Source organism: Pseudomonas sp. MD330_10, from assembly GCF_042610415.1.
GTDB classification, from domain to species: domain Bacteria; phylum Pseudomonadota; class Gammaproteobacteria; order Pseudomonadales; family Pseudomonadaceae; genus Aquipseudomonas; species Aquipseudomonas rhodesiae.
The window spans coordinates 1-57,671 of the sequence record NZ_JBHGZU010000002.1; the positions used below are offsets into that span (position 1 = coordinate 1).

General features: G+C 54.3%; 55 protein-coding genes (1 of these 55 running past the window's edge). 13 read left to right on the forward strand and 42 right to left on the reverse strand.

Annotated features, from left to right (window positions below):
- The 7 genes from ACFZPT_RS03000 to ACFZPT_RS03030 all read left to right on the forward strand — a co-directional run.
- A partial coding sequence (locus tag ACFZPT_RS03000; protein ID WP_379556183.1) for an RHS repeat domain-containing protein occupies positions 1 to 1,815 on the forward strand: 1,815 nt, incomplete at its 5' end.
- Complete coding sequence (locus ACFZPT_RS03005; protein WP_379554937.1) at positions 1,812 to 2,177, forward strand: hypothetical protein; 366 nt, start codon at positions 1,812 to 1,814, stop codon at positions 2,175 to 2,177. The genes ACFZPT_RS03000 and ACFZPT_RS03005, both read left to right, overlap by 4 nt.
- A 446-nt stretch (positions 2,178 to 2,623) precedes the next feature.
- Entirely contained in the window at positions 2,624 to 2,797 is a 174-nt protein-coding gene (locus ACFZPT_RS03010) for an HNH/endonuclease VII fold putative polymorphic toxin (RefSeq protein WP_371918482.1), read from the forward strand.
- Positions 2,772 to 3,548 carry an Imm50 family immunity protein gene (locus ACFZPT_RS03015; RefSeq protein ID WP_371918483.1) on the forward strand — a complete coding sequence of 259 codons (777 nt, stop codon included), beginning with the start codon at positions 2,772 to 2,774 and terminating at the stop codon, positions 3,546 to 3,548. The genes ACFZPT_RS03010 and ACFZPT_RS03015 overlap by 26 nt, the downstream gene beginning before the upstream one ends.
- 213 nt (positions 3,549 to 3,761) lie before the next feature.
- On the forward strand, positions 3,762 to 4,169 hold the full coding sequence (locus tag ACFZPT_RS03020) for an Imm50 family immunity protein (RefSeq protein WP_099312444.1): 408 nt from the start codon (positions 3,762 to 3,764) through the stop codon (positions 4,167 to 4,169).
- Positions 4,170 to 4,643: 474 nt separating this feature from the next.
- Positions 4,644 to 4,964 carry a hypothetical protein gene (locus ACFZPT_RS03025; RefSeq protein ID WP_099312446.1) on the forward strand — a complete coding sequence of 107 codons (321 nt, stop codon included), beginning with the start codon at positions 4,644 to 4,646 and terminating at the stop codon, positions 4,962 to 4,964.
- 333 nt (positions 4,965 to 5,297) lie between these two features.
- On the forward strand, positions 5,298 to 5,660 hold the full coding sequence (locus ACFZPT_RS03030; RefSeq protein ID WP_034112542.1) for an Mpo1-like protein: 363 nt from the start codon (positions 5,298 to 5,300) through the stop codon (positions 5,658 to 5,660).
- Positions 5,661 to 5,663: 3 nt separating this feature from the next.
- Here the strand turns inward: ACFZPT_RS03030 and ACFZPT_RS03035 are convergent, their stop codons facing one another.
- The 3 genes from ACFZPT_RS03035 to ACFZPT_RS03045 form a co-directional block, all read right to left on the reverse strand.
- On the reverse strand, positions 5,664 to 6,461 hold the full coding sequence (locus ACFZPT_RS03035) for an acyl-CoA thioesterase II (protein WP_099312448.1): 798 nt from the start codon (positions 6,459 to 6,461) through the stop codon (positions 5,664 to 5,666).
- Between the two features lie 89 nt (positions 6,462 to 6,550).
- Positions 6,551 to 7,312 carry a CHAD domain-containing protein gene (locus ACFZPT_RS03040; RefSeq protein ID WP_099312450.1) on the reverse strand — a complete coding sequence of 254 codons (762 nt, stop codon included), beginning with the start codon at positions 7,310 to 7,312 and terminating at the stop codon, positions 6,551 to 6,553.
- Between the two features lie 55 nt (positions 7,313 to 7,367).
- Positions 7,368 to 7,646: a hypothetical protein gene (locus tag ACFZPT_RS03045; protein WP_034096561.1), complete on the reverse strand. Its 279-nt coding sequence runs from the start codon at positions 7,644 to 7,646 to the stop codon at positions 7,368 to 7,370.
- A 218-nt stretch (positions 7,647 to 7,864) separates the two neighbouring features.
- Between ACFZPT_RS03045 and ACFZPT_RS03050 the strand changes: the two genes are divergently transcribed.
- Positions 7,865 to 8,902 carry a patatin-like phospholipase family protein gene (locus ACFZPT_RS03050; protein ID WP_379554938.1) on the forward strand — a complete coding sequence of 346 codons (1,038 nt, stop codon included), beginning with the start codon at positions 7,865 to 7,867 and terminating at the stop codon, positions 8,900 to 8,902.
- Positions 8,903 to 8,999: 97 nt separating this feature from the next.
- On the opposite strand, the gene ACFZPT_RS03055 is transcribed toward ACFZPT_RS03050, so the two are convergent.
- From ACFZPT_RS03055 to kdpF, 6 genes are all read right to left on the reverse strand, one after another.
- Positions 9,000 to 9,689 carry a response regulator gene (locus tag ACFZPT_RS03055; RefSeq protein ID WP_099312452.1) on the reverse strand — a complete coding sequence of 230 codons (690 nt, stop codon included), beginning with the start codon at positions 9,687 to 9,689 and terminating at the stop codon, positions 9,000 to 9,002.
- Between the two features lie 37 nt (positions 9,690 to 9,726).
- Positions 9,727 to 12,378: a sensor histidine kinase KdpD gene (locus ACFZPT_RS03060; RefSeq protein WP_099312454.1), complete on the reverse strand. Its 2,652-nt coding sequence runs from the start codon at positions 12,376 to 12,378 to the stop codon at positions 9,727 to 9,729.
- A gap of 116 nt (positions 12,379 to 12,494) precedes the next feature.
- A complete protein-coding gene (gene kdpC / locus ACFZPT_RS03065) occupies positions 12,495 to 13,040 on the reverse strand; it encodes a potassium-transporting ATPase subunit KdpC (protein ID WP_379554939.1) in 546 nt (181 codons plus the stop codon).
- An 84-nt stretch (positions 13,041 to 13,124) separates the two neighbouring features.
- The gene (kdpB, locus tag ACFZPT_RS03070) at positions 13,125 to 15,188 is read right to left on the reverse strand and encodes a potassium-transporting ATPase subunit KdpB (protein ID WP_034112537.1); all 2,064 of its coding nucleotides are present in this window, start codon (positions 15,186 to 15,188) and stop codon (positions 13,125 to 13,127) included.
- A 5-nt stretch (positions 15,189 to 15,193) separates the two neighbouring features.
- The gene (kdpA, locus tag ACFZPT_RS03075; protein ID WP_034112535.1) at positions 15,194 to 16,888 is read right to left on the reverse strand and encodes a potassium-transporting ATPase subunit KdpA; all 1,695 of its coding nucleotides are present in this window, start codon (positions 16,886 to 16,888) and stop codon (positions 15,194 to 15,196) included.
- Positions 16,889 to 16,897: 9 nt separating this feature from the next.
- Positions 16,898 to 16,987 (reverse strand): K(+)-transporting ATPase subunit F, encoded by a 90-nt coding sequence (gene kdpF / locus ACFZPT_RS03080; protein WP_003218754.1) that lies wholly within the window; start codon positions 16,985 to 16,987, stop codon positions 16,898 to 16,900.
- Between the two features lie 390 nt (positions 16,988 to 17,377).
- Between kdpF and eat the strand changes: the two genes are divergently transcribed.
- On the forward strand, positions 17,378 to 18,742 hold the full coding sequence (gene eat, locus ACFZPT_RS03085; RefSeq protein WP_034096554.1) for an ethanolamine permease: 1,365 nt from the start codon (positions 17,378 to 17,380) through the stop codon (positions 18,740 to 18,742).
- Between the two features lie 110 nt (positions 18,743 to 18,852).
- A complete protein-coding gene (locus ACFZPT_RS03090) occupies positions 18,853 to 19,020 on the forward strand; it encodes a DUF2897 family protein (RefSeq protein ID WP_012722955.1) in 168 nt (55 codons plus the stop codon).
- Positions 19,021 to 19,028: 8 nt separating this feature from the next.
- Here the strand turns inward: ACFZPT_RS03090 and ACFZPT_RS03095 are convergent, their stop codons facing one another.
- The 3 genes from ACFZPT_RS03095 to ACFZPT_RS03105 form a co-directional block, all read right to left on the reverse strand.
- The gene (locus ACFZPT_RS03095; protein ID WP_099312458.1) at positions 19,029 to 19,877 is read right to left on the reverse strand and encodes a DUF1989 domain-containing protein; all 849 of its coding nucleotides are present in this window, start codon (positions 19,875 to 19,877) and stop codon (positions 19,029 to 19,031) included.
- Positions 19,878 to 19,891: 14 nt separating this feature from the next.
- On the reverse strand, positions 19,892 to 20,536 hold the full coding sequence (locus ACFZPT_RS03100; RefSeq protein ID WP_099312460.1) for a GntR family transcriptional regulator: 645 nt from the start codon (positions 20,534 to 20,536) through the stop codon (positions 19,892 to 19,894).
- Positions 20,537 to 20,662: 126 nt separating this feature from the next.
- Positions 20,663 to 20,995, reverse strand: a complete 333-nt coding sequence (locus ACFZPT_RS03105) for a ComEA family DNA-binding protein (RefSeq protein ID WP_099312462.1) — start codon at positions 20,993 to 20,995, stop codon at positions 20,663 to 20,665.
- A 197-nt stretch (positions 20,996 to 21,192) separates the two neighbouring features.
- On the opposite strand from ACFZPT_RS03105, the gene ACFZPT_RS03110 reads away from it, so the two are divergent.
- The gene (locus ACFZPT_RS03110) at positions 21,193 to 22,512 is read left to right on the forward strand and encodes a hypothetical protein (RefSeq protein WP_143506457.1); all 1,320 of its coding nucleotides are present in this window, start codon (positions 21,193 to 21,195) and stop codon (positions 22,510 to 22,512) included.
- A 414-nt stretch (positions 22,513 to 22,926) separates the two neighbouring features.
- A complete protein-coding gene (locus tag ACFZPT_RS03115; protein ID WP_256593239.1) occupies positions 22,927 to 23,196 on the forward strand; it encodes an Arm DNA-binding domain-containing protein in 270 nt (89 codons plus the stop codon).
- A 421-nt stretch (positions 23,197 to 23,617) separates the two neighbouring features.
- Here the strand turns inward: ACFZPT_RS03115 and ACFZPT_RS03120 are convergent, their stop codons facing one another.
- A complete protein-coding gene (locus ACFZPT_RS03120; RefSeq protein ID WP_099312479.1) occupies positions 23,618 to 24,751 on the reverse strand; it encodes an acyltransferase family protein in 1,134 nt (377 codons plus the stop codon).
- Complete coding sequence (locus ACFZPT_RS03125; RefSeq protein WP_099312481.1) at positions 24,733 to 25,761, reverse strand: acyltransferase; 1,029 nt, start codon at positions 25,759 to 25,761, stop codon at positions 24,733 to 24,735. The genes ACFZPT_RS03120 and ACFZPT_RS03125 overlap by 19 nt, the downstream gene beginning before the upstream one ends.
- Positions 25,762 to 26,496: 735 nt before the next feature.
- On the opposite strand from ACFZPT_RS03125, the gene ACFZPT_RS03130 reads away from it, so the two are divergent.
- Positions 26,497 to 27,363 carry an acyltransferase gene (locus ACFZPT_RS03130; RefSeq protein WP_099312485.1) on the forward strand — a complete coding sequence of 289 codons (867 nt, stop codon included), beginning with the start codon at positions 26,497 to 26,499 and terminating at the stop codon, positions 27,361 to 27,363.
- A 145-nt stretch (positions 27,364 to 27,508) separates the two neighbouring features.
- Here ACFZPT_RS03130 and ACFZPT_RS03135 read toward each other — a convergent pair whose 3' ends face one another.
- The 28 genes from ACFZPT_RS03135 to pheA form a co-directional block, all read right to left on the reverse strand.
- Positions 27,509 to 28,318, reverse strand: a complete 810-nt coding sequence (locus tag ACFZPT_RS03135; protein WP_099312487.1) for a glycosyltransferase family 2 protein — start codon at positions 28,316 to 28,318, stop codon at positions 27,509 to 27,511.
- 11 nt (positions 28,319 to 28,329) lie between these two features.
- Positions 28,330 to 28,692: a multidrug efflux SMR transporter gene (locus ACFZPT_RS03140; protein ID WP_256593240.1), complete on the reverse strand. Its 363-nt coding sequence runs from the start codon at positions 28,690 to 28,692 to the stop codon at positions 28,330 to 28,332.
- Positions 28,689 to 29,513 (reverse strand): sugar phosphate isomerase/epimerase, encoded by an 825-nt coding sequence (locus ACFZPT_RS03145; RefSeq protein ID WP_099312491.1) that lies wholly within the window; start codon positions 29,511 to 29,513, stop codon positions 28,689 to 28,691. The genes ACFZPT_RS03140 and ACFZPT_RS03145 overlap by 4 nt, the downstream gene beginning before the upstream one ends.
- On the reverse strand, positions 29,510 to 30,304 hold the full coding sequence (locus tag ACFZPT_RS03150) for an NAD(P)-dependent oxidoreductase (protein ID WP_099312493.1): 795 nt from the start codon (positions 30,302 to 30,304) through the stop codon (positions 29,510 to 29,512). The genes ACFZPT_RS03145 and ACFZPT_RS03150 overlap by 4 nt, the downstream gene beginning before the upstream one ends.
- A complete protein-coding gene (locus ACFZPT_RS03155; RefSeq protein WP_184336296.1) occupies positions 30,297 to 31,478 on the reverse strand; it encodes an FAD-binding oxidoreductase in 1,182 nt (393 codons plus the stop codon). The genes ACFZPT_RS03150 and ACFZPT_RS03155 overlap by 8 nt, the downstream gene beginning before the upstream one ends.
- Positions 31,478 to 32,500: a glycosyltransferase gene (locus tag ACFZPT_RS03160; protein ID WP_099312497.1), complete on the reverse strand. Its 1,023-nt coding sequence runs from the start codon at positions 32,498 to 32,500 to the stop codon at positions 31,478 to 31,480. Before ACFZPT_RS03160 ends, ACFZPT_RS03155 begins: the two co-directional genes overlap by 1 nt.
- 114 nt (positions 32,501 to 32,614) lie before the next feature.
- Positions 32,615 to 34,612, reverse strand: coding sequence for a nucleoside-diphosphate sugar epimerase/dehydratase (locus tag ACFZPT_RS03165; protein WP_099312499.1), 1,998 nt, complete (start codon positions 34,610 to 34,612; stop codon positions 32,615 to 32,617).
- An 86-nt stretch (positions 34,613 to 34,698) separates the two neighbouring features.
- On the reverse strand, positions 34,699 to 35,718 hold the full coding sequence (locus ACFZPT_RS03170) for a glycosyltransferase family 4 protein (protein WP_099312501.1): 1,020 nt from the start codon (positions 35,716 to 35,718) through the stop codon (positions 34,699 to 34,701).
- Positions 35,715 to 36,698, reverse strand: coding sequence for an SDR family oxidoreductase (locus tag ACFZPT_RS03175; RefSeq protein WP_099312503.1), 984 nt, complete (start codon positions 36,696 to 36,698; stop codon positions 35,715 to 35,717). Before ACFZPT_RS03175 ends, ACFZPT_RS03170 begins: the two co-directional genes overlap by 4 nt.
- Before the next feature lie 29 nt (positions 36,699 to 36,727).
- On the reverse strand, positions 36,728 to 37,852 hold the full coding sequence (locus tag ACFZPT_RS03180; protein ID WP_099312505.1) for a glycosyltransferase family 4 protein: 1,125 nt from the start codon (positions 37,850 to 37,852) through the stop codon (positions 36,728 to 36,730).
- Positions 37,849 to 38,868 (reverse strand): UDP-glucose 4-epimerase GalE, encoded by a 1,020-nt coding sequence (gene galE / locus ACFZPT_RS03185; RefSeq protein ID WP_177449825.1) that lies wholly within the window; start codon positions 38,866 to 38,868, stop codon positions 37,849 to 37,851. The genes ACFZPT_RS03180 and galE overlap by 4 nt, the downstream gene beginning before the upstream one ends.
- Positions 38,869 to 38,972: 104 nt before the next feature.
- Positions 38,973 to 40,025, reverse strand: coding sequence for an EpsG family protein (locus ACFZPT_RS03190; RefSeq protein ID WP_099312509.1), 1,053 nt, complete (start codon positions 40,023 to 40,025; stop codon positions 38,973 to 38,975).
- On the reverse strand, positions 40,022 to 40,873 hold the full coding sequence (locus ACFZPT_RS03195; protein ID WP_158231134.1) for a glycosyltransferase family 2 protein: 852 nt from the start codon (positions 40,871 to 40,873) through the stop codon (positions 40,022 to 40,024). Before ACFZPT_RS03195 ends, ACFZPT_RS03190 begins: the two co-directional genes overlap by 4 nt.
- Positions 40,874 to 40,901: 28 nt before the next feature.
- Positions 40,902 to 42,089 carry a glycosyltransferase family 2 protein gene (locus tag ACFZPT_RS03200; protein ID WP_099312513.1) on the reverse strand — a complete coding sequence of 396 codons (1,188 nt, stop codon included), beginning with the start codon at positions 42,087 to 42,089 and terminating at the stop codon, positions 40,902 to 40,904.
- Between the two features lies 1 nt (position 42,090).
- The gene (locus ACFZPT_RS03205; protein ID WP_099312515.1) at positions 42,091 to 43,101 is read right to left on the reverse strand and encodes a polysaccharide biosynthesis protein; all 1,011 of its coding nucleotides are present in this window, start codon (positions 43,099 to 43,101) and stop codon (positions 42,091 to 42,093) included.
- 11 nt (positions 43,102 to 43,112) lie between these two features.
- Positions 43,113 to 44,462: an oligosaccharide flippase family protein gene (locus ACFZPT_RS03210; protein WP_158231135.1), complete on the reverse strand. Its 1,350-nt coding sequence runs from the start codon at positions 44,460 to 44,462 to the stop codon at positions 43,113 to 43,115.
- An 8-nt stretch (positions 44,463 to 44,470) separates the two neighbouring features.
- Complete coding sequence (locus tag ACFZPT_RS03215) at positions 44,471 to 45,619, reverse strand: DegT/DnrJ/EryC1/StrS aminotransferase family protein (protein ID WP_099312519.1); 1,149 nt, start codon at positions 45,617 to 45,619, stop codon at positions 44,471 to 44,473.
- 14 nt (positions 45,620 to 45,633) lie between these two features.
- A complete protein-coding gene (locus tag ACFZPT_RS03220) occupies positions 45,634 to 46,674 on the reverse strand; it encodes a DegT/DnrJ/EryC1/StrS aminotransferase family protein (RefSeq protein WP_218245039.1) in 1,041 nt (346 codons plus the stop codon).
- A gap of 67 nt (positions 46,675 to 46,741) precedes the next feature.
- Complete coding sequence (locus tag ACFZPT_RS03225) at positions 46,742 to 47,548, reverse strand: GNAT family N-acetyltransferase (RefSeq protein ID WP_099312523.1); 807 nt, start codon at positions 47,546 to 47,548, stop codon at positions 46,742 to 46,744.
- 455 nt (positions 47,549 to 48,003) lie between these two features.
- On the reverse strand, positions 48,004 to 49,347 hold the full coding sequence (locus ACFZPT_RS03230; protein ID WP_099312525.1) for a Wzz/FepE/Etk N-terminal domain-containing protein: 1,344 nt from the start codon (positions 49,345 to 49,347) through the stop codon (positions 48,004 to 48,006).
- 324 nt (positions 49,348 to 49,671) lie between these two features.
- Positions 49,672 to 49,902, reverse strand: a complete 231-nt coding sequence (locus ACFZPT_RS03235) for a LapA family protein (RefSeq protein WP_099312527.1) — start codon at positions 49,900 to 49,902, stop codon at positions 49,672 to 49,674.
- A gap of 24 nt (positions 49,903 to 49,926) precedes the next feature.
- Entirely contained in the window at positions 49,927 to 50,223 is a 297-nt protein-coding gene (gene ihfB / locus ACFZPT_RS03240) for an integration host factor subunit beta (RefSeq protein ID WP_003189779.1), read from the reverse strand.
- Between the two features lie 130 nt (positions 50,224 to 50,353).
- Positions 50,354 to 50,638: a hypothetical protein gene (locus ACFZPT_RS03245; RefSeq protein WP_034096539.1), complete on the reverse strand. Its 285-nt coding sequence runs from the start codon at positions 50,636 to 50,638 to the stop codon at positions 50,354 to 50,356.
- A gap of 161 nt (positions 50,639 to 50,799) precedes the next feature.
- The gene (gene rpsA / locus ACFZPT_RS03250; protein WP_034096538.1) at positions 50,800 to 52,485 is read right to left on the reverse strand and encodes a 30S ribosomal protein S1; all 1,686 of its coding nucleotides are present in this window, start codon (positions 52,483 to 52,485) and stop codon (positions 50,800 to 50,802) included.
- 119 nt (positions 52,486 to 52,604) lie between these two features.
- A complete protein-coding gene (gene cmk / locus ACFZPT_RS03255; RefSeq protein ID WP_034096537.1) occupies positions 52,605 to 53,294 on the reverse strand; it encodes a (d)CMP kinase in 690 nt (229 codons plus the stop codon).
- Positions 53,291 to 55,501 (reverse strand): bifunctional prephenate dehydrogenase/3-phosphoshikimate 1-carboxyvinyltransferase, encoded by a 2,211-nt coding sequence (locus ACFZPT_RS03260; RefSeq protein ID WP_034112502.1) that lies wholly within the window; start codon positions 55,499 to 55,501, stop codon positions 53,291 to 53,293. Before ACFZPT_RS03260 ends, cmk begins: the two co-directional genes overlap by 4 nt.
- A 28-nt stretch (positions 55,502 to 55,529) precedes the next feature.
- Entirely contained in the window at positions 55,530 to 56,642 is a 1,113-nt protein-coding gene (hisC, locus tag ACFZPT_RS03265; RefSeq protein ID WP_034112500.1) for a histidinol-phosphate transaminase, read from the reverse strand.
- A gap of 9 nt (positions 56,643 to 56,651) precedes the next feature.
- On the reverse strand, positions 56,652 to 57,671 hold the 3' portion of the coding sequence (gene pheA, locus ACFZPT_RS03270) for a prephenate dehydratase (protein WP_034096534.1). The gene runs 75 nt beyond the window's last position; only the last 1,020 of its 1,095 coding nucleotides appear in the window; the start codon falls outside the window, past its right edge — the gene reads right to left on this strand; the stop codon is at positions 56,652 to 56,654.

Here is a 57,671-nt window from a genome sequence, read left to right on the forward strand (position 1 = left end):
AAAATCCTGCCCGATGACAGCGTCGTTGAATATACCTACGACCGCCAGGGCAATCTCCTCAGCGTCGACGACGGCCATTGGGCGCTGGCCTACGAGTACGACCGCCAAAACCGCCTCACCGCCGAACACCAGGGCTGGGGCACCCTGCGCTATGGCTACGACGCCTGCGGCCAGCTCAAGCACCTGCGCCTGCCGGATAACAACCGCGTGGCCTTCAACCGCGACAAGGGCGGGCACCTTGCGACTGTTGAATTGAATGGCAAAACCCTAACCTCGCACCTATTCAACGCCGGTCTGGAACACCAGCGCCAACAAGGCCAACTGCTCAGCCACTACCACTACGACGACCAGCAACGCCTGCACGCCCACGCCGTCACCCACCAAACCCATCCGGTCTACCAGCGCCAATACGACTACGACCGAGCCGGCAACCTCACCCGCCTGCTCGACACCCGCAAAGGCGAACACCACTACCGCTACGACCCGCTGCAACGCCTGACCCGCGCCGATCATTCCCACGACGTGCAGGAACGTTTCGCCCACAACCCGGCCGGCAACCTGCTGATGCAAAACCGCCCCGGCCCCGACATCGTCGCCGGCAACCGCCTGCTGATCCAGGGCGACCGCCACTACACCTACGACGCCTTCGGCAACCTGACCCAGGAACGGCGTGGCAAAGGCCAGCAACTCGTCACCGAATACCGCTATGACAGCCAGCACCGGCTGATCGAAATCGCCCGGCCCAACGGCCAAACCGCCCGTTACCGCTATGACCCGTTTGGCCGGCGTATCAGCAAAACCGTCGACGGCATCACCAGCGAATTTTTCTGGCAAGGCGACACACTTATCGCCGAACACCAAGCGGGCCGCCACCGCAGCTACCTCTACGAACCCGACAGCTTCCGGCCGCTAGTCCTACTGGAAGGCTTCGGTCCAGACCACACCCAGCCCTACCACTACCAACTCGACCACCTCGGCACACCCCAGGAACTCACCACCCCCGAGGGCGATATCGCCTGGTCCGCCCACTACCGCGCCTACGGCGAAATCGCCCGCCTCGACGTAGGCAAACTCGACAACCCACTGCGCTTCCAGGGCCAATACTTCGACGAAGAAAGCGGCCTGCACTACAACCGCCATCGCTACTACAATCCGGATACTGGTCGCTACCTCACGCCGGATCCGGTGAAGTTGGCGGGTGGGATCAATGGGTATCGGTATGTGCCTAACCCTATTGGGTGGGTGGATCCGCTGGGGTTGAACTCTTGCCCAGGTGGAGATAGTTGCAAACCGAACCCTGCACCTCAAACATCAGCAAAAAGTGCTGATCACAGTGAGCCGGCGTTACCGCAGCCATCTGGAGCGGAGCGCAGAGCAAGGATAGATGAACTAGCAGAAGCCAATGCTTATCGACTTTTGGTAGAACTGGAACGCTTAATTCCAGGCGCACACTTTGTGGAAAAACATGGCGCTCAAACGACATTAATGTCTCAACTTGAACGGATCATGACTGCTCGAAACCCAACCACTGGCGATATTGAACGTCACATAGGAGGATATAATGATGGAGAACCGAAAATACCAAGCGCGGCCACACACTTCCTAAGCCATAGAGATCAGCTGAATGCTATTTATCGTGCGCAGCTGATATTTAAACAGGCTGATTTGTCAGCGTCTAAAACCCCTATAGATATGGGAAAAATAATTGGCGAAGGCTATAAAAGGCAAGGCCAGGAATACCAGAAAACCAAAAAAGCCAAAGTCATCTTAAACAATAATGGACAACCCATAACAGCCTACACGGACCTAGAATGAAATTGAAACCAAGCTTACCGATAATCCAGGGATTGCTCTTCACTTATAGCTTCGAAAACATTAGAGATGAAGAACGAGAACTGCGAATTAAATCCACAAACGTAAACGACAGCGCAGAGCTCGGAAAATTATTCGATACGTTAACCAAACCTGAGTTCGCCGAATACAAACAGGAAGAGAGAGAATGGCACATCAACACCCTGAAACATTTTTTGAGCACAGACGAAACATTCGAATCGGTATTTTATCTTTTCGATACCTATTTCAAAGACGAAATCACTGATAAACGAAATTTCATGAAAGTGCTTCTATACCGGCTAATCAAATATAACGAAGAAATCATAGAGCGCGACCAAAAATAATTTAACTCACAACAATATAAAAATAAAACCCACCATCAGGAATAATTATGCAATTAAGCACCCAATTCAAAACTCATAGAATGCAATTCACCTGTCTAAACAAAGCTACAACAAGCACTTCACGCAACCTTTCGTCTTTCACCGAGGAGGATTATTAAGCCTAGAAACGAAAACGTACCTGGAGCCAAAGAACATTATATTTTTTTGGAGTAATCAGTGAAGTACTGGAACGATTTAGATCAAAATATACTCTTTGAAAAAATCTTTAGCAGACATGTAGAAATTGGCCAGATTGCTCTTGTCAAAATCACCAAGTAAAATAACCAGCTCTATTTTCAGGCGCCTAACAAGAACGCCTTAATTGAATTCAAAGCTAAATTCATCACACTCGCGGATCCAAACTTTTACATAAACGGTCCCGTTGGTTAGGCGGCACTAAATATCTTATTCAAAACCACCCTGCTGGCCATAAGCATGGACGGTGCGGTAGAGCTGGAGACACCCCATCTCACTTCAACTTACGCCCATTCAAAAAACCGCGAAAAGGCCATATTTCCGGAACAAAAAAAAACACTATCGCTTCAGGAAACAACAATGAAATATTGGAACGAACTAGATGAAAGCACTCTCCTCAACAAAATTTTTAGCAAGCCTATTAAAATTGGAAAGATAGCACTTTTTTCATTAAGAATTGAAAATGACCAGCCAAGTATTAACTTGGGCTTCGACATACCTGAATTTCCGGATATCCTGCCAGAAAAATGGAAAAACAAAGGTTACAACACATGCAGAATAGGGATTACCTGCAACGAAATTAGCAATTTAAAAATACACAATCTACCCACCCATGAAATTTTCGCCCTTGAAATCAAAAACGAGAATACTCATTTCAAACTAGAAGCAAAAAGCAAAAGCGCAATAATGACATTCAGTGCCAAATTTGTTTCACTTAACGGCCCTAGCGTTTACATCAATGGTCCGGACGACTACTATTTCGGACCTAAAATGAAATCGAAACCAAGCTTACCGATAATCCAGGGATTGCTCTTCACTTATAGCTTCGAAAATATTAGAGATGAAGAACGAGAACTGCGAATTAAATCGACAAACGTAAACGACAGCGCAGAGCTCGGAAAATTATTCGATACGTTAACCAAACCTGAGTTCGCCGAATACAAACAGGAAGAGAGAGAATGGCACATCAACACCCTAAAACATTTTTTGAGCACAGACGAAACATTCGAATCGGTATTTTATCTTTTCGATACCTATTTCAAAGACGAAATCACTGATAAACGAAATTTCATGAAAGTGCTTCTAGACCGGCTAATCAAATATAACGAAGAAATCATAGAGCGCGACCAAAAATAATTTAACTCACAACAATAGAAAAAACCCACCATCAGGAATATTTATGCAATTAAGCACCCAATTCAAAACTCATAGAATGCAATTCACCTGGCTAAAAGAAACTACAGCAAGAACTTCACGCAAACTCTCGCCCTTCATCGGGGAGAATTATTAAACCTAGGAGCGGAAACGTACCTGAAAACCAAAGAACATTACAATTTTGAGGATTAATCGATGAAGTACTGGAACGATTTAGATCAAAATATATTCTTTGAAAAAATCTTTAGCAGACCTGTAGAAATTGGCCAGATTGCTCTTTTTTCTATGCAAATAGAAAATGATCGACCTTCTGTAGGACTGGGATTCGACATACCGGAATTTCCTGACACCTTGCCAAAAAAATGGGAGGGCAAAGGCTACAACACTTGCAGAATGGGCATCGACTGTCATGGTATTCAAGACTTGAGCATAAAAAATATTCCTGTTCAGGAAGTATTTTTTGTCAAAATCACCAAGGAAAATAACCAGTTCTATTTTCAGGCGACTAACAAGAACGCCTTAATTGAATTCAAAGCTAAATTCATCACACTCGTGGACCCAAATATTTACATAAACGGGCCCGATGATTATTTTTTTAGATAGTAATAACTTTTTAATACGTGCCCCCTATGCCCCCCATAGCCAACCCCAATTCGCCGCCCCGCCATACCCCCGCCTAGTGCCGCGAGCGGGTAGTTCGTTTTCTAACCTGCAACGAGATACTGTGCATCCCTTGCCCGATATGGTTCCAGGCATGCCTCTTCCAATTGCTCCCTTTGCACTGCAACCCGCCGACGTTCTTACGCTTCAAGGTTGGCTGCACATGAGTCTCCTGAAACAGAGCCTTGCTCAGCGTTCACGGATACTACTTTTTCTTAATGAAGGGGTAACGCCCGTTGCCAACTGTTGACAATTACTGATCATTACTACTAACGGCAAACCTTGGAAGGTGATGGAGTATCCTGATAGTATCGGAGCAAGCGAGGGAAGCCCGAGTCGCTGGATTCGCATAGAGCTAAGTGCAAACACAATTCACGGCCATCCTATTTCAGAACGTGAGTTCAGGAGATTAACTAAGTGATCTCACTAGATTTCTTACACGGCAAAATTACTTATGATGAGTTTTCATCCCTGCAAAACCTTTCCGCAGAGCATCAACTCCAAAACTTAAAAGAAGATATGCTTCAGGTCGAATATCCTAACGGTTTCCTGCTTGACGTAGGCTGGTATCCGTCTTTCGATATGGAAGGGTGCTTTCAAGTAAAAATTATTAAGGACTTCGACTGGGATTCCCCCACCCTGAGCCTGACTTCAAAATCAATTGGGCGCATATGCTCACTACTTGATCTCGCGCAAAATAAAATCAATGAAGAATTAAAAAAACAAAACAACCATTAACTATCCAACACCACAGCTCACACAAACCCGCTGAAAATTTTCATAAGCACAAAACAGGAAAAATCCAGACCAAAGGAGACTAACCAACTGATACCGCACATCTATAACACTCAAATAAACACCCCAGAAAAAGCGCACTTAGGCAGTGCACACTTCCCTGAAAACAATGCCGCTTCCGTTTACGAAATCCAAAAACAATACCTATTAAATAAATAATCTGGGATTGTAAGTACATACTCACTATCCCCCCCATAGCCAACCCCAATTCGCCGCCCCGCCCTACCGCGCCTAGACTCTGTTCAAGTTGTTTCAACGGACAGAGGATTTATCATCATGGGCAAACGTCATCCCAATCTCCCCGCCTGGCAGTGGCGCCATTACCCGCAGAACCATCAGCATCCGACCAATCTGGCGTTGCATCTGATCGCGGTGCCGCTGTTTATCATCGGTTTTTTGTTGATCGTGTCCGGGGTGTTCAGCCTGAGTGTGGCCAGTTTTGCGGTGGGTGTGGTCGGTATCCTTGCAGGGCTGGCGTTGCAGCGTCATGGGCATAGCCTGGAAGCTCAGGCCAGTGAGCCGTTCAGTGATCGCAAAGATGCGGTGCAACGCCTGGTGGTCGAGCAGTTCGTGACTTTTCCGCGCTTTGTGTTGAGTGGCGGTTGGTGGCGCGCCTGGCGGCAGCGCCAACGGCATTGAAGGTCAGGCGAATACCACCACGGTCTGGCGGCTGATGGCGATCAGTTCACCGCTCGGGCTCCACAGTGCGGCAGCGGCGTGACCGTAGCCGTCGCGGGCGTGTTCGATGTTGACGTAGTACTGGCACCAGTCGAGGGTGGTGAGGTTTGCCAGCGGCTGGATGAATTCGATGGTCCAGGTCAAGGTGCTACCGGGGGCCGGTTTCTTCAGGTGCGGCAGCAGCGCCGGAGGCCAGGCGTCGACCAGCGCGAGGATGTGCGCCTCGGTCAGCGGCTCTTGTTTCACATCGCCACGCAGTCGGACCCAACCACCCATCTCGCGGGATTTGTTACCGGTAAACGGCAGGCCTCCGACACTCCAGCGCATGGCCAAGTGGCGCATGAATTCAGGCGTCACCCCTTTGATATAGGGCAGTTCCTGGCATTCGTCCCAGTGTTTGAACGTGGGTGGCGGCTCGCTGGGGACGTCGATTTCCGACGTTCGAGACCCACCAAAGCTGGCCTGCACCAGTGTCGCGACTTCGCCGTTCTGCACCACACGTCCGAGCAACTGGCTGACGGCCTTACCTTCGCGCAACACTTCAACTTGATAACTGGCCGGCACATCAGGCGCCACCGGCCCCACAAAGGTCACTGCCAGCGAGCGCAGCGGGCGATCGCCGGGGACTTGGGCACGCAGGGCTTCGTATTGCAACGCTGCCACTAGCCCTCCGAAGGTCGCACGGCCCTGGGCCCAGTCGGCGGGGATGGTCACGTCCAAGGGGTTATGACGGGCAGCGTCGAGCAAATCACTAAAGTGCATGGCGACCTCAAAGCGAGAAACAGAAGACAGGATCTTAACCATCCTACCTACAGTGAACAGCGCCTATTCCGGCCAAAAACCGGACCGTCTCAGAAGCAATGAGCGCTGAGTTTGTCCAGTACACGGTCGGACTCGCCCTCGGCCTTGACCAGGGTGCGCTGCCACACCGCCACGCAGGGCTGCAGGTCCGCCTGCTGTTCAGCTTGGGCCAGCCACTGTAGGCAATCGTGCCAGTCGCCAAGCACGGCCTGGGCTTTCTTGAGACGGGGGACGGCATTGGCGGGGAGCTTATCCAACTGCGGGTAAGCCTCGGCGGCGTAGCGCACACGCTTGATCAATAAGCGCAGACGATGCCGATCATGGCCCGGCTCTTTGAGCGCTGCGCCAAGGTTATGCCACTGCTTGGCCAAGCGCTTTTCGATGCGCGTGCGCAGCCCTTTGAGCAGTTTCTGGTGTTCGGAGGCCCGAATAAAGCGCGGAAAAGCGTCCAGAACCTGTAACAACTGCGCAAGCTCAGGGGATTGAGCTACGTGACGATAGGCATCGGGCTGCGGCCGCAAGCGTCGATCCGCCGCCTCGTGATGGCCGTGCTGGTGCAAGTAAGCGGCCAGCACTTCCCGATCACGCAGGGGGGTAGTCAACTGACCGACAGCGCTGGCGGCGACTTCCAGTTGCTCCACACCCGGCAGCCCGCGCAAAGGTCGTAACAGGCTGCGCAAGCGGCGCACGGTGGTGCGCAGGTCGTGCAGGGCTTCATCATCAGTGACGGCGGCAAGACGAGCCTGACAGCTCAGTAACCCCACTTCCAGGCCAATGACCTGGGCGACTAGCTGATCGACCAACGCTGACATCACTTGCTCCCCTGATGATGAACATTCCCCGACGATTCAAGATGCCCAACTCGGATCAGCGACCGGCGCGGGACTCACGAATGTAGAAGCGCGCTTTCTCGGCTTTGTTGGCACAACCTTCGAAGGCTTCGAATTGCTGTTGGGTCTTGGCGCCGGTCAACAGCGACAAGGCTTTAGAGTAGCTCACGGTACCGGCAAAGCCTTCGGCCTTGGCCAGGTCCAGTTCTTTCCAGGCGGCGTCCAATTGCGATCCGCAGCTGTCACGGTAGGCGGTTTTGCCGGCACAACCGGCCAAGGCCAACACGATCACAGGCACACACATCCAGGCTTTCATTGATGACACCTCAAAAGGAAGAAACAGTCGTACGGAATAGACGTTGCCTACAAGGAAAAGTGCCTTGTCCGCCAAGGGGAAATCATACTCGCCTATTGCCAGAGCATACTCGAGCCGCGTGGCTATTCTGGAAAATATAGTTCAGGCAGGCCGCGAAGATTGAAGCCGCCCCCTCAATGGGTGCATTGTGGGCGGCAGTCTGGGGAAGGACATGAACCATGAAGAAACGTGTTGCCTTGGTGCTCGGGTCCGGTGGGGCTCGCGGCTACGCCCATATCGGGGTGATCGAAGAGATCGAACGACGCGGCTATGACATCGCCTGTATCGCCGGTTGTTCCATGGGGGCCGTGGTCGGTGGCATCTACGCCGCCGGTAAGCTGGACGAGTATCGCCGTTGGATCGAAAGCCTCGATTACCTGGATGTGCTGCGCCTGGTGGACGTGAGTTTTCGCCTGGGGGCGATCCGCGGCGAGAAGGTCTTCGGGCAGATCCGCAAGATCGTCGGCGAGCTGAATATCGAAGAACTGCGCATCCCCTACACCGCCGTGGCCACCGACCTGACCAATCAGCAGGAAATCTGGTTCCAGGAAGGTTGCCTGCACCAGGCCATGCGCGCGTCGGCGGCGATTCCCAGCCTGTTCACACCGGTGATGCAAGGCAATCGTATGCTGGTGGACGGCGGGCTGCTCAACCCGCTGCCGATCGTGCCGGTGGTGTCGAGCCACTGCGACTTGATCATTGCTGTCAACCTCAACGCCACCAACCAGAAGCACTATCAGTTACCGGTCATTCAGCGCCCACCGGCGTTCAAGAGTCGTTTCAACAGCCTGGCCAAGTCGCTGGGTTCGCACTTGCCGTTTCGCCGCAAACAGGCCGAGCAGTTAATGAAGCTTGAGCAGGAAGCCTTGCAGGCTCAGGCGGCGGATATCAACCCGTGGCTGGAGTCGGCCGAGCCCGAATCGCAGCAACCGGCGGCCGCGCCGGAAAAACCCGGGGCGCCGAAATCGGCGACCGGTTCGTTCATCATCGATAACGTCGGCCCCGCGTCACTGCTGGATTTGATCAACCAGAGTTTTGAGGTGATGCAGACGTCGTTGGCGCAGTACAAAATCGCCGGTTATCCGCCGGATGTGCTGATCAACGTGCCCAAGCGGGTGTGCCGGTTTTTTGAGTTTTACAAGGCGCCAGAGTTGATCGCCCTCGGGCGGGAGATTGCGAGCGATACGCTGGATCGGTACGAGAGTGAGCAGTCTTGAAGGCGTCGGTATGACGGGTGACGCCATCGCGGGCAAGCCCGGCTCCCACAGGGGATTGCAAGGGGGCATGCCCGCGACTCGAACACAGGAAACTGATCTACGCCCCCACTAATCGATACCCTACCCCGGCCTCGGTCACGATAAACCTTGGCTGGGTCGGATCATCCGCCAGTTTCTGGCGCAGATGGCCCACCACGATGCGCAGGTAGTGGCTGTCTTCGGTATGGGTCGGGCCCCAGATGTCCTTGAGCAATTGTTGCTGGGTGATCACCCGCCCCGGATGGCGCGCCAGTTGCGCCAGCACCGCGTATTCCTTGCGGGTCAGCGCCACTTCGGCACCGTCCAGTAGCACGCGTCGATAAGCCAGGTCGACGGTCAGCGGGCCGAAGGACAACGCGGCTTCCTGCGCCTCCCCCGCCGGGGCTTGGCGCAACAGCGCCCGAATCCGCGCCAGGAACTCTTGGATGCCAAAGGGTTTGGTCACATAGTCGTTGGCGCCGCCATCGAGGGCTTGGACTTTCTGTCCCTCGCTGGCGCGCACCGACAGCACCAGCACCGGCACCGTCGACCACTCTCGAAACTCGCGCAGCACTTGCTGGCCGTCCATATCCGGCAGGCCCAGATCCAGCACCAGCAAGTCCGGTTTGCTCAGCGCGGCCTGGGCCAGCCCTTCGCTGCCAGTGCCGGCTTCGATCACTTTGTAGCCCTGGGAGGCCAGGCTGATGCGCAAGAATTTGCGGATCTGCGGTTCGTCATCAATGACCAAAATCGTCGCGGTCTGGCTCATGGTGTTCCATCAAAATCCGTAGAAAAAACAGGGTAGCTCACGGCTCACGTTCCAAGCCAGGCTGGGTGGGCAACGGCAGGAACAGACTGATGCAGGTGCCGCGCCCATCGATGCCCTCGGCGACGCGAATATGCCCGCCGTGGGCGCCGACCATCCCTTGGCAGATCGCCAGCCCCAGGCCGGTGCCCTGGCCGCCACGGTCGCCACGTGCAGCGGTGTAGAACATATCGAAAATCTTCGCGCGCTCCTCCTCGGGAATACCCGGCCCCTCGTCAGCCACGGCAAAAAACAGCTGATTGTCCGCCACCCCGGCACTCAGTTGCAGGCGCCCGTGGGGCGGCGAAAAGCGCGCGGCGTTCTCCAGCACATTGACCAGTGCCTGTTCGATCAATGCCGCATGCACATACAGCAGGGGCAATTCGGGCGGCACATCGGTGCTCACTTGCAACGGCGCCAGCACCGCGCGCAAACGGCCAAGGGCGCTGCCGACGATATCCCCGGGAGAGACCCAATCGCGCGCCAGCTTAAGCGCGCCGTGGCCCAGGCGCGTCATGTCCAACAGGTTCTGGATATAGCGGTCGAGACGCTCGGCCTCGTCGCGGGTGCCTTCGAGCAGTTCGCGCCGATCCTCCAAGGGAATCGCCTCGCCGAGGGCCAACAGGCTGTCGATGCTGCCGCGCATGGACGTCAACGGCGTGCGCAGATCGTGAGACACCGAGGCGAGCAAAGCGCTGCGCAGTTGCTCGGTTTCACCGTGCAAACGCGCGGACTCCAACTCTTGCGCCAGCTGTGCGCGGGCCAACGCTTGGGCCAGGGGCTGACTCAACGCCGTGAGTAGGCGACGGCGCTGGCCGCTCAATTCCAGGCCGGGTTTGGCGCTGACGCCGAGTAAGCCCAGTGGCCCCTCTTCCCCCGACAACGGCCACCACCACCAGCGCCCGAACGGTAATGTGCCGGTGCCCATGCCCGCCGGCTGGTCGTGTTGCCAGGCCCAATCGGCGGCGGCGCGCTCGGCTTCGGTGAACGTCAGCGGGCCGCCGGTCTCGACCTTCCAGCCGCCCTGGCCGTCGCGGTTGACCAGGCACAGGTCCAGATCACTCCAGCCCTCCAAGTGATGGGCAGCCGCGCTGATCACCGCCTGGCGGTCGGTGGCGGCGGTGAGTTTGCGTGACAGGTCCAGCAGCTCGCTGGTCTCTTCCTGGGTATCGCGCAAGGCTTGCAGCTGGCGACGCTGACGCGCGGCGAGGTTGCCGGTAAGCGCCGCCATCAGCAAGAAGAACAACAGCGTCAGTACGTCTTCTTCGCGCTGGATGGCAAACGAGAAGTTGGGCGGAATAAACAGAAAGTCATAGGTCAGGAATGACAGCGCGGCGCACACCAAAGAAGGCCCCAGGCTGCTGCGCACCGCCACCAGCAACACCGCCGCGAGGAACACCAGCGAGATATTCGGTAACGGCAGCGCGCTCGACACCGCCCACGCCACGCCGGTTGCCACCAAGGTAGCGACCACTGCCAGGGCGTAATCGAACCACTCCAGGCCGCGCACTTCCGGCAGACGCGGCGGGGCCGGGACATCGTCGCTGTCGAGCACGTTGATTTCCAGGCCCCGGGCATTGCGCAGCAGGCGTGCCGCCAGGCCGCCACCGAACACGCGGCGGTGCCAGCGCATGCGCGACTGCCCCACCAGCAGCAGGCTGGCGCGGCGTTCGGCGGCGTGTTGGATCAGGGTCTTGGCCACCTCGCCGGCACGCAACAACACCACCTCCCCGCCAAGGCGCTCGGCCAGTTGCTGGGCGTTTTGCAGGCGCAGGCGTGATTGCTCGTCCCGTGCGCGACCGTTATCGATATGCACCAGGCTCCAGGGCAGATGCCGACGCTGCGCGACGCGGCTGGCGTGGCGCACCAGACGTTCGGCCTGCGCATCGCCATCCACGCCCACCAGCAAGCGCCCGCGCACAGCCGGGGCGTCTTGACCGAGTTGGCGGTAACCCTGGGCCAGATCAGCGTCGACATGGGCCGCGGCGGCCTGCATCGCCAGCTCGCGCAGGGCCGTCAGGTTGGTCTGGGTGAAGAACGCATCGATGGCTGCGCGCGCCTGTTCCGGCACGTAGACCTTGCCATCGCGCAGGCGCTCCAGCAGTTCGCGGGACGGCAGGTCGATCAGCAACAGCTCGTCGGCCTCCTGCAGCACCCAATCCGGCAGGGTTTCGCGGACCTGCACGCCGGTGATGCCACGCACTTGATCGTTGAGGCTTTCCAAGTGCTGGACGTTGACCGTGGTGAACACGTCGATACCGGCGGCCAGCAATTCCTGGATGTCCTGCCAGCGCTTTTCGTGACGGCTGCCGGGGGCGTTGCTGTGGGCCAGCTCGTCCACCAGCACCAGCTTGGGCTTGGCGGCGAGCAGGCCGTCGAGGTCCATCTCTTCCAGCATCACGCCGCGATACTCGCTGCGCACCAGCGGTTGCTGCGGCAAGCCGCTGAGCAAGGCTTCGGTCTCGGCGCGACCGTGGGTTTCGACTACGCCGGCGATCAATTTGACGCCTTGGCGCAGCTGGGTATGGGCGGCCTGGAGCATGGCGTAGGTCTTGCCCACCCCCGGCGCAGCGCCCAGAAAGACTTTGAGCCGGCCACGGCCGTGCCGGGGCAGATCGGCTAACAGGGCATCGGCGCGGCCGGAGTCGCTCATGCTCGGGGGTTCCTCAGGTGTTGATTGGTTGCGCTTCAGGCCGCCTTCGCGGGCAAGCCCGCTCCCACATGCGTACTCCTGTGGGAGCGGGCTTGCTCGCGAAGGCAGTTCACTGCTTACAATTTTTCCAAGGCCATGTTCAATGCCAACACATTCACCACTGGCGGGCCCACCAGCGGGCTTTCGACATGCTCATCGAGCAAGCGCTGCAAGGTCGACAACGGCACATTTCGCGCCGCCGCCACGCGCGCCAGTTGATAGGCAATCGCCTGCGGTGGCAAGTGTGGATCAAGACCGCTGCCAGAGGTAGTCAGCGATGCCAGAGGCACCGGCCCCTGACTCGGTACGAATTGCTTGGTCGCGTCATCGAAGATCCGCGTCGCCAGCGCCGGGTTGCTTGGGCCAAGGTTGCTGGCACTGCTTGAGACCGTCGCAAAAGCGCCGGCCGATGGACGCGGGTGGAACCAGCGGTCACCGGTAAATTCCTGGGCGATCAGGCTGGAGCCACGCACTTTGCCGCTGGCATCGCGCACCAGGCTGCCGTTGGCCTGGTCGGGAAATGCGACCTGGGCAACACCGGTGACCACCAACGGGTATGCGATGCCGGTGATCAGCGTCATCAGAACCAACAGGCTGAGGGCTGGGCGAATGATAGGGGTCATGTTCATATCCTCAATCAGTTGAGATACCCGCTGGCGAGGGCGCCGGGGCACTGCCCGAGCAAACTCCCTCGCCACGGTTTGGAGTTACACCAAGTGCAAGGCGGTGAGCAGCATGTCGATGGCCTTGATGCCCACGAACGGCACCAGAATCCCGCCCAGCCCATAGATCAGCAGATTGCGGCGCAGCAACGCCGCCGCGCTCGCCGCCTGCACCCGCACACCGCGCAGGGCCAGTGGGATCAACACCACAATGATCAACGCGTTGAACACAATGGCCGACAGGATTGCGCTCTGCGGGCTCTGCAAGTGCATCACGTTGAGCACGCCCAATTGCGGATAGATCGAGGCGAACAGCGCCGGCAGGATCGCGAAATACTTGGCCACGTCGTTGGCGATGGAAAACGTGGTCAGCGCACCGCGGGTCACCAGCAGTTCCTTGCCGATCTGCACCACGTCCAGCAACTTAGTGGGGTCGCTGTCGAGGTCGACCATGTTGGCGGCCTCGCGGGCGGCCTGGGTGCCGTCGTTCATGGCCATGCCGACGTCTGCCTGAGCCAGCGCCGGGGCGTCGTTGGCGCCGTCGCCGCACATCGCGACCAGGCGGCCGTCATTCTGTTCATGGCGAATGCGCGCGAGCTTTTTCTCCGGGGTGGCTTCGGCGAGCACGTCGTCCACGCCCGCTTCGGCGGCAATCGCGGCGGCGGTCAGCGGGTTGTCGCCGGTCACCATCACGGTGCGAATCCCCAGTTTGCGCAGCTCGGCGAACCGTTCGCGAATGCCAGGCTTGACCACGTCCTTGAGATGAATAGCACCGAGTAACTTGCCGTCGGCGCACACCAGTAAAGGCGTGCCGCCGCTTTGGGCGATTTTGTCGACTTCCCGCGACAGCGCCGCCGGCAGGCCGTCCCGTGGCAGGCCGATAAACGCCAGCAACGAATCCACTGCGCCTTTGCGGAACACACGGCCCTGGTAATCGACACCGGACAAGCGGGTTTCAGCGCTGAACGGAACACCGGTCAACTCATCCACCGTAGGCTCGGCCTGAGGATGCAAAGCGCGCAGGTATTCGACGATGGATTTGCCTTCGGCGGTGTCATCGGCCAGGGATGCCAGCAGCGCGCCTTCGGCCAATTCCCGCCCGCTCACGCCTGGCGCGGCAAACACCGCCGCGCAACGGCGGTTACCAAAGGTGATGGTGCCGGTCTTGTCGAGCATCAGCACATGCACGTCCCCCGCCGCTTCCACGGCGCGACCGGACTTGGCGATCACATTCAGGCGCACCAGGCGGTCCATGCCGGCGATGCCGATAGCCGACAACAAGCCGCCGATGGTGGTAGGAATCAGCGTCACCAGCAGTGCGACGAGGAACACCAACGGCAAGCTGCCATTGGCGAAATGGGCGAATGGCTGCAGGGTCACCACCACCAGCAGGAAGATCAGGGTCAGGCCGATCAGCAGGATATCCAGCGCGACTTCATTGGGGGTTTTCTGGCGTTTGGCGCCTTCCACCAACGCGATCATGCGGTCCAGCGTAGATTCGCCGGGGTTGGCGGTAATGCGGATCAGCAGCCAGTCGGAGACCAGCCGCGTGTTGCCGGTGACGGCCGAACGGTCGCCGCCGGACTCCCGGATCACGGGCGCGGATTCCCCGGTGATCGCCGCCTCGTTGACCGCGGCGATGCCTTCGATCACCTCGCCGTCACCGGGGATCATCTCCCCAGCGGCGACGCGCACCACATCACCTTTACGCAGGCTGGTGGCCGGCACCACCTTGAAGCTGCCATCGGCTTCCTGACGGCGTGCGCTGAGCCCTTCGCTACCGGCCTTGAGGCTGTCGGCGCGGGCCTTGCCACGCCCCTCGGCCAAGGCTTCGGCGAAGTTGGCGAACAGCACGGTGAACCATAGCCACACTGCGATCTGCACAGCGACGAAGGTGGGCACCGCGGTGTCCGGCACAAAGCACAACACGGTGGTGAGGATAGCGGTGAGTTCCACCACCAGCATCACTGGCGAGCGTTGCAACTGACGTGGGTCGAGCTTGACGAACGCTTGGATCAGCGCCGGGCGCCACAGAGCGGAAATCGCGGTTTTAGCCGGCTCTTGGGGTTTGACCGGAGCGGCGTTTTTTACAGGCATATTCATTTTCATATCCCTCAGAAGCCCATGCTCAGGTGTTCAGCAATCGGGCCCAGTGCCAGCGTCGGTAGGAAGGTCAGGCCGCCCACCAGCAAGATGGTCACGGTCAACAGCGTCACAAACAGTGGGCCGTGGGTCGGGAAGCTGTTCTGGCCAATGGGTGCGGCCTTTTTCATCGCCAGGCTGCCGGCCAGGGCCAGTACCGGGAGGATGTAGCCGAAGCGGCCGATCAACATGCCCAGGCCCAACATCAGGTTGTGGAACGGCGTGTTGGCACTCAGGCCGCCGAACGCTGAGCCGTTGTTGGCGCTGGCTGAGGTGTAGGCATAGAGCAACTGGCTGAAACCGTGGGGTCCAGGGTTGCTGATGGCGGAGGCCGGGCCCGGCAGGCTGGCGGCGATGGCACCGAGTACCAGCACGCCCACCGGCATCACCAGCAGGGTCACCACCAGCAGTTGCACTTCCTTGGCCTGGAGTTTCTTGCCAAGGTATTCCGGGGTGCGGCCAATCATCAGGCCGGCGAGGAATACCGCGATCAATACGTTGAGCAACATGCCGTACATGCCGGCGCCGACACCGCCGAAGATCACTTCGCCGACCATCATATTGACCAGCGCCACCATCCCGCTGAGGGGGCTGAGGCTGTCCTGCATGCCGTTGACCGAACCGTTGGACGCGGCGGTGGTGGTCACCGACCACAGCACGGTACCGGTGGTGCCGAAGCGCGCTTCCTTACCTTCCAGCGGTGCGGTTTGCTCCACGGCCGGATTGTTGAGGGTCGGGTTGGGCTGGTACTCGGACCACAGCGAAGTCGCGCCGCCGATCAGGAACAGTGCCAGCATGCAGCCGAGGATCGCGCGGCTCTGACGCAGGTCTTTGACGTAGTGACCAAAGGTAAATACCAACGCCACCGGAATCAGGATGATCGACGCCACCTCGAACAGGTTGGACCAGGCAGTCGGGTCTTCAAACGGATGCGCCGAGTTGACGCCGAAGAAACCGCCACCATTGGTGCCCAGTTGCTTGATCGCAATCTGGCTGGCGGCCGGGCCGAGGGGAATCACCTGGTCCACGCCCTGCAGCGTCACGGCATCAACGTAGTGAGCGAAGGTCTGCGGTACACCCTGCCACACCAGAAACAGCGCCAGTACCAGGCACAATGGCAGCAGGCCATAGAGGGTGGCGCGGGTCATATCGACCCAGAAGTTACCCAAGGTGCGTGCGGACTTACGACCGATCCCACGGCAGAGGGCGACCAGGACGGCAAGGCCGGTGGCTGCGCTGACGAAGTTCTGCACAGTCAGGCCGGCCATCTGGCTGAGGTAGCTCAGGGACGCCTCACCGCTGTAGGACTGCCAGTTGGTGTTGGTCATGAAACTGACCGCTGTGTTGAAGGCCAGCGTCCATTCCTGGCCTGGCAATTTCTGCGGATTCAGTGGCAGAGAACCTTGGAACACCAGGATCGAGAACAACAACACAAAGCCCGCAAGGTTGAACGCCAACAGGGCCAGCATGTATTTCTGCCAGCTCTGTTCCTGCTGCGCGTCCACGCCCGCCAAGCGATAGCAGACTTTTTCGACGGGCCCCAGTACCGGGCTCAGCCATGTGCGCTGGCCTTCCATCACCTTGTAATAGAACCGCCCCAGAAACGGCGCGGGCACCAGCACCACGGCGAAGAAGGCGATGATCAGCCAATAGTCATAACTGTGCATAGCCTGCTCCTAGTTCCGATCCGCGCGTAACAGCGCAACCAGCAGATAAATGAACAGCGCCACGGCCAATAGCAGTGACACCCCGTCCAGAACACTCATGGAAGTCCCTCCGTTTAGCGGCGAGCGCCGCGTGTGGGCCAATTGTCCGCAGGAGTGGTGTAAAGGAACGAGAGCGAGGGTGTGGGCGGGGCGTAAAGACGGCGTAAAGAGTGGGTTTATGCGAATGCTGGTGCCGGGGTGGACGCTATCGGGGGCAAGCTCCTCCAACATTTGGCCGGGGTGCATCCTAGGTCAACCTGTGGGAGGGGGCTTGCCCCCGATAGCGCCGGCCCGGCCACCGCCGCACCTAACTGGTGCAACACCACAAAACTTCAAACGCCAAACCATCCCCCACACGACAGTTGCGCCGCTTTACGACACGGTTGCGCGGCATGGCATGGCCGCTGCAACACCTTGAATCATTCCAACCCGTTCAAGGAGCGCCACACGATGAACACACAACTAAAACCCAGCTTGGGCACCCTGCATCTCTGGGGCATCGCCGTCGGGCTGGTGATCTCCGGGGAGTACTTCGGCTGGAGCTACGGCTGGGGTGTGGCCGGAACCCTGGGGTTCTTGGTGACCTCATTGATGGTGGCGGCCATGTACACCTGCTTTATCTTCAGTTTTACCGAGCTGACTACCGCGATTCCCCACGCCGGCGGGCCGTTTGCCTACAGTCGCCGCGCCTTTGGTGAGAAGGGCGGCCTGATCGCCGGGTTGGCCACGCTGATCGAATTCGTCTTCGCGCCACCGGCCATTGCCCTGGCCATCGGTGCCTACCTGAATGTGCAGTTTCCGGCGCTGGACCCCAAACACGCCGCCGTCGGCGCCTACATCGTGTTTATGGGTTTGAACATTCTCGGCGTGAAGCTCGCCGCTACCTTCGAGCTGGTGGTGTGCGTGCTTGCCGTTGCTGAATTGCTGGTGTTCATGGGTGTGGTGGCGCCCGCCTTCAGCTTCAGCAACTTCGCCCTAAACGGCTGGGCCGGCTCCGACACCTTCGGCGCCCCGGCGATTGCCGGCATGTTCGCGGCAATCCCCTTCGCCATCTGGTTCTTCCTCGCCATCGAGGGCGCGGCCATGGCCGCCGAAGAAGCGAAAGATCCCAAGCGCACCATTCCAAAAGCCTACATCAGCGGCATCCTGACCCTGGTGATCCTGGCCATGGGCGTGATGTTCTTCGCCGGCGGCGTGGGCGACTGGCGCACCCTGTCGAACATTAACGACCCATTGCCACAAGCCATGAAAACCGTGGTGGGCGACAGCTCCGGTTGGTTGCACATGCTGGTGTGGATCGGTCTCTTCGGTCTTGTGGCGAGTTTCCACGGCATCATCCTGGGCTACTCGCGCCAGTTCTTCGCCCTCGCCCGCGCCGGCTACCTGCCCTCTTCCCTCGCCAAGTTGTCGCGCTTTCAGACACCGCACCGCGCCATCATCGCCGGTGGCGTGGTCGGTATCGCGGCCATCTACAGCGACGGCCTGATCAACCTGGGCGGCATGACCCTGACCGCCGCAATGATCACCATGGCCGTATTCGGCGCCATCGTGATGTACATCATGAGCATGCTTAGCCTGTTCAAACTGCGTAAGACCGAACCGCTGCTGGAACGCACCTTCCGCGCGCCGGGTTACCCGATCGTGCCGGGCATTGCGTTGGTGTTGGCGGTGGTGTGCCTGGTGGCCATGGCCTGGTTCAACGCACTGATCGGGCTGATCTTCCTGGGCTTTATGGTGGTGGGGTTCATCTACTTCCAGATGACCGCCCAAGACCGCGCCGATGCACCCGCGGATGCAATGTTGACCGGGCTCTAAAGTTTTGAGGCAGAACAGGCCTACACTGAACTACTCAGAAAGCCTGTAACTCAAAGCAGTTATTCCCGTGGGAAAACCCTCCCACGGCAATCTGCCTCAAGGAGAGCGTTATGCCGTGGTATGCATGGTTGATTTTAGTGGTCGCGATCGGGTCAATCGTCGGTGGCCTGATGATGCTGCGAGACAGCGCCAACAAGGTTGAACTGACCGACGAACAACGCAAACGCGTGGCCGAGCGAAATGCGCAGGCGGATGCCAAGGATGCGCAGGATCGCTGAATCTTGTGTTACTCCCAATCCGCCCTGGCAATCTGCAAACCGTGCTGCCCTTTATAGGCAGCACGCTCCGGCTGGCTCCAGCCACTCAGCAATTCATCCCCCAATTTATAGATCTCCACACCCAGTGGTCGGCACACCGTCAGCGGGTCTTGCGCCTCCGGCCCCCACATTGGCAGCGACAAATCCCCACCCGGGCAGGTCGACAGCGCACACAGCAGATCGATCTCGGCAAAGAACTCCAGGTAATCACCCTTCTGCGCGGGGCAGGCTTTCATGAAGTACATGTCGTCATGATTGAGGCCCGTGCATTGGAAAATATTCAACACGTCATGCACATCGAACTCCGTCAGGCCGTGGGGTAACACCGCACGGGTCAGGTTCGAATGGCAGTGGTGATGGAAATCCTCGCCAGTGAGCATGCGATTTACATAGGGGTCACAACGCGTGCCCAGCAAATCGTGCAGGCGCCCACCGTGTTCATCGATGCCGTAGCTTGCCAGGCTGTCGTCGGTAATCGTGACTAGCGGTCGTAGAAATGGAAGGTTTGACCACAAGCGGTCGTGGGTGCTGACGTGGGCGCCTTGAAGTTGCCGAGTGCGGGCCGCCCACAGGCGCTCGCGTGGGTCATTGGCATTCCAGACGTTGAAGTCCCCCACCTGGGGCCCTACCGGCGTGGTCACCCGGAACATGTGCCCGGCAGGCACCTTCCACGCCCTGCCCGTGCGGATCGGCACCTCGAACTGCTCGATCAGGGTGCGCTGATCCTTGCTGTCACGAATGCGTTCATAGAACGCTGTGTTTACCTGCAGCGCCGAGCCTTTGCTGAACTGATAGGCGGCCGGATAGGCTTTGTACATGGGGCAATCCTCCATCAAGGGTGATCAAACAGTGCCAGGGAAAGGCGCTCGGAATCGTCCAGATAAAGGCTCATCGCCTCGCTGGCGGCTGGTTTGTTATCGCTGGCTAACAGCGTGTAAATCTCACGATCACGTTCCAGCCAGGGCGACTGGAAACGTTGCTCATCTGGCGCGGCGCAAAACACCAGGCGCAATTGAGCGATAATCTGAGCGAAGAAATCATCGAACAGCGGGCTGTGCATCAGCCCGACAATCTGTTGGTGAAACACCAGGCTGCGAGTGGCCACGGCGCGCCAGTCCTCACGTTCCCGCGCCAAAGTGGTGGCGTCGATTGCGTTTTGCATGCGCTCGGATTGGTCGTTGGTCAGAGAGCCGCTTTTGGCAATGGCTTGCAGCTCCAAGGTGCGGCGGACCACAAACAGATCGCGCACTTCGTCACGTTCCAGGCGGCGCACCATCACACCTTTGTTGCGCACATACCGAGTCAACCCCTGCTGCCCCAAACGATGCAAGGCTTCGCGAATCGTGTTACGTGAAGCGTTGTAGGCGCTGACCAGGTCGGCCTCAATCAACGGCATACCCGGCAACAGCCGCCCGCCGATGATATCGGCGCGTAGTTCCAGGGCGATCTGGTCGGCTAAGGACAAACTGGGCTTCATTCCATACCTCAAGATTGTTGAACAATCATTGACCTTGAAGTAACCATTTTTCATGCCAAGCTTGCTTAAAAGCGCAGTAAGAAGCTCAAGAGGCCGATTCATGATCGACCTCTTGAGCTTCGGCTTTTAGTTGATAACCAGCCTGTCGCGATTCTTCTCCAGCAAGGCCTTGCCGATGCCCTTTACTTCCAACAACTCATCCACTGAGGTGAAGGGCCCATTGCTTTCGCGAAAGGCGACGATCGCCTTTGCCTTGGAAGCACCAATACCAAACAGATCGCGTCGCAAGGTTTCAGCGTCGGCGGCGTTGAGATTGACCTTGGCAGATTGCTCGGTTTTGGTCATCTGTGCTGAGATGGGGGTCGTGGCTTCAGGTTTGGTGGATGGGGCTGCGGTGGTGGCGACAGAGAGGCAGGCGAGGAAGGCAAAGATGAGGGAGGAAAGGTAGGTGTTTTGCATTGGTGACGCTCCATGACATCGGTGAGAGAAAAAAGCAGCTTTTCCGAAGCTGCTTTTCTAACTTAGGCGATGGTTAGAGGGTGTCAAAAATGGGTGAGTAACAGAGTATGAATTATGCCTAATAGATGATTTCCCCAACGGCTCATGAGCCAATGGTAAAGTTGCACCTATATGAGATTCTGACCAAGGACTGCACGGTGAAAAAGCAATATTTGGACCTGATCGGATTGACGCTTTTCCTCCTGTCGATGGTCTCGATTTTCTCGTTTTATCCCGGTGCGATGACATGGGACAGCATGGACCAGCTCAGACAAGCGAGAGCCGGGGAATACAGCGATTGGCAACCGCCCACAATGGCTTACGTATGGAGTTGGTTACTACCCCTTACAGATGGTCCGGGAGGGATGTTCCTATTGCAGTGCAGTCTGCTATGGGCAACCGCGCTGATTTTATATAAAGCATGCAATAGAGAGGGATACTCCTATGGCATGCTTTTCTTGCTGATCCCTATTGTTCCATGGATTTTGAACTTCGAATTTACCCTCTGGAAAGATGTGGCCATGGCTTACTCTTGGGGACTGGCTACTGCGATCTGCTTATATTATAAAAACGACGAAAAATTCCCCAAGACTAGTGCACTGTTTGTCTCAATATTATTTCTATACGGCGCACTAGCGCGAACTAACTCTTTAAGCGCGGGAATCTTTCTGCTGCCATTCTTGATTAACTCAATTTTAAAAACTCATACCATTAGGTGCACAATATTTTCTATCTTCATCAGCGGCGCGATAATCGGTCTGGCGCACTCATGTGCCACCCCCTTAATTGGGGCAAAAAAAGCCAATTCAGTTAGTTATGTGATGTTCGATGATATCGTTGCACTCAAGGTCAGAGGCGTCGAAGTGCCTGTAAGCTTTTTGAGTCCGGACGACATAAATGCCATTAAACAGTGTGAGTACCTGAATGTTCATGAAGTAGGCGCCGCCTTTTGCCTGAGCAATGAAAAATTCACCGCCATCACCCAAGCGCATTACCAAGAACTCAAAGACGCGTGGGTCCAGTATGTTCCGCGAAATATTCTAACGTATGGAGCATTCCGGTTAAATGCTTTTTTAAACTTCATACGCTCTCCCTCCCTCCCTCCATATTACCCTACTGAATTCCGTGTCATGAAGCAGCCGTATGAGCCCAATGCAGGGACCAGATCGGTCTCGCCGGTAGAAAAATATACCGCTGGCTACGTTACAACCTCGATAAGAATATTTCCCGAACTGTTCAAACCTTATAGCTGGATTATCATATCCATATTATTGATTGGCGCATTTCAACTCAGCCGAAACTGCAGAAAACATTCACTTTGGCTTTTACCCATGTCAGGGCTATCCTACACGATAAGCTATCTACTCATTACACCGGCCAACGATCTGCGGTATGCCTATTGGATGATTTTTATAGCCACTCTTTCAATCGGTCTATTCATAAATATCCACTTTAAAAAACCGGCCACATCCGGTTGAGTTGAAAGCTGCGCGCCCTCGCCTCGGCCCAGGTTTTTTCTGGCGACAGACCTAAGGAGCGCAGGCGGTATAGCCTGCAGCAGTCCCGATTCGATAACGAGCGATGGTCCGAGTCAGAAGCTCTCTACCCGCTCCACATTCTTATTCCCTCCTTGCCCCACTCCCTACCGCGCCACACGAAACCCACGGCAATACTGAATAAGCCCGAATCCCTAATAATTCCCCGCTATTACCATTGTGTCCGCTTATCCTTGATTCTGTATATGGCGCGCACAATATCGAACCAAAACATACAAGAATCCAACATACACGATCCAAAATAAAGCGTCGGCCACTGGCCGAAACGCTGCTGGCTTCCCCTGAGCCGGAGGAAAAGGAATACCGCGAGAACTATGGATTGATCAGCTTTATTTCGTGGTCAGCAGCACAGGCCGCAAACGCTGGGAGCTTCGATTCAAGAAGTCAGATGGGACGTGGGGATGGCACAGCCTTGGCGCATATCCAGATATCACCGCCAAAAATGCCAGGGAGAAAGCGCAGGAAGCGCAGAGGCTCAATGCCGAAGACACCCACAAGGCAAAGTTGAAGGCTTCCAGAGATGCAGCCAAGGCGAACACGTTCAAAGCCGCTGCCGATCTATGGCTCGATAAAAGATCAAGGATGGCCGCGCCGAAAAGACCTTGACGGGAATCAATATCAGGATCTACATCGGCTCACTGGTCGGCCGCGCTACCTGTTCCCTTCATCGGGCGAAAGGCGCAGGTAGTTTCGGACGCTTCGATCAACAAGTGCTTTGCACTGATCGGGTACAAAGGGTGGATGACGGGCCATGGCAGCCGGCACACCTGCGAAACGCTGCTATCCGAATTTGGTTGGGACGATAACTGGCGCGACATGTACCTGGCTCATAAAAAGGCGGCGATCAAAGGGGTCTATGACAAGGCGATCTACCTACCCAGCAGAAAAACATGGTGCAGTGCTACGCCGACTATCTGGATACGGTGCGGGACGGCATGACCGAGGAGCAGCGCGCCGAATTCAAATCGATGGTGAACCAGGGGTAAAGAAAAGCCCGCACGCGGCGGGCTCTTTGCTGGTGACCTGGCTATTCCGTGGATAGCTCCTTCATGATCAGTGGCGTCAATGCAGTTTTGGCAAAGTAGATCGAGGCGGGCGGCGACAGGTGACCATAATCAAACGTCACTAATCCTGTCTTCCGGTCATTGCCAAGATACGTCATGCAACCATCTGCATTGCAAAATGCACTCAGCGCTGACAGATATTCAAACCCACCAGAACCACTAGAATACTTGGAGGCCAGCGCCCTGTCGGTGTCGAAGGGTGCGGGCAACAGGTTCTCGTTAGTGCGCCGCGGCGTGTTGTTCCAGAACTTGCGCACAACCAGTTGATTTAGGAACTGGTCATAGCGCGGTACTGGGCCAACCACAATCACCTTCCTGACTCCAAGAGCCTTGGCCCTTGCGGTAAGATCGGTCAAGTTATTCTTGGTGTCGTGCTGTTCAAGCTGGGCGATTACAAGCACCTGTGGCTTTTCCTTTGCCATCACCTCAAAGGCGAACTCATTGGAGCGGTCACAGTACTTCAATCCTCCTGTAGCGGTCCCCGGCAAGTTCGCCTCACAGCCAGAGCTTGCCACCTGCAATATGGACACGGATGGCGGGAGCGTCTTACTCAGGCCGTAGTAGTATTGCTGGGCATGTGAGTCACCCCAAAGCATGACTTTCGTGTCAGTGGTCGGCACGTAGCATTCGGTGTTGATCTGCTTGCGTGGCTCCATTGTGAAGCCGCCGGCACGGTAACGTTCGATGTCAAAGAAGTCACAGCCGAACCGATAGCCCTCAATAATCCCCTGGTTAGTGAAGTAGGCCCAGGCGGGCAGAGAGTTTTCGAAATACTGCGCATAGCTTTCGCGATCCTTGAGGCCGGCTGATAGCCCAGGGCGATTCATGAGCCCATTTTTGACAAACGTCACAGCACCAACGGCAGCAACAGTCAGGCCCAGCGCCAGCAATAACCCTGTTTTTGGAACCCGCAGCTTGGCGTTTCTGAAAGGTACTTCCACATACTTATAGGTGCCGTAGGCCAGCGACGTACTGGCGACCACAGCAATTACGCCGCTGATTATGCTCAGTTCTTCGGCGCCAAGAATGCGGATGTAAGTGATTACCGGCCAATGCCACAGATAAAGCGGGTAGCTGATCAGACCAATCCACACCATGGGCGGCTCGCCATCACCCTCCTGGTAAGCCAGGCATTTGGACCAGCCATTATCATGAGCGCTGACCCCGAGACTGGTAGCAATGCCCAAAACCCTGGGAAAGCCTTGTACTTGTCCACCACCACAACTGATGCGATCAGCAGCACTGCCCCGGCAATCGATACCAGATTTCGAACCTGCGCTGCGCCCTGGATCTTGTCGGCAGTAGAGGGGCGGAACACCGTGATGTAGGCAATGATGCTGCCGCACAAAATCTCCCAGAACCGATACTGCGGCATATAGAAGGCCGCTGACGGGTTCGTCCCCAGCTTATGAACATCGGCGCCCAGGGAAATGACCGCGAGCAAGACGATTACAGGCAGGACCGCAGAGCGCCAGCGCCACATGACCCAGGCTGCAATGGGGAACAAGATATAGAACTGCTCCTCGACTCCCAGCGACCACAAGTGGAGCAATGGCTTAAGCACTGACGATGTGTCGAAGTATCCGGCCTCACGATAAAGAACAAGGTTTTGGATAAAGCCGATACCGCCCGCGACATGCTTACCCAGCATCTTGAATTCGCCAGCCATCAGCGTGAACCAGCCGACCGCTAAGCAAGACACTAGGACAACAATAAGTGCGGGAAAAATCCGCTTTACACGGCGCTGATAAAATTCCAGAAAACTAAACGTTCCTGAATCTAACCCTTTGAAAATAATGCTGGATATCAAATATCCAGAAATAACAAAGAAGATATCAACTCCAATAAAACCACCACGCATTGCAGACGGGAAAGCGTGATATAGAACAACTGAAATTATTGCGAAAGCCCGAAGGCCATCAATATCTGGACGGTACTTCAAATGGTCATGAGCTTTCGTGTTGCCACTCACTGACGACCCTCTTGCATCCTTGAGTAGCGGAGCCTTCACATTCATTACGGTGCAATTCCATTGGCAGACCTTCGCTACAAGCGTGAAGCGAAGCTCAGTGTTCGTTGGCCTCGACTGGCCAATCTGGTCGCGCATGGCACTGCTGGCGGATAGCCCGTCGCAACCTTCGCTCAGTGACAGGGGCGAAGGCCAACAGTGCTGGAATATCAGACAACTGTCCCATAAAGCAAGATCTCCAACAGTGCTTGCGTATCAGGACGCATCAACACGTAGCCCCCGAAAGCGCGGTAAAACACCGGGTGAATTTCCGTCGTGACCGTATTCAGGTATCCTTATCGGGCCTGAACAAACTGCGCGTTCGTGACAAGACGTTCCCGGCGCCAATCAATAGCATTAATGCGCGGGGCGCTCGCTGCCACTTCGACCCGGTCGAGGTCGAGCATCTGGTTGAGGACAAGAAAGCCGCTCGGAACCAACAACCCAACGCCGACGAATAAGTCTTGGCACTACGGGGTCGGGCAATCCGCTACAGCTCCACGCGTTCTGTATGGACGTATAGATGGTGGCACGATCAAACAGCCTGCAAGCCGCGTAATGCGTGGACAATCACAAGTCCTCTTACGTACCGGGCGTGAGGGCTTCAGCACGAGCGTGGATCCGGTAGGATCCTTTACAGGGTAGCGACTCATAACCTCAAACCGCATCGAAGTCGATTAATCTCATGATCGAAAGGCTGCATATAGGACAGGTACCATACTCATATGATCTAATGACATGTTACTAATTAGACCGACGTCGGCGTTCGGTCGTGTTCCCAAGACGAATGCAGATAGCCCTGCCTGATCAAAAATAACCAAATGGATAGTCATTATGAGAAATTATGAGATTCACGGTATCGGCATTGTAAATATTGGTAAAAACTGTTCGATTGGAAATAACGTGAAGTTTATCTTCAAGAGTAACAGAACGCTAACCCTAGGCGACTATGTCATCCTGGGAGATGGTGTAAAAATCATCATTGAAGACGGCGATGTATCGATTGATGATTGGACCACCCTGCACGCAGACTGTCTTGTGTTAAGTACAAAGGGTGTAATAATAGGACAACACTGCTGGTTTGGCCAAAACTGTGTAATTGATGGCACAGGCGGCCTGATGATCGGCAATGGCGTTAGAGTCGGCATGTATTCGCAGATTTGGACGCACATAGCCGCAGGTGAACAAATTGAAGGCTGCCTTTTCTACTCCGCCGACCCGGTAGTCATCCTAGACAATGTCTGGTTGGTGGGCTCATGCACTGTCGGCTCTGGCGTCACGATTGGTAAGAGGGCCGTGTGTCTCAGCGGCTCGAACATTATCAAGTCGGTACCAGAAAACGTTACGGTTGCAGGCGCTCCCGCCAAAGTCAAAGAAAGTATCAACGCTTACACACACAAGTCGCTGGACGAAAAATTTGAAATGCTTCGCGATTGGATCAAGGACTTCTGCGATGAATCCAACCATGCTTTCGCGTTCAAAAATGAAGACAACGAAAAGCTGACAATTCACTCAACCGGCGACTTGAACGATCAAATCATTATGTTCAAGTACACTGAAAGCTACAGAGCTGCGGCCAATCAAGAAATCAAATCCAAAGCCTGCATCGAGAGCAAAACCTACACCAAAGGATTTACGCTTTCCGAAGAAAGGGTAATGCGTTACCTTTCCGGCAACAAAGCACGGTTTCTAAGGGATTAACTAAAACCGGCGTGCTTATTACCATCCAGTGATAAGCACCGGCTTCACGCCGACATAGGCTACCGATCCAACCACATAAACGCTACATCCCGATTCGACCTCAGGCGAACTGTTCATGTGAAAGAGCCATGGCAATATCGACCTGCTAACGCGGATTGTAATTACCGAAACATGACTTAAACAACACCGTCAAGACAGATAAATTACCCCTCACACTGCTAATTTTTGTCGGCACTTCACCTTTAGGGTATCGCCGCACGGTAGGCAGTTCAATACAACGATATCCCAACCTTGGGGCCCGATATGACAGGTAAGCGAGTAATTCATACGTCATAAAGATATCACGGAACACGGCCAACTTGGGATCCAGTAGCATTTTCCTGCTATAGGCCCGAAAGCCCTGAGTCGTGTCTGTCCACTTGAACCCGGAGAACAGGCTCAACATAGGAGCATGGATAAAGCGAATGGCGAAGTCTCTTGATTTAGGGGTATTTTCAGCCACGCCCCCTGCAACGAATCGCGAAGCTTGCACAAAATCAACGCCCTGCTCCAGCGATGCTATAAAGCGCGGAATGGCTTCTGGATCATCTTTATCATTACCATCAATGGTAACGATGCCCACATAACCGTGATCGAGCGCAAAGGAGTAGGCGCAACGAAGCTGTGCACTAAGTTTTCCTGCGGCCGTCTTGACCAATAGCCCCCGTACGCCAAGCGGCTCCAACTCCTGCAACTCCAGCGAGCCGTCCGTGGTGCCGCCATCGACAATGATGATGTCAGCAATATTCTCGACGTGAAGTGCGGACATCCTCGCGAGTAAACTTTTAATTCGCTCACCTTCGTTAATGACAGGGATTACGACGCACCAGGAGTGTTGGCGTCCAAGCCAGAGTGGGGTGTCAAACGCTGGCACTTGCCATGTTGCACGGACAACAGCAATATCCGAAAAGATCATTTGGGCTTCCATCAAGTCACGCGAGCTGTGATCAGCCCAACGCCGGTGATTATCAGTACGATCCCGACCGCTGTGGTCCAATGGAAGGTTTCACGAAAAAAAACAACCGAAAACACAGCAACTGTTGCAATCGCTCCAGCCGTCAGGACCGGGTGGGCAACATTCATCGGGAGCCGCGCCAATGCCGCTGCATAAAGAACAAAGGCCCCACCATACAAACAGAGCCCTAGCCAAAATGGCCAATTACTCAACGCAGTCATGGGGTCGCTGGGGGACGGGAACTTACGCGGTGGAATCATGGCCATCTTCACCAAAACGCTTGCGGACGCATTGCAAAGAGTACCAAGAATGAGAATGAGCCATTTCATACTCATACACTGACCCCACGGTAACGAAGAGTGGCTACCTGGATAGCGCGTTTAATCGACGCTAAATGTGGCTCGCTCCCAGTTGCTACCATTTCGATGGAAACGAGATGAGCCGGCAGGTAGCGCCCCAGCGCGGCGGCGATTGCCACGTGGTCAGTACCGCCATCGCCCAAAGGTAAAAGATCGGGCTCGCTGGCATGCACATGCCCAATCAATTGAGCAAAATCTTTCAGGACTTCCAGCGGATCTTCCCGGTTAATCGCAAGTGCGCCTGTGTCAAACTGCATACGGATAGAAGGATGCGCAACAGCACGAACCACTCCGGCAGTCTCAACACTGGTGGTCATAAAGTTCGCGCCGTAACACGCAGGGTTGGGTTCCAGACAGAATGTCACGCCGCACGCCTGAGCGAGACCGCCCAACTCACGAAAAAAGGGAATCGCGATGTCCAGTGCCTCTTGATCATTCAGCCCGCTGCGATCCCGATTCTTCGGTGAGCCAAAAACTATTCGCGTCCCGCCCAAGCCTGCACCAATCCGACATATTGCGGCCAAGTGTGTAAGCAGATCAGCCCGGCTCTGCGCGCCACCAAAGATATTCAGCCCCGTCGTACCAAACAGCAGCGCCTGCATGCCGGTGATTTCGACTCCTCGCTCAGCCCACCAAGCTTTGACTTGAACGATATCCTCACCTGTCGCTTTGGTAGGCTCAGGAAAATACTTGCCAGGGGCAATATCTATCGCATCCACAGCGAACTGCTGAAGCAAGGCAGCGACGGCTTCATCCTCGCAAATGTCCCATGCAATGTTGGATATAGCCAACCTCATGCTTTCGACCCTGTATCAAGTTTAATCGTGCGGGACTCAGACTGCGCGTATGCCCTGACCGCTAGCATTGTTTCGCGAACACTATTTTGATAGAAACCAGCAGCATCGAATACGTGAGCGTATTTGGTACGCAAGTCATACGACGCAGGCGAGTGGCTCAAGGTATTGGAAAAAGGCAGACCAAAACCTTGCAGCGAAATCTGCTCCACACTGACGGGTGCCGCCGTCAGGTGGATCAACCTGAGCTGGGCATCAAGCGCTATTTGAATGTCATGCCAGAGGTTGACCATGGGGTAAAATTGGAACACGCCACGGCTATCAACTGCGTGAAGATTGTTATCATTCAAAAAATCAAAAATAACGTTCTTACGTAGCCCCGGACCCACGAGTCCCGGCAAACGCACAACAAGACAATTCGAAAAATTTTTCTCAACAAATACTTCCAATATCCGGCGATGCAAACCGTAAGCGTGCAAACCTGATTCATCTACAGAGGCATCTTCATCGACCCCTATAGGATGCTTGAAAACATCTACCGTACTGACCAAAATAAAGGTCTTGCATTTTATGGTTTTAAGATGATCAATCAATGTCTCAATCTTCTTGAGGTCATCCTCAGGCTCCCGGTTAGCGAGCCATTTTTGCGCGGGGGCAGCCGCACAGACGACAGTATCGAATGACTGATGATCAATGTCACCGATATTCGTTGAGCGGTACAACGACGCGAAGGCAGTTTGCTTGAGGAGTGTGCCCCCTACATACCCAGAATATCCAATCAGCGCGTTACGCATCCGTACCTCCAGACACCGACGTGGCTTGATCGTTACCGGTGAAAAAATTTTCAGCATCCAGCTTTTCAAGCACGTCATAAATATTGTCGATTTTACCACCCAGCACTGAGTATGCGCCTGGCAAACCGGTGTGTTTCTCAAATAGAATCGGCCTTCCGTCGTCCCCTTCATTCTTCAGCAAAACGGTTTTAACCTCAAATAATGAGTCAACATGTTTGGCCTTTAACACTTCAGGAATATAGCGACCTACGTCCCTGAGCATCTTATCAACGCGCGTGGCACGATTATATTGGCCGAGTTTCTGATAAGGATCGAGTCCTTGTCGATCATTCCAATGAAGGTGCGGTGTATAGCGTACATGAGACAACGTATGAAGCCCACGTGCGGGAAACGGCATCATCGAGAAGAACGGACCATCCATCACTGTGACGCCCAAATTCTCAAGTGCAGGCGGCATCTGGAGCACGGCCATTTCTGTAATCTCTTGCTTCAAGCCTAAACCGACGCCTGGAAAGTCTCCGCCAAATTGGTTTAGCCCGCTATACGTACAGTTGAATACATAGCGACAAGCAATGACTTGCGGCCCTCCCTGCGCAGGGTCTGCTATCACCTCCAGCGGCGCCAACCGCCCTTTTGAAATAGCTATGACGCGGGTTTGATAATGAATCTGCACGCCACACTCTTTAAGTTCCCGCGAAGCCCACGTGGAAAGTTGCGAGGTGTCAAATGCGCACTCATTGACCCTATATACCTGCTCGATTAATCGAGGTTCAAACAAAGTACGTAAAGACGGCTCAGCCGGTTTGATCCCTGCGCCAATCTCTCGGCAAAACCGTTCAAACTGTTTAGCAGTAACTTTGGAGTTGCGTCGGGCAATAGCATAGAGCTTGGTGAAGTCTTGCTTTATGGCGAGCGGCCAATCCCGAACAAATTTCGGCAGGTTTACTCGACTGCGATAGGCAGTGGTGAAACTGCGCGGGTAATGGTAACCGTTATGGACGCGTGCCTGGTTATTATAAGACGCACGCATCAATAACGCCGACTCGCGCTCAATTAATAGAATACGCTTGAATCCACGTTGCCTGGCCAGGTAAATAGCGATGGCAGCGCCGTAGAAGCCCCCCCCGATGACTACCGCATCGTGGCATATTTCGCTTTGGTTAAGACCCGACATCAGGCACGGTCACTGGTCGGAATTTCACTATCCGCCGACTCTGACACCCACTCTTCAACGTTCAACTTTTCACAACGGGTCATCCGCGCACTGGTGAACTCTTGCCCAACATGATAAAGCGGCCCCTCGTTCGACAGGCTTGCCATGTTTAGAATGTATTCACCCAATACCAACAACACTAGAGAGATGAGAAAGAACATACCAGATTGTTGCAACGAGAGACTGATCCAACCTGGAGCAACATCACTTTTTAAAATACCTACGGCAATGACGTAAATGCAGTACAGCAGGTTGGCAATGGCCCCAAACAGCGAGAGAGACGTGACCAATCGCATTGGAGCGCGCGTAGTCGAAATCAGCAAGCGCATACCGCGATCAATGCTCTCACCCAAGTGTTTACGCTGTGAGGTTTGCGGGGGAGAACTGTAATTCAAATAAGCTTTGGCAAAACCACCCGTTGCGGGTAAGTGCCTATAGGTCATTACAGGCTGCGGATGCTGAAGAATGAAATTGATTACTCGTTTACTCAAAATGCGATACTGCGGCGCCTCTCTGGCTAGATGCACGCCGTTGAACCGATTATAAAGGCTATGAAAAACAGAATTAGCCGCACGGTACATCGGCCCCTGCACGGGCTTCATCGCGTTATTAGCAAATACTACATCGGCGCCGCTAAGCGCTTGATCAAGCATAGTAGGTATGAAAGCTACATCATCGGCTAACGGGTCAACCACAACGACGAAGTCTCCCAGTGCGTTTTCCAGGCCAACCCAAAAAGCGGTGTCCGTATCCACTTCCTTAGTTAGTGCATACACCTGTAGATTCGCGAGTCCATTTTCAGACGTGAGTCCTTTCAATATCGACACGCTGTCATCGTCCGAGGCATTATCCACCACAATCAATTCATAATCCGCGACAGTATCAGCAATGATATGCGCTGCATCAGCGAGAATTTTCTCGACACTGGCCGACTGATTTCGTGCTACGAACACGACGGACAGAAAACAGGGGAAATAATCCATGCCTAACTCTCAAAAAGCTAATGCCAAACCGAGACCGAAGGGCCGACTAATCTGCCCTCCACCAGCGTATCAGAGATGGCCACATACCATGTCCATGGACCCAATCACCTCAGCTCACTTGAGCTTCATTCTACGCTGCTGGTGAACCCAATCGACGATGTCGCCGTCCGGCGCATAACCGCTTACGGTCTCACGTAGTAATTGGCGTATCTTGGCGTAGTCATGCACTTCTATCGCGGACAGCAGATCTCTGATCACCCCTTTCAGTAGATCCCACTCGAGATAGTCTTCAGAAGCACTCATAATCATTGGATGCTGGGTGGGAGCAACGTTATCGCCGATCAACAACTCTTCATAGAGTTTCTCGCCTGGTCGAAGTCCACTGAACTCAATAGAAATATCACCGTGAGGGTTTTTCTCGGAACGAACACTCAGCCCAGAAAGATTGATCATCTTTTCAGCCAGCTCCACGATTTTGACCGGCTCGCCCATATCCAGAACGAACACGTCGCCGCCCAACCCCATCGATCCTGCCTGAAGGACGAGCTGTGCCGCTTCGGGAATGGTCATGAAGTATCGGGTAATTTTCGGATGCGTCACTGTCAGGGGGCCACCTGACTTGATCTGTTTGTGAAAAAGCGGAATGACTGAGCCTGACGAACCCAATACATTGCCAAAACGTACCATCGTGAAGCGCGTTTTGTTAGGCGTGCCTACAGCGGCTAAATCACCGTGCAATTGCGGATTTTCTTCACGACTAAGTGCCTGGAGTATCAGTTCGGCCAACCGCTTTGTACTGCCCATCACATTAGTAGGACGCACCGCTTTGTCCGTTGAAATGAGTACGAAGTTTTGGACTTCCGCCTTGAGTGCTGCCTGCGCCGCACTCAAAGTGCCCATCACATTGTTGAGTATACCTTCAGCGATATTGTGCTCGACCATCGGCACATGTTTATAGGCCGCAGCATGGTAGACGGTATTTACGCTCCAAGACTTCATGAGGCTAGACAGCTGACCTTCGTTGCGCACCGACCCTAAAATCGGAAGCAACAACACAGACAGGGACTCACGGGAGACGCGCTGCTCCAGCTCGGAAAGGATACTGTATAAGTTGAACTCGCTGTGTTCAAACAACAGCAGTGTAGAAGGACGCAGCGCTAGTATCTGCCGACACAACTCAGACCCTATCGAGCCGCCCGCGCCGGTCACGAGCACCACTTGGCCTTTGATACAATGTTCGAGCAATTCCCCTTGGGCCGGGACCGCGTCACGTCCCAGTAGGTCGGCAATATCCACCTCTTGGATATCATCGACCTTAACCCGTCCGCTGGCGAGATCCATAAATCCGGGAACACTACGAACATGCAACGGAAAGCCCTCCAGAAACCCCAGAATTTCCCGGCGGCGGCCTCTGTTGGATGACGGGATCGCCAAGAGAATTTCTTGGGCGCCCGTTGCATCAATCATCCTTTGGATGTGTTTGGGCTTATAAACCTGCAAGCCGGAAATAACACGATCGGAAATACTGACATCGTCGTCAATAAAGGCGACAGGGCGCATCACACGCCCCATCCGCAATGCAGCAACCAACTGATTACCCGCGGCGCCTGCGCCGTAAATTGCGACCCGAGGCAGTCCATTGTCGCGACTGGTGAATGGCACATGCTGAGCAGCAGAGAACCAGTCGCCCAGGAAAAACTGTCGCATGGCGAGTCTCACCCCCCCGACCATGATAAGGCTCAACCACCAGTAATTGAAGATAATAGAACGAGGCACGACATTTTGGTGGTTGCTGTACCAGTACACAACGACACCTAATATCAGCGCTGACAGGCTAACGGCTTTGATAATAGCTATCAGCGCGTCATTGCCAAAGTAACGCATAACCGCTCTGTACATGCCAAAACGTATATAGAGCGGAACAGCTACAATCGGCGCACACAGAAAAAGCCAGGTATGGGCAACCAGAGGGTTAACAAAATCCTCTACGCCCAATCGTACAATGAACGACAGCCAGAGCGCAGTCCACACAAGTAATACATCTACGGAAACTTGAATAAGCCTTTTTTGCCGCCGTGGCAGATCAACTAAAAATGCACGAACCCTATCCATACCTACCTCTGAAGCACCGCATTGTTCAAAAAAACAGTCGCTCGATATTTCAAATACGCTCCATCCTATCGACAGATTAGCAAATATTATTCGCTGGGTTCCAACGCCCCCGCTCTGAACCTCCGGGCTAACAATATCAACGGCGCGTACGCGATGATCAGCGCGACAACGCCATCAAGCTGCTTAGTGGCGACCAAGCAAGCTAAAGGCAATAACCATAGAACGTTAATAAGGGCAACAGCTACACTTACAGGAATGTGCGATTTAAACTCGCGGGAAGCGAATTGATAGGCATGGCTGCGATGCGCCTCATAAAGTTTGTCACCGCGCAGGATACGCCGACACAGCGTGAAAGTGGCATCAACGATAAACACGCCGAGAAGAATCAACCACCCCCAGAAAAGATCAAACGACATCCACGCGCTCTGTATCGCTAAGACACCCATGGTTATACCGAGAAAGCCGCTGCCAGCATCGCCCATGAAAATTCGAGCTTTGGGAAAATTCCAATACAAGAAGCCAGCTACCGCAAAACCAAGAAGCAACGGCACCCAGGCGATGACGGGCGTAGCGCAGAGCCAGTAGAGCAAGGCCGCGCCGAAGCAGGTGGTGATGGCCTCAACACTTGCCAGGCCATTAATTCCATCCATGAAATTGTAAAGGTTGAGCATCCACACTAGGTAAAACGCAGCCAGTATGTGGGTGAACCAGCCTAAATCCACCACATAGCCAAAAGCCTCCACAGGGGGTAGGCCGTGACTCCATATCAGCGCCCAGACAGCAGCGCTGAAATGACTCAATAATCGCCAGCGGGCTGGAATATGCCCATGATCATCAAGGAAACCGACGATCGCAACCATCAGGCCGGCGCCGAATAGCGCTATGAATGCCTCAAAAGAAAGTACATCCCCGATCCAGAGCATGGGAAGGAACGCGAGAAAGCTCAAGACGATCGCTACCCCCCCTCCCCGCGGTGTTGGGATGACATGGGAGCTACGACCATTCGGAAGATCAATGAGATTGTTGTTAAGAGCGTAGCGACGCAGAGCCCCTGTGAGCACCAGCGCCAAAATCAGGATGGCGGGAAACAACCAAAATAATGTCATTCAGATTTACTCTCGAGATAAGCGTTGGCCGTTTTTTTGAGGGACGCATCGAGAGTGACAGGAGGCAACCAACCCAGCAGTTGACGATTTTTCGAAATATCCACTTGCAGTGAACCGAATAGCCGGGTTGCTACCCCTTTCTTGCCAACAAGCGCTGCCAAAAACATCAATGATTTTACTGGAAACGGAACCAACACAGCCTTAGTTCCAACCGAATGCGCGACCTTGCGCAAAAGCTCTGTGGTGGACACATCGTTGCCATCACTCACCAAAAAAATCTGGCTGGCTGCGGCAGGATGCACCATACAGGTTTTGATCAAGTCGACCAAATTGTCCAAAGCAACAAGGCTGCGCTTATTGTTGACCGAACCCAGCGGCAACGGAATGGGAACTCCCTTCGCCAGGAACGCCATCATATTGCGGAAATTCGCCTTCACACCTGGCCCGTAAACGAGAACCGGTCTGATGATCACAACCTCCATACCAGTACTTTTGGAAAGGGCTAATAAACCATATTCGGCTTCCAGTTTGGAAACGCCATAAGGGTCTACCGGGGCGGGAGAATCATCTGCCGTGAAAGGCCTGCCGGGTAGGGTGAACTCGCCGTTTACCTTGATTGAACTGATAAATACGAAGCGCCGCACTCCGGAAGCAGCGGCCTGCCGCGCCAGGTTCAACGTACCGTCCACGTTAACCTTACGAAACTCTGCCAAAGGATCTGCGCTATTATCGTTCATCACATGCACGCGAGCAGCGGCGTGAACAATCACATCAACATCCTGGGTGAAAGACTCCCAGCGGACATCATCACCCAGATCGCCCATGGCGATGTACTCGACATCAGGGTGCTCGGCAACACCGATATTGCGAGCGCAGGCGCGTATCTGATAGCTTGCGCTACCTACCAAAGAGTCCAAAAGCGCCCGCCCTACAAAACCGGAAACCCCCGTCAGCAGCACGACTTTCTTAGTGCCTTCCATAATCCACTAGACCTATAAATACAAAAAGCTCAAACGAGATAACTCATCAAACGCTGATTAACAATGCCAGCGTCAAATTTGTCCTGCGCCATCGCATGGCTTGCCAACCCCATTTGGACTATATCGTCTGGGTGTTTGATAAAATGGATCATCTTGTCAGCAAGTTCTTCCGCTGACCAAGGTGCAACCAAGTACCCGTTGACCCCATCCATCACAGTGTCCTTACAACCGGGCACATTCGTGGTCAGGATCGCGCGGCCAATTGCCATTGCTTCCTGAGTGCTCCGGGGGACGCCCTCACGGTAATAAGACGGGAGAACAAAGATACTGGCGTCGGAGACCCAGCCGACAACATCAGATACGTGCCCCGGATGCTCGATCACCCCTTCCATCTTCAGTAGCTCTAAATCATGCGCCTTTAGTCCACCTGGATTCGACTCGTCAATCCCCCCAAGCATCACGAATCGTGCGTCCGGGAATTGTTCTTTCACAATTCGCGCTGACTCAATAAATATATGCACACCTTTTTCCGCCAAGAGTCGTCCGACAAATATGAAGCTCACGGGAGACACAGGAGGTCGGGAATAGGGGTAATCACTCAATTTCAAGCCGATTCCACCGAGCACCGAAACCTTATTAACCCTCAGCCGATACTTATCAACCAAGTCAATCTGATCATCTTTGTTCAAGAGGATCAATTGCTCTAGAAACGGAAATGCCATTCGGTAAAGTGAAACTTGAACCCACTTTAACAGCTTGCGTTTAAATCCCATTCCCTCACGGAGCTCAGTAAATACGTAGCCGAGGCCTTCCAACATTCCGACCCTGCGCTTGACGCCTGCCAATACAGCTGCAAACGTACCGAATATCACAGGCTTTGCGAAATATGAGAAAACCATGTCTGGCGCGATGGAGCGAAGAATTCTGGATAATTTCACTGTCGAGACAAGGTCATTTAATGGGTTTAATCCCGCTCGGCTAATGTGGTAATCCATCGGGATACCGCCCAAAGCCCTGACGTCCTCGCGACTTGCACTGTCGAAGTCCAGGGCGAATGCGTAAACAACATGGCCTTGCTCCGCCATCGCACGGATTAGATCAGCACGAAAGCCCAACACACAGGCAGCAGTAGTTCCTATCAGAGCAATTCTCATTTGGACTGATATCCGTCAGGATTGCTCTGTAACCATCTCCAAGTATCCCGCATCATATCCTCAAGGTTCAATTCCGCACGCCACCCTAGATCTCTCAACGCCTTCGCTGGGTCAGACCAACACTCGGCAATATCCCCCGGCCTGCGCTCACACATTTTGTGGGGGACTTTCACTCCTGACACTTTTTCAAATGCAGCTATCACTTGTAGGACAGAATAGCCCACGCCGGTGCCTAAGTTCCAAGCATGTAAGCCAGTCATCCCTGCTATATACCGCAATGCGCTGACGTGGCCGTTCGCCAAGTCAGTAACATGAATGTAATCGCGCACGCCCGTTCCATCACACGTTAGGTAATCATTACCATAGATGGACAAATAGGGCAGCTTACCGGTTACTACTTTACTGATATACGGCAGTAAATTATTAGGCGTGCCATTGGGATTTTCCCCAATCAGCCCGCTGGGATGAGCCCCCACGGGGTTGAAGTATCGAAGTGTCGCTATAGCCCATCGATCATCGGCGCGAACAAGGTCTTCGAGTACCTGCTCTACGATAAGCTTGGAGCGACCATAGGGGCTTTTCGGCGCACCAACGGGATATTGCTCAGAGATAGGCATGACTTCTGGCTCGCCATACACAGTTGCCGACGAACTGAACACGAGCCTGAACACGCCCGCGGCCGCCATGGCAGAAAATAATGAAAAGCTGCCCGCAACGTTAGTTTTGTAGTAAGCAAGGGGGTCTTTAACGCTGTCCCCCACAGCTTTCAACCCAGCAAAATGGATTACGGCGTCAAATTCATGCTCGCGAAAAAGAGTCGCGAGGAGTGCCTCGTCCAAAATGTCGCCAAGGACAAATAATGGCTCGCGTCCAGTTATCTGGGCAATCCGGACCAAGGAAACCTCGGAGCTATTAGCCAGATTGTCAAGCACCACCACGTCCCAACCGACGCCGAGTAACTCGACCACCGTATGAGATGCGATATAGCCGGCACCTCCAGTTACTAATATCTTCACAACTTCGTCTCCAACGGCACTTCTCGACCGCATGAATATAAAATGATTGAGAGCCTGACACCCGCTCTGCTGCTGTCTACTAGATACAGACTGAGGCTGTTTATCTAGCCTCCATTGGAAAAGCCGATAAAATGATAAGGCATGAACGGAGAGGGCCCAATACCTTCCTCGGCTACGAAATTCCTGTAACCACTCGCCGCGCTCAAAATGCCCGCCACAATGAAAGCGAGCTTCATTGTTGCGTCAAAATTTAATGCGAAACGGCTATAGGTCAAAAGAATCGCTACGGGAAAGGCGAAGGATATCAAATCCAAAAATCGCAAACCGGCATACGACACTGCTGACACCAACCAAAAAGAAATGGTGAAACCAGCACCTAATACTATGAGTTTTGTTTTTTCCGCATTTGGAAGTTTTGAAAATAACAACGCTACCACGAACAGCAACAATACCGCGACCTTACTCAGGCCGGACAGTGGGTTGGGAGACTCTGAATCCTGATAAGACAGCAATTTGGCGAGAAAGTAGTCACCATTCAAACTCAACAAAAATAACAGCACACATGCCACAACCGGGACAACCAAGACATTACTTGTCTTCAGCCAACGAGACCATGACGCCCAAATAAACAGCAACGACACCAGTGACGAGTAATGAAACAACAGAGCAGATACCGCTATCACCATTCCAGATTTATACCTAAGCTGACGTACGTTCTGCGTGCCCAGCAACAGCAACATTGCCGCCAGCCCAATGCGCAACCCGTTCATGCTGTACTGATAAATAAAAGTCGGCAAAATATAGGCAATTAGCAAAAATCGTTCGTTCTTGTCAGCACGAGCCAAGTACAAAAACAGCATCGCAAAAATCAGAAAACTGAGCACCCTTACTGCGACGACGCCTGAGTCTGAAACGGACAATAACGCTTTACCCAACAAAACAAAACCCGGCTCCATGCCGCCCCAGACATAGCCTACCGAAAAACCTTCAACGATCAACTCGTAGTTGGCCGTGTCTGTACCTACGGCACCGCGCATGACCGAAAACACCATAAATACAATCAAAGATATTGCGATAAACAGACGCGTCCTATTCTTGGCTAAGGCGTTTAGGAAAAACATGAGATACAATGATCCCCAACCAATTAGATATATCATCCCTGGCTTATTCCCAACTTAATCTTAAGCACTCTGCGCATATAACGAACGAACGACCACCCTTTCAGAAGACACCGACGGATCGATCCAATTCGACCCGCATGAAAGAGATGGTCATAGACATCCAACTCCCCCTTTTCCATTGCCCACATATTACTGCTTAACCCGGCATGCCCATAAATAGGCTTGTGGCAAAATGTCAAGGGCAACACAAGTGAATAACCACGAGCTCCACTGCCCAGCAACTCGCACCACAGCAGGTAGTCCTCGCAGAACCTCGTATCCGTGGAAAAACGATAAGCCACATCTTTCCTGATCATGACCGAGGGCGTTGAAAATCTATTGGATTTCAATAAGTCTGGAAAGGTGACCTCACAGAACCGCGCTTGCGAAGCGTTATAAACAAGATGCGGCATCGACTCCGAACTCAACATCTCACAGATCTGTCCGGTTAGCGTCACCTCTGGATTTTCCAGCATCCAGCTATACTGAAGCTCTATTTTCTGTGGGTGCCAACTATCATCGGAGTCGAGAAACGCAATATAGGGCTGCGACGCCATTTCCCATGCCGTGTTGCGAGCCGCTGCGGGTCCTGCGTTTTTTTCCAACGCGCAAACCCGTACCCAGTTGTCCGGGTACTCTGTGACCAATGACTGAAGAAAGTCTAGAGTGCCGTCCGGACTTGCATCATCGACAAGCAGTACCTCGACCGGTCTCAGCGTCTGGGTAAACACTGAATCAAGCGCACGCCGAATTGTTCCCTTGCAGCAGTAACAAGGAATCACAACGCTCACGTTAGCAGACGCGGCGCTAAGGGCGCCCTTTTCACACAGCATGTTCTGGCTCACACCTTCGCAATTATTAAATAGTAAAAGTTCACAAATTCGACTCAGGAAACGTGATCCTGGAGCCACGCGCATCTAAGACTTCACGTAGCTTTTCGCTGCCGATCAACGTGGTGTTAAGCTGGTCAAAAACCTCGACATTCTTCTCGACGTATCGCGCACGGACCCGATTAATTATCCTGGACAGGCCCCATACAAATTCTGAACACACTGAAAATACCAACTGTGCAGTAATCTTCAGAACACCAAACTCTGCGCAAGCTGCCTTCAGGGAAGCCAACGTATGTTTATACGAGCCTGGAAAATAAACGAAACACTTCAATAACAGCCTGCCAAAATTCGGATTCAGGCTCTTACCGCCTTGGGATTGAACTCGCTCGACAGCCTTAAGTAGAGAATACGACCACACCGTGGGAACCGAATAAAATTCGGGTATTCGCGCATCCCACACCAAGTTTTTGAACGGCGCAATATGCGCATTATCTCTTAACGCTCCGTAGTGCCCGCCCGTTACACTCTTGCCTGAAGTACTTTGACCCGAGGCGCCTGGGACGATAACCGGATAATCGACCAGCACGCACGAGGTAGACTCAGTGGCGATCAGCAATGAACTATAGATATCGGGACTGACACCACCAAACAGCGCGCCATACTTACCTACGATCCTCTTGGCTAATGTGTTTGAAATCATGCCGGCATACGCGCGTGGCATACCAAATACGCCACCGCCAAAATTATCCAAAGCGTAATAGACCGACGCATTGACATCGTGTCGAACCACATTACCTGTGAAGGGGCTCAGATGTAGCGTGCCAAAATAGGAATCGCCACGGGTTGAATGTTTGAAATCATCCCAGTAGTACAATGCAGGGAAGTTGAATTTCAGCGCATCAACATCGTGGCTTTTAGCCCAATGGGCAACATCAATTATTTCCTTCGAGACAAAATCATCATCACCTATGAAAACTAAATAATCACCATCTGCCGACTGTAACCCAAGGTTGAAGTTATCAACCACACTAATACCCTCAGTTGAACGAACCAACTTCAAGCGTGTTTCTAGATAGAGACCTTTAAAGGCTTCTGATATCTCGTCAACCGGGCTCGAGTCGCAAACCACTACTTGAATTTCTTCCGACAAATCCAGTATGGATCGGATTGACGGAATAGCGTAACGCGCCCGATTATGCGTAGGGATAATGACGCTCAGAATACTCATACTATTGATCAAGGCTGCGTTGAATATAGGACAATGTCATGAGCAACTTTTTAATATCTTCGCCCTTCAGCAATTCTGTATTGTGCGACGTATAATCGTCGATTGCGTTTGCCTCGGGCTGACCTTCGATAATAAATTTATCATAGTTCAGGTCGCGGTTATCCGCTGGAATTCGATAATAACGACCCATGTCTTTGGCTTTGGCCATTTCCTCTCGAGACACTAAAGACTCATAGAGTTTTTCGCCGTGTCGAGTACCGATAATATTAACCGGCACCTGGCTATTAAAGAGCTCTTTCAACGCGTTCGTCAGATCACCGATGGTGCTGGCCGGCGCCTTTTGTACGAAGATATCACCCTGCTCGCCATGTTCGAACGCATGCAATACCAAGTCCACGGAGTCTTCAAGACTCATGAGGAACCGGGTCATGTTCGGGTCAGTCACCGTCAGAGGGACTCCCGCTTTGATTTTATCCACAAACAACGGAATGACCGAGCCACGGGAGGCCATTACGTTACCGTAACGGGTCGCACACAGCACAGGGCCGCCGTCGCGCACTGTTCGCGACTTTGCGATCAAGACCTTCTCGCCCATCGCCTTAGAAATACCCATAGCGTTGATAGGGTAGACAGCTTTGTCTGTACTCAGCAAAACAACGCGTTGTACTTTGTTATCGATCGCCGCATTGAGTACATTCTCTGTACCGATGATATTGGTCAATACAGCTTCCATCGGGTAAAACTCACAAGACGGCACTTGCTTCAGCGCGGCAGCATGAAATACGTAATCGACCCCGGCCATTGCGCGACTGATGCTCTCGTAATTTCTGACATCACCAATGTGAAATTTCACCTTTGGATTGTTCAGCGCAATCCGCATGTCTTCCTGCTTCTTCTCATCGCGACTGAACACGATGATTTCTTTAACGGCGGTGTCGAGAAAACGCTTCAGTACAGTATTACCGAACGAGCCTGTGCCACCGGTGATCATCAAAACCTTGTTGTCAAACATACCTTCACCAATCAAACCAAGAAGAAAAACAGCAGCGCTACCAACGCCACAAACAACAGCACTGCTGAAGAAACCAATAGCGCCGAAACTCTCGCGTACCCTTGTACATCAGGCAGGGTCATCGCCCTGACCCACGAAACCATAGTCGATGACGCATGATAAGCCGAGTACACATAACAGATCAGCTTTACGTCGCCAGCGGAGGCGGTCAATATCGTCATGATCAGCGTGGCGATCGTCAATAATCCTGACATGGTCGCCTGAAACCTGAAGTCTTTGGCATAGATTAACAGGCTATAAGGGATAAATCCGAAAGCTCCGATTGCAACGCCGGGTAAAAGTATCGCGAGATAGGCTGAAATCAGCTGGTTATCGGCTCCTGGCCCCACCCAAAGCGTGATGATAGGTTCACGGAACCACCAGAGTACAAAGGTCGGTAGCGCGGTCACTACGAAAACCGAGATGCTGAATCTGATAATTACCTTAAGCGCGTCACTGCTCACTCCGCTCGCCGCTGTGCGCAGCATGATCGGTTGAAAATACTGGCTGACGGGCCCTGCGAGAATCGAAATCGGGGCCATGCAAAGCAAGCTGGCGAGGTAATAGGGGGCGACGCTGGCAGCTGAGGTAAAAAATGAAATGATTGGTTTGTCGAGCTGCGTCACCGCGGCACCCGCCGCGGAGAAGATAACCAGTGCGCCACCGGCCTTCGTGAGGTTGAATGCGTCGGATAAAGATGGCCAATCAGCCTTCTGGATCCCGAGCGTCTTGCCCGACAGATCTTTAATCAAGAACAGCCGAGACACCCACCAATGAATAATCGTAGTTACCAGTTGGGTATATATGAACACATCCAGGGTCGCTGAAAACACGTACATTGCAATGACAGTCAAGGCCGCTCTAAGCGACACGCCTATCACCTGCAAAGCGCTACCCGATATATATTGCCTGTTGGCAATCAGCATCGAATAGTAAAGATTTTGCAGCACCAGGAACCAAAACAGCAGGACTACCGCAACGATCGCCCCCCAGCTGATGCCCAGCTCCGCAATAAACAGCTTGACGCCCATTGCAACAAAAAACAAAAAACCATAAAATCCAGCGAGACTAAGCTCCGCACATCTAAGCAACTTGATTAAGGGGGATTTATCTTTGTCGGATACGGAAACCTCCCTTCCCAGCAGCGTTGACATGCCCAAGTCCATCATCACCAAAAGAGCTTGAAAGGACAGAATCACCGCAATGCTGCCAAATTGGCTCGCACCGAGCATGCGGCTATAAATAGGCAAAAAAACGAAAGCTACCAATAGGCTAGACGACCGCCCAGCGTACAGCATCAGCATCCTGCTAATAACGGACATATTCATCATCATTTTGCACAATCGGTCATAGTATCCACAGCGCCGCTCAGTGCCCCCTTCAAAGACGCTGTGATCGTCAATAGGTCATCCTCGTCGAGCCACCAACCACACGGCACACCTATTATATGATGCTGAAGGAAATCGGTATTCGGCAGATATTGCGGCGCCGCGTCAAACCCACTGTAGCTGTCGTTTCTTTGATGAATACTTGAAACCATGACTCCGGACTGCTTGAGCCGGCAAATCACTTCATCTCTTTTTTCAACAAAAAACAGTAATACCCAATAGGCAGATTGATCACCCTCCAATACAGGCACAGGAGTCAAACCATCAACATCTCTAGTTAACCCCAGCAACGCCTGGGCATTAGACTGGGTGGCAGCCTGCCGGGACTGCAAGGATGCCATCTGAGCACATCCTAAAGCAGCGCACATATTATTCAGCGTCATACTCCAGCCAATTTCCGGCACATCCGAGCTGCTATTTATCTCACCAATAGCTGATCGGAAAGTGCTGAAGTCAATACCAAAGCGCCGTAACTTACGCGCTCTGTTTGCCATATCAATACTTCGGCATGCTAGCGCGCCACCTTCAGTGGTATTGATCTGCCGATTTGGATAAAACGAATAAATGGCAAAGTCACCGTAAGCGCCAACCGGTAGCGACGCGTGCATAGCTGACACAGCATTATCACAGTCTTCTATCAAGACGATATTATGTTTCTTGCATATCTCTGCTATTTCACGGGCTGGCCCTGGGTAGCCAGCAACATGATACAAAATAACCGCTCTAGTCTTTGCCGTGATCTTCGATTCTAGGTCTGCAACGTCCATGGTAACCGAGCGCGGGCTGACATCCACCCAGACAGGAACCGCTCTGCTCTGTGCAATCGCTGAGTTAGTGGAGAGACAGGCAAACGCCGTGGTGAGCACCTCGTCCCCATCCTTTACACCAGCCAAATACAGGGCGAGGTATAAAGCCGTCGTCATATCGATGGTGGAAACTACGTGGGGCAAGCCGACAATCTTTTCTATCTCAGCTTCAAACTTTGCGACCCACTCTCCGCCAGCGATTCTTCCGGAACGTAAAACTTCCACAGCAGCTTGCTCCATTTCAGGGAGCACGACTGAGTTATACAGAGGGACGTTGTTTGGCATAGTCAAATCTCTAATCAACCGCGTTTCAAGGCCGTAACAATTTTCTCACGATCCTCATCCGAGACCCACCAACCGCAAGGCACATGAACCAATTTTTTATAAAAAACGTCCAATTGTGGCATCGGCCTCACGAACTCTTTGAATACCGAATGAAAGTGATTGGGACGGTGCAGCTTCGACGCCATTACGCGCTCTTCAGCCAAGATACGCTCAACATCATCCGAGTCGTCCGCTAGCAGGGTGTAAAGCCAGTAGGCAGACTGTGCGCTCGCTTCATACTTAGCTGGCTGGAGACCAGGGATATGCTGTAATGCCTGATCAAGGAATTGGCCGTTAGCCTGATGCCGCTCCAACAGTGGCGTTATATGTTCAAGTTGCTTGAGCCCGATAACGGCCGCCACGTTATGCATGTTGTATTTGTAACCCACGCGAGTGATATCGACTTCGGTGCGAGGAACGCCCTTGGCCAATCCAAACCAACGTAAGCGACGCGCCTCTTGAATTTTTGCAGCATCCTTCACCACCAAAGCACCGCCGTCCACCGTGGTCATGTGCTTGATCGCTTGAAAGGAGAAGATCGAATAATCACCAATCGTCCCAATGGACTGATTGCCGTAAGACGCTCCCAGTGCATGGGCGCAATCTTCGATCAGAGACAGTCCATGACGATCGGCTATGGATCGCAGCTCAGTCAACCGCGCAGGATATCCGGCGTAATGGACGACACAAATAGCTTTTGTATCCGCTGTAATCAGGGCTTCCACAGCTGAGGGATCAAGGTTACCTGTCAGGCTGTCAACATCTGCAAAAATTGGCTTGGCACCCATTTGCAGAATCGTCGTATTCGTCGGCTCAGCGGTCATTGAGGTGGTGATGACCTCATCCCCAGGCTCGATCCCGCTAAGCAGCATAGCCAAGTGCAAGGCTGCCGTACCACTGCTCGTGGCAACTACATTCTGGAGACCAAACAATTGCGCAAATGCCGCTTCGAATTGATAAACAAACTCGCCCTCGCCAATCATTCCGCTATAGAGCACCGCTTCCAAGGCGGGCATCAGTACCTCTTTAGGAGGCATCGCGACCTTAACGATAGGTAACATTGGAAGACTACTAGACATTAATTTAGATCCGATCAATAAGTTTAATAGGGTGCACTATCAAGGGACGACTTGCTAACCACTTGATCATTCGAACCGCTCCAGGCACAAGATCAACTTGGAAGCCTCTTTTAGTCAATTCCGCCACTAACCCGCTCTGTGCGCAGACATTGATGGTCCAAGGCTCCGCCATAACGGTCTGGATCAAACTCGCCACCTGCGGATCCGCCCCGCGCCACTCAGCCAAGGTTACGCGATTTTCCCCGCCTAAAAGAATCAACTCAGCGCATTCACTTTTAATCCGCCGCCCATATAAAGCAAACGGCGGAAGACCACGTTCTCGATCGTGTGTATCCGAGCCAGGCCAGTCGCTCGTTACGTACTCAATGTCAACAGCACACTCGTTAGGGAGATAGATCGACCCTGTTGAGTCTTGCTCGTCAAAACGGAAGCCATGCCGATCGTAGATGCCTGGCTTCTGAGTCCAGAGCACCAATGCGGATAGACCATTATGCATAGCATGGTCTATAGCAGCCGACATCAGCTCAACACTCAAGCCTGCTCCCCTCCAGGCTTCATGTACGCAGACCAACCCAATCAGTCCTACCGACTCACCAGTGGGTAGTTCAATTGCCCTGATAATCAGAGCGGCTATGGCAGACTTGGGGTTGGAGGGGTCTCTGATTTCAAAGCAAGTAACCTCCCGATCATTTTCCAACCAGGGGAAATGAACCTGCAAGCTCACCCCGCGGCCACGAGAGGAAAAGAAAACATCCCAGAATAGCGCTCGCGAAGCCTTGGAGGTACCAGTACACGCGACCACATCAGTCATTATGAGTGCCCGACCTATGCTCAGTATCCTTCGGCCACTCCACAAGCGTCGCCAGCCAGATAAACTTCAAAGGCATCAAATTAGACACCATTCTTGCCCCCTCAAAAACCGCTTAGAGAATTCCCCTGATCACCCTGAATTTTTATCCACCAGGAGCGATAGCAAGGGGTATCCAATTTTGAATCAACACTCACTGTAGCGGGTAAAAAACAGTCAAATTTACTGATCGGGTGCCATTTGAGCCGACCGAAACCTGCACAAGGACGGTGCCAGGCCGGCAAGCGTAAAGCACGCCCAAAACAGAGCAAAATGCCATGCCCTCGGCGTGTCGGGTTGGATACAACGCGAACGAGCGAGTTCCGGAAACAAACCAAAATTCGTTCGCACACTTGCAATTGCTCAGCGACTTTAATGCCTGGCATCGTCCGCCCCCCCTCGTACGGGCACTTACGGGACTATTTTTCTCGGCTCGCAATCGACAATTGGGCGTCCGCAAGTGAGGTTGGCGCACGCAGTCGATTCCGCGAGGCGCTCCCGGGAGTTTTGAGAAGATAACTGCCCAACGCTATTATCAATCCTAACAGGAGGCCAAGGACCAGGCCCGCAAGTATGATTAGTGTCTTCTTAGGTCGAATTGGCGCCAAAGGCTCCAATGCTCGCTTATCCACCGTCACTAGCTTGAGCCGGCTTATGTCGATACTAAGTGCGGACAGGCGGGCCTCTTCGGCCCTGAGAGACTCCACACCACCCAGAAAGATATCCTCGTTATCACGCCGGCCCAACACTTCTGCCTCGCGGTTAGCCTGCAGCAGTTGAAGCTCTTTTGCGATCTGGGCAATTCGCCCGTCGGTAAAATCATCAGACCTACGCTGCACCAACGCTGAGCGCTCAGCCTCGAGGGCTTCGAAGCCCATGAAGTACAACGGAATCTGCTGATTATTGATTTCAGTGCGCATGGTCCCAGTCGAACTGGCTCGATCCGAGTCGCCAAGCGATGAAGGTGTAGTAGGCTTGCTGATCCCGAGTGACTTGGCAATGCTGATCGCCTCCGTAAGCTGCGCGATACGATCCCCGCGCAACGCCTTTAGCTGCGCACGCAATGCCCTGAGCTCATCCTGCAATTGCGCTCGGCGCAAATTATCAGACTCTCGCAAAGCCGCAATCTTGGCCTCTTTTCCAATTTGATAACTGGAACGAGCAGCCTCCAATTTGCCATAGAGTTCACTCAAGCGATTTTTAACGATTACATTCAGATCGCCAGCAATTTGGTCTCGCTCAGTGGCGATAGCGTAATCAACAAACCCGTTGATAATCGCGACACCATCAACCCCCTGCGGGTAGTTCATCTCAACGCCAATAAAGGAACTGAGAGCATTTACCTTTCTCGGATCAGTGAGAACAAGTCGAATGGAATTGCGATTAAACTCTTCAAAACTTTGCTCCAACGTTCTGCCGGGGCGCTCAAACGCTTGAAAGAGCTTCGGATTAGAACGAAAAAAACCCAACCGGGTGTCGTAGGACTCCAGAGAAGCCCCCACCCTGATGAGCGCTGCACTAGGTGGCAGTTGATAAATTTCCGAGCGATTCAGCGCGTCGAGTTCGTTGATCGCAGCAGGTCGCAGCACGCTGCTGACCTCGTACTCCGGAACCACTGAATACGCATAAAAACCCGCCAGCAAGCCAAAAACGCTGGACGTAGCTAAAATTAATTTTTTATGGAGCCAGGCAGCGCGCAAGAGTTGCGCAAGTTCAATTTCGTCGGACGATGGTGCCGATGGGACGCGGAAGCTACTACTCACAACAAAAACCTGCCTTCAAAGAGAAACTGCGGGCTCGTTATGCAGACCAAATGTGTATTTTTATTCTAATTAAATGACCGCTAAACCCAGCGTCTATGCCGAATTTAGAGCGCACAAAATGCCTGTTATCGAGAACAGATTCCATTCTGCCACCTCTAAGGCACATTACAAGTCTTGATATGTATGTAAGGCAATTCTGAATCTGCCAGGTTGAACTGTCGCGCCCAGCGGGCTAAGCAAATAGGCAGCCACACCAAATCAAAGGCCTTGAGCAGAATGATATTTCTGACGCCCCCCCTCTAATCCCATCCGAATTATCAACAATCAAGCAAGCGCCTTACCCCGACGCCTACCAACAAACACCCGCAACAGAGGCCCAATCAACATCCCCACAATCAAAGCCACCACCACAAACACCGCCACCGGCATCTGCGCAGTACTCCAGCCTAGGAAAGACAGTGCAACGCTCTGCTGATTCTCCAACACGAACGCCAAAACAACCAACGCTGCAAATACTGCAACCAATACCGCAACAACGCGCTTAACCCCACGCATATCCCTCTCCTACACCAAAAACACTCAGACGCCCTCTTCCTCTTCTTCGTTCACCCGGTCGCGCAATTCTTTGCCCGGTTTGAAGTGGGGAACGAACTTTCCGTCGAGGCTGACGGATTGACCGGTCTTTGGGTTCCGGCCTACGCGTGGTGCGCGGTAGTGCAGGGAGAAACTGCCGAAGCCGCGGATTTCGATGCGATCTCCGGTGGCAAGGCATTGGGACATTTGCTCAAGCATGGTCTTGATAGCCAGCTCCACATCCTTGGATGAGAGCAGCCCTTGATGGGTGACAATTCGTTCGATCAACTCCGACTTCGTCATATTTTTCCCTTCTTTTTCAAGCAGCTAGGAAAAGCGCTTCAAAGGTTTTAGCATGACTTGATGAATTTGAACAGCCCGTGCATAAACTAATCTACGACTGAATAAACACTGACGAATAAAGCTCCTTAAGCTATTTGCAGATTACGAGCATCTTGCGCGTGACCGCTCCTGCCGGGTTCCATCCGAACAAGTAGTCGCCTTCTTCATCCTTGGCGTCGCTGGAGCGCGTGATGACCTTGTAGCCCTGCATCTTGCATTCGCGTGCAGCGCGCTTCTCGCACTTATCCCACTTGTTGCCTAAGCCCGAGCAGTCGATCTCTACACCGCTGACGCCGCGCTTTGCATAAGTTTTTGCATTGGTGCCGGCGCACCCTGCAAGCATTACCAGGGCGAGCACTACGATAAGCCTGTTCATCCGAATCCTTATGAAACAACAGCGTTGGTGGCGTCTCTTTAAAGACTATAGTCACTTCCGACACTGAGCTGAACGCGTTGGTTCTAAGTTGTTGATTCAACAAATTTCAGGCACAAAAAAGGGCGACCGAAGTCGCCCTTTTCCTACAGCTTTTACAGAACTTAGTTCTGCTTAGCCATTGCTTCGCGCAGCAGGGAGGCCATGGTGGTCTCGCCTTGTGCAGCTTCTGGAGCCGATTTCAGGCTCTGGATAGCTTCTTTCTCTTCCACTTCGTCTTTCGACTTGATGGAGAGTTGGATTACGCGGCTCTTGCGGTCAACGCTGATGATCTTGGCTTCTACTTCCTGGCCTTCTTTCAGAACGTTACGAGCGTCTTCAACGCGGTCACGGCTGATTTCGGAGGCTTTCAGAGTCGCTTCGATATCGTCGGCCAGAGTGATGATGGCGCCTTTAGCGTCAACTTCTTTCACAGTGCCCTTAACGATTGCGCCTTTGTCGTTCTCTTGAACGTACTCGGAGAACGGATCGCTTTCCAGTTGCTTGATACCCAGGGAGATGCGCTCGCGCTCTGGGTCAACCGACAGGATAACGGTGTCCAGCTCGTCGCCCTTCTTGAAACGACGAACAGCTTCTTCGCCCACTTCGTTCCAGGAGATGTCGGACAGGTGAACCAGGCCGTCAATGCCGCCGTCCAGACCAATGAAGATACCGAAATCGGTGATCGACTTGATGGTGCCGGAGATTTTATCGCCCTTGTTGAACTGGCCAGAGAAATCTTCCCATGGGTTAGATTTGCACTGCTTGATGCCCAGGGAGATACGACGACGCTCTTCGTCGATGTCCAGAACCATAACTTCCACTTCGTCGCCGACTTGTACGACTTTCGAAGGGTGGATGTTTTTGTTGGTCCAGTCCATTTCGGAAACGTGCACCAGGCCTTCCACGCCTTCTTCCAGCTCAGCGAAGCAGCCGTAGTCGGTCAGGTTGGTAACACGCGCGGTCACGCGAGTGCCTTCTGGGTAACGTGCTTTGATAGCAACCCATGGATCTTCGCCCAGCTGCTTCAAGCCCAGGGAAACGCGGTTGCGCTCACGATCGTACTTCAGAACCTTGACATCGATCTCGTCGCCAACATTGACGATTTCGGAAGGATGCTTGATACGCTTCCAAGCCATGTCGGTAATGTGCAGCAGGCCATCGACGCCACCCAGATCGACGAATGCGCCGTAATCGGTGAGGTTTTTGACGATACCTTTGACTTGTTGGCCTTCCTGCAGGGATTCCAGCAGAGCTTCACGCTCGGCGGAGTTCTCTGCTTCCAGTACGCTGCGACGGGAAACGACAACGTTGTTGCGCTTCTGGTCGAGCTTGATGACCTTGAATTCGAGTTCTTTGCCTTCCAGGTGCGTGGTGTCGCGCACTGGACGAACGTCGACCAAAGAACCTGGCAGGAACGCACGGATGCCGTTAACGTCGACAGTGAAGCCGCCTTTAACCTTACCGTTGATAACGCCCTTGACCACTTCTTCAGCTGCGAAGGCTGCTTCGAGAACAATCCAGCATTCAGCGCGCTTGGCTTTTTCACGGGACAGCTTGGTTTCACCGAAACCGTCTTCAACCGAGTCCAGAGCAACGTGAACTTCGTCACCGACATTGATTGTCAGATCACCAGCATCGTTGTAGAACTGTTCCAGCGGGATCAGAGCTTCAGACTTCAGACCAGCGTGAACGGTTACCCAGCGAGCTTGGTAATCGATATCAACGATAACACCGGTGATGATGGAGCCTGCCTGAAGGTTCAGGGTTTTTAGGCTTTCTTCAAAGAGTTCCGCAAAGCTTTCGCTCATTTTAATTCCTGTTGATAAGGGCGAAGAATACGCCCATCTCCACACCCCAGACGGTGTGGGTCAGTTTCAATTAAAAGAAGCACCGCAGGACTATGACTGGTCCCCTGCAGCCTTCTTGGTCACCCGGCGATATCGCGAATGGCGATCTCGCTCATGATGCGTTCCAGCACCTGCTCGATGGACAACTCCGTGGAATCCAGCTGTATGGCATCGGCCGCCGGTTTGAGCGGGGCTACTGCGCGCTGGGTATCACGCTCATCGCGTGCACGGATCTCATCTAGCAGACTCGACAGACTAACACCATCGACTTTGCCCTTCAACTGCAAGTAGCGGCGGCGCGCCCGCTCCTCGGCGCTGGCCGTCAGAAAAATCTTCAGCGGCGCCTCGGGAAATACCACAGTGCCCATATCGCGCCCATCGGCGACCAGGCCCGGGGGCTCCTGAAACGCCCGCTGGCGCTGCAGCAGTGCATCCCGTACGGCCGGCAACGCCGCCACTTGGGACGCTCCGGAGCCGACATCTTCAGTGCGAATGGCATCACTGACTTCGTCGCCCTCCAGAATGATGCGCTGCAGTTGACCGTCTGTCGCGGCGATGAATTGCACATCCAGATGAGCAGCAAGCTGGGTCAGCAACGCTTCATTGGTCAGGTCGACCCCGTGGTTACGCGCGGCGAACGCCAGCAAGCGATACAGCGCGCCGGAATCCAGCAGGCCCCAGCCAAGGCGCTTTGCCAGGATGCCGGCGATCGTGCCTTTACCCGAACCGCTTGGCCCGTCGATGGTTATCACCGGTGCTTTGATATTCACAATTGAGCCTCTTGGGCAACACGGATGCCGACTTGGGCACACAGTGTAAGAAAATTCGGAAAAGACGTAGCAACATTGGCGCAGTCATGGATATGAATCGGCGCAGCCGCCCGCAACCCAGCCACACTAAAGGCCATGGCAATGCGATGGTCCCCATGGGCATGAACCTCACCCCCCGCCATCGGGCCGCCGTCAATGATAAGCCCATCAGGGGTGGCTTCACACTTCACGCCCAGCGCCAACAGACCGTCGGCCATGACCTGGATACGATCGGACTCCTTGACCCGCAACTCTTGCGCGCCGCGCAAAACGGTTCGCCCTTCAGCGCACGCCGCCGCGATAAACAACACTGGAAACTCATCGATCGCCAACGGCACCAGGGTCTCGGGGATTTCAATACCCGTCAGCGCAGCCGCGCGCACCCGCAGGTCGGCTACTGGCTCGCCCCCCACTTCACGGGGATTTTCCAGCGTGATATCCGCGCCCATCAGTCGCAGGATATCGATCACGCCGGTGCGTGTCGGGTTGACGCCAACATGCTCCAGCACCAGTTCGGAACCCTCGGCAATCGAAGCAGCCACCATAAAGAACGCCGCCGACGAGATATCTCCCGGTACTTCAATATGGGTCGCCTTGAGCGCATGGCCGGATTCAACCGCTGCCGTCGCCCCGTCCACCGCCACGGGATAACCAAAGCCGCGCAACATACGCTCGGTATGATCACGGGTTGGCGCCGGTTCAGTCACCGCGGTCTTTCCATCGGCATACAGACCGGCCAGCAGCAGGCAGGATTTAACCTGGGCGCTGGCCATCGGCAGCGTGTAGGTCAAACCCTTCAGGGACTGGCCACCGCGAATAGTCAACGGTGGTCGCCCTTGCGGGCCGGTTTCGATCTGCGCGCCCATTTCACGCAGCGGCTCGGCCACGCGGTTCATCGGGCGATTGGACAGCGACGCGTCGCCAGTCAATACGCTGTCGAAGCTTTGCGCAGCCAGCAACCCACAGAGCAAGCGCATGGACGTGCCGGAATTACCCAGATAAATCGGCCCCGGCGCAGGTTTCAGACCGTGCAGCCCCACCCCATGGATGCTCACGCGACCATGGTGCGGACCTTCGATCACCACCCCCATGTCGCGAAACGCCTGCAAGGTCGCCAGGGCATCTTCGCCTTCAAGAAAGCCTTCGATTTCGGTCACGCCGTCGGCCAATGAGCCCAGCATGATGGAGCGATGGGAGATCGACTTATCCCCGGGCACCCGGATACGCCCACTGAGGCGGCCACCTGGATTGGCGAGAAAGGTCAACGCATCGGCGTTCACAGCGGTTTCCATATAGGCCCGGCGAGCCAGGATCTTGCTGAAATGTTCACGCGCCACCCGCGCACGGGTGAACACGCCCAATAATTGATGGCCATCCCCGGCGTCGACCGCATCGCGCAAAGCGTCGAGATCGCTGCGGAAGGTGTCCAGGGTGCGCAACACCGCCTCGCGATTAGCCAGGAAGATGTCGTGCCACATCACCGGGTCGCTGCCGGCAATACGCGTGAAATCGCGGAAACCTCCGGCGGCGTAACGGAAAATCTCAAGGTTCTCGTTGCGCTTGGCCAACGAATCCACCAGGCCAAAGGCAAGTAAATGCGGCAAATGACTGGTCGCCGCCAGCACTTCATCGTGCCGCTCGACCTGCATATGCTCCACATCCGCCCCTAGCTCGCGCCACAGACGATCCACCACCGCCAAGGCCGCTGGATCCGTTTGCTCAAGCGGCGTCAGGATGACCTTATGCCGGCGGAACAACTGCGCATTCGACGCCTCCACCCCGCTCTGCTCGGAGCCGGCAATCGGATGCCCAGGCACGAAGCGCGCGGGCATGCCGCCAAAGGCCCGTTGCGCCGCGCGCACCACATTGCCCTTGGCACTGCCGACATCAGTCAGGATCGCTTGCCCCAGGTCCATCTGAGCCAGCACTGCAAGCAGCTTTTCCATGGCCAGGATGGGCACGGCGAGCTGGATCACGTCAGCACCTTTACACGCGAGCGCCAGGTCGGCTTCACAGCGATCCACCACGCCCAACTCAACGGCCAGTTGGCGCGATTGCGGGTCCAGGTCGACGCCCACTACTTCACCGCACAGCCCGCTTTCACGCAGGCCCTTGGCGAAGGAACCGCCGATCAAGCCCAGACCCACTACCACCAGGCGACCGATCATAGGCACAGCAGGTTGCAATGCAGTGACATCAACCACGGGCCAGAACCTTGGCCAACGCCTCCAGGAAGCGACTGTTTTCAGCCGGCAGGCCGATGGTGATACGCAGGTGGTTCGGCATGCCGTAGTTGGCCACCGGGCGCACGATCACACCTTCGCGCAGCAACCCTTGAAATATCGGCGCAGCCACTTGGCCCAGATCGACACAGATAAAGTTGCCCTTGGACGGAATCCAGCCCAGGCCCAATGCGCGGAAGCCATCCTGCAACTGCTGCATACCGCTTTCATTGAGGCGACGACTTTCTTCCAGGTAGTCGACATCCTTCACCGCCGCACAGGCCGCCGCCAGGGCGAGGCTGTTGACGTTGAACGGCTGGCGCACGCGGTTCAGCACATCGGCGACCACCGCGCTCGACAGGCCATAGCCCACCCGCAGCGATGCCAGGCCATAGGCCTTGGAAAACGTGCGCGACACCAGCAGGTTCGGATACGCCGCGAGGAAATCCAGGCCGTCCGGCAGGTCGCTGCCTTCGGCGTACTCGATATAGGCTTCGTCCAGCACCACCAGCACATGCTCCGGCACGTCCTGCAGGAAGTCGTTCAAGGCTTCGGCACCGAACCAGGTGCCGGTGGGGTTGTTCGGATTGGCGATGAATACCACGCGGGTCTGCGCGTCGATGGCCGCCAGCATGGCCGGCAGGTCATGCCCCCACTCCTTGGCTGGAATCACCCGCGCCTCGGCACCAACGGCCTGAGTCACGATCGGGTAGACCGCGAACGCGTGCTCGCTGAACACCGCATTCAGGCCCGGGGCGAGATAAGCACGACCTACCAGCTCAAGAATGTCGTTGGAGCCGTTGCCCAGGGTCACCTGGTTCAGTTCCACACGACATTGCTCCGCCAACAAGGACTTGAGTGCGAAGCCATTGCCATCCGGATAACGGGTCAGCTCCGCCAGCTCTTCACGAATCGCCGCCAACACCTTGGGGCTTGGGCCCAACGGGTTCTCGTTACTGGCCAGCTTGACGATGTTGGCCGGATCCAGGTTCAACTCGCGCGCCAGCTCGTCCACCGGCTTGCCCGGAACGTAAGGCGACAGTTGTTGCACGCCCGGCTGAGCCAGGGCGAGGAAGTTGCCACTCATGTTAACGCCTCACAAAACCGCTTTCGGGTAGGAGCCCAGCACCTTGAGTGCCACGGCCTCCTGACTGATCTTCTCGAGCACGCCTTTGACCAGCGGGTCGCGGTGATGGCCGACGAAATCGATAAAGAACACGTATGTCCATTTACCGCTGCGCGAAGGCCGAGTCTCGATGCGCGTCAGATCGATCCCATTGTCATGGAACGGCACCAGCAGCTCATGCAGGGCGCCGGGCTTGTTGCTCATGGAAACGATGATCGAAGTCTTGTCGTCGCCGGTCGGCGGCACTTCCTGATTGCCGATCATCAAAAAGCGCGTGGAGTTGTCCGGGCGGTCTTCGATTTTTTCCGCCAGGCGCGTCAGGCCATACAGGCCCGCAGCCATATCCCCGGCGATCGCCGCCGAATTCCATTCGCCCTTGACCCGCTTGGCCGCTTCGGCGTTGCTGGACACCGCCACGCGCTCGACATTCGGGTAGTGAGCGTCCAGCCATTTGCGGCATTGAGCCAGAGACTGAGCGTGGGAATAAATGCGGCTGATACTGTCGGTCTTGGTGTTCTCGCCCACCAACAAGTGGTGGTGGATACGCAGCTCCACTTCGCCACAGATCACCATGTCGTGTTCAAGGAAGCTGTCGAGGGTGTGGTTGACCGCGCCTTCGGTGGAGTTTTCCACCGGCACCACGCCAAAATTCACCGCACCGGCCGCCACTTCGCGGAACACTTCGTCGATCGCCGCCATTGGTTTGCTGATCACCGCGTGGCCGAAGTGCTTCATGGCCGCCGCTTGGGTGAAAGTCCCCTCAGGACCGAGGTACGCCACTTTCAGCGGCTGCTCCAGGGCCAGGCACGACGACATGATTTCACGGAACAACCGCGCCATCTCTTCGTTACCCAACGGGCCCTTGTTGCGCTCCATTACACGCTTGAGCACTTGGGCTTCGCGCTCAGGGCGGTAGAACACCGGCACTTCGCCTTCGGCCAGGGACGCCATCTTCACTCGCGCCACTTCCTGGGCGCATCGCGCGCGCTC

Coding starts and splice junctions, on each gene's coding strand:
- ACFZPT_RS03005 (WP_379554937.1), top strand. CDS start 1,812: ATGAAATTGAAACCAAGCTTACCGATAATCCAGGGATTGCTCTTCACT.
- ACFZPT_RS03015 (WP_371918483.1), top strand. CDS start 2,772: ATGAAATATTGGAACGAACTAGATGAAAGCACTCTCCTCAACAAAATT.
- ACFZPT_RS03020 (WP_099312444.1), top strand. CDS start 3,762: ATGAAGTACTGGAACGATTTAGATCAAAATATATTCTTTGAAAAAATC.
- ACFZPT_RS03030 (WP_034112542.1), top strand. CDS start 5,298: ATGGGCAAACGTCATCCCAATCTCCCCGCCTGGCAGTGGCGCCATTAC.
- ACFZPT_RS03035 (WP_099312448.1), bottom strand. CDS start 6,461: ATGCACTTTAGTGATTTGCTCGACGCTGCCCGTCATAACCCCTTGGAC.
- ACFZPT_RS03040 (WP_099312450.1), bottom strand. CDS start 7,312: ATGTCAGCGTTGGTCGATCAGCTAGTCGCCCAGGTCATTGGCCTGGAA.
- ACFZPT_RS03045 (WP_034096561.1), bottom strand. CDS start 7,646: ATGAAAGCCTGGATGTGTGTGCCTGTGATCGTGTTGGCCTTGGCCGGT.
- ACFZPT_RS03050 (WP_379554938.1), top strand. CDS start 7,865: ATGAAGAAACGTGTTGCCTTGGTGCTCGGGTCCGGTGGGGCTCGCGGC.
- ACFZPT_RS03055 (WP_099312452.1), bottom strand. CDS start 9,689: ATGAGCCAGACCGCGACGATTTTGGTCATTGATGACGAACCGCAGATC.
- ACFZPT_RS03060 (WP_099312454.1), bottom strand. CDS start 12,378: ATGAGCGACTCCGGCCGCGCCGATGCCCTGTTAGCCGATCTGCCCCGG.
- kdpC (WP_379554939.1), bottom strand. CDS start 13,040: ATGACCCCTATCATTCGCCCAGCCCTCAGCCTGTTGGTTCTGATGACG.
- kdpB (WP_034112537.1), bottom strand. CDS start 15,188: ATGAAAATGAATATGCCTGTAAAAAACGCCGCTCCGGTCAAACCCCAA.
- kdpA (WP_034112535.1), bottom strand. CDS start 16,888: ATGCACAGTTATGACTATTGGCTGATCATCGCCTTCTTCGCCGTGGTG.
- kdpF (WP_003218754.1), bottom strand. CDS start 16,987: ATGAGTGTTCTGGACGGGGTGTCACTGCTATTGGCCGTGGCGCTGTTC.
- eat (WP_034096554.1), top strand. CDS start 17,378: ATGAACACACAACTAAAACCCAGCTTGGGCACCCTGCATCTCTGGGGC.
- ACFZPT_RS03090 (WP_012722955.1), top strand. CDS start 18,853: ATGCCGTGGTATGCATGGTTGATTTTAGTGGTCGCGATCGGGTCAATC.
- ACFZPT_RS03095 (WP_099312458.1), bottom strand. CDS start 19,877: ATGTACAAAGCCTATCCGGCCGCCTATCAGTTCAGCAAAGGCTCGGCG.
- ACFZPT_RS03100 (WP_099312460.1), bottom strand. CDS start 20,536: ATGAAGCCCAGTTTGTCCTTAGCCGACCAGATCGCCCTGGAACTACGC.
- ACFZPT_RS03105 (WP_099312462.1), bottom strand. CDS start 20,995: ATGCAAAACACCTACCTTTCCTCCCTCATCTTTGCCTTCCTCGCCTGC.
- ACFZPT_RS03120 (WP_099312479.1), bottom strand. CDS start 24,751: ATGGTGTGGATTGGTCTGATCAGCTACCCGCTTTATCTGTGGCATTGG.
- ACFZPT_RS03125 (WP_099312481.1), bottom strand. CDS start 25,761: ATGCGCGACCAGATTGGCCAGTCGAGGCCAACGAACACTGAGCTTCGC.
- ACFZPT_RS03130 (WP_099312485.1), top strand. CDS start 26,497: ATGAGAAATTATGAGATTCACGGTATCGGCATTGTAAATATTGGTAAA.
- ACFZPT_RS03135 (WP_099312487.1), bottom strand. CDS start 28,318: ATGATCTTTTCGGATATTGCTGTTGTCCGTGCAACATGGCAAGTGCCA.
- ACFZPT_RS03140 (WP_256593240.1), bottom strand. CDS start 28,692: ATGAGTATGAAATGGCTCATTCTCATTCTTGGTACTCTTTGCAATGCG.
- ACFZPT_RS03145 (WP_099312491.1), bottom strand. CDS start 29,513: ATGAGGTTGGCTATATCCAACATTGCATGGGACATTTGCGAGGATGAA.
- ACFZPT_RS03150 (WP_099312493.1), bottom strand. CDS start 30,304: ATGCGTAACGCGCTGATTGGATATTCTGGGTATGTAGGGGGCACACTC.
- ACFZPT_RS03155 (WP_184336296.1), bottom strand. CDS start 31,478: ATGTCGGGTCTTAACCAAAGCGAAATATGCCACGATGCGGTAGTCATC.
- ACFZPT_RS03160 (WP_099312497.1), bottom strand. CDS start 32,500: ATGGATTATTTCCCCTGTTTTCTGTCCGTCGTGTTCGTAGCACGAAAT.
- ACFZPT_RS03165 (WP_099312499.1), bottom strand. CDS start 34,612: ATGGATAGGGTTCGTGCATTTTTAGTTGATCTGCCACGGCGGCAAAAA.
- ACFZPT_RS03170 (WP_099312501.1), bottom strand. CDS start 35,718: ATGACATTATTTTGGTTGTTTCCCGCCATCCTGATTTTGGCGCTGGTG.
- ACFZPT_RS03175 (WP_099312503.1), bottom strand. CDS start 36,698: ATGGAAGGCACTAAGAAAGTCGTGCTGCTGACGGGGGTTTCCGGTTTT.
- ACFZPT_RS03180 (WP_099312505.1), bottom strand. CDS start 37,852: ATGAGAATTGCTCTGATAGGAACTACTGCTGCCTGTGTGTTGGGCTTT.
- ACFZPT_RS03190 (WP_099312509.1), bottom strand. CDS start 40,025: ATGATATATCTAATTGGTTGGGGATCATTGTATCTCATGTTTTTCCTA.
- ACFZPT_RS03200 (WP_099312513.1), bottom strand. CDS start 42,089: ATGAGTATTCTGAGCGTCATTATCCCTACGCATAATCGGGCGCGTTAC.
- ACFZPT_RS03205 (WP_099312515.1), bottom strand. CDS start 43,101: ATGTTTGACAACAAGGTTTTGATGATCACCGGTGGCACAGGCTCGTTC.
- ACFZPT_RS03210 (WP_158231135.1), bottom strand. CDS start 44,462: ATGTCCGTTATTAGCAGGATGCTGATGCTGTACGCTGGGCGGTCGTCT.
- ACFZPT_RS03215 (WP_099312519.1), bottom strand. CDS start 45,619: ATGCCAAACAACGTCCCTCTGTATAACTCAGTCGTGCTCCCTGAAATG.
- ACFZPT_RS03220 (WP_218245039.1), bottom strand. CDS start 46,674: ATGCCCGCCTTGGAAGCGGTGCTCTATAGCGGAATGATTGGCGAGGGC.
- ACFZPT_RS03225 (WP_099312523.1), bottom strand. CDS start 47,548: ATGACTGATGTGGTCGCGTGTACTGGTACCTCCAAGGCTTCGCGAGCG.
- ACFZPT_RS03235 (WP_099312527.1), bottom strand. CDS start 49,902: ATGCGTGGGGTTAAGCGCGTTGTTGCGGTATTGGTTGCAGTATTTGCA.
- ihfB (WP_003189779.1), bottom strand. CDS start 50,223: ATGACGAAGTCGGAGTTGATCGAACGAATTGTCACCCATCAAGGGCTG.
- ACFZPT_RS03245 (WP_034096539.1), bottom strand. CDS start 50,638: ATGAACAGGCTTATCGTAGTGCTCGCCCTGGTAATGCTTGCAGGGTGC.
- rpsA (WP_034096538.1), bottom strand. CDS start 52,485: ATGAGCGAAAGCTTTGCGGAACTCTTTGAAGAAAGCCTAAAAACCCTG.
- ACFZPT_RS03260 (WP_034112502.1), bottom strand. CDS start 55,501: ATGATCGGTCGCCTGGTGGTAGTGGGTCTGGGCTTGATCGGCGGTTCC.
- hisC (WP_034112500.1), bottom strand. CDS start 56,642: ATGAGTGGCAACTTCCTCGCCCTGGCTCAGCCGGGCGTGCAACAACTG.